Source organism: Streptomyces vastus (genome assembly GCF_039532825.1).
GTDB lineage: Bacteria > Actinomycetota > Actinomycetes > Streptomycetales > Streptomycetaceae > Streptomyces > Streptomyces vastus.
Genome location: NZ_BAAASJ010000024.1, coordinates 1 through 56711 on the forward strand (window position 1 = coordinate 1; position 56711 = coordinate 56711).

50 protein-coding genes and 2 pseudogenes (1 of these 52 running past the window's edge) are annotated in these 56711 nt (G+C 69.4%); 25 read left to right on the plus strand and 27 right to left on the minus strand.

Annotation, left to right across the window (positions count from 1 at the left end; all coding sequences use genetic code 11):
* Positions 1-85: 85 nt before the first annotated feature.
* Positions 86-958, minus strand: a complete 873-nt coding sequence (locus ABD357_RS11235) for an extracellular solute-binding protein (protein ID WP_344389461.1) — start codon at positions 956-958, stop codon at positions 86-88.
* 268 nt (positions 959-1226) lie between these two features.
* On the opposite strand from ABD357_RS11235, the gene ABD357_RS11240 reads away from it, so the two are divergent.
* Positions 1227-2006, plus strand: coding sequence for a FadR/GntR family transcriptional regulator (locus ABD357_RS11240; RefSeq protein WP_344389463.1), 780 nt, complete (start codon positions 1227-1229; stop codon positions 2004-2006).
* Positions 2007-2055: 49 nt separating this feature from the next.
* Here ABD357_RS11240 and ABD357_RS11245 read toward each other — a convergent pair whose 3' ends face one another.
* Positions 2056-3264: a mandelate racemase/muconate lactonizing enzyme family protein gene (locus tag ABD357_RS11245; RefSeq protein ID WP_344389465.1), complete on the minus strand. Its 1209-nt coding sequence runs from the start codon at positions 3262-3264 to the stop codon at positions 2056-2058.
* A 183-nt stretch (positions 3265-3447) separates the two neighbouring features.
* Between ABD357_RS11245 and ABD357_RS11250 the strand changes: the two genes are divergently transcribed.
* A complete protein-coding gene (locus ABD357_RS11250; protein WP_344389466.1) occupies positions 3448-4209 on the plus strand; it encodes an SDR family NAD(P)-dependent oxidoreductase in 762 nt (253 codons plus the stop codon).
* A gap of 85 nt (positions 4210-4294) precedes the next feature.
* Here ABD357_RS11250 and ABD357_RS11255 read toward each other — a convergent pair whose 3' ends face one another.
* From ABD357_RS11255 to ABD357_RS11265, 3 genes and pseudogenes are all read right to left on the minus strand, one after another.
* Entirely contained in the window at positions 4295-4375 is an 81-nt protein-coding gene (locus ABD357_RS11255) for a hypothetical protein (RefSeq protein WP_344389553.1), read from the minus strand.
* Between the two features lie 68 nt (positions 4376-4443).
* Positions 4444-4710: pseudogene (locus ABD357_RS11260) on the minus strand (SgcJ/EcaC family oxidoreductase); the annotation flags it as partial.
* A gap of 150 nt (positions 4711-4860) precedes the next feature.
* Complete coding sequence (locus ABD357_RS11265; RefSeq protein WP_344389468.1) at positions 4861-5313, minus strand: MarR family winged helix-turn-helix transcriptional regulator; 453 nt, start codon at positions 5311-5313, stop codon at positions 4861-4863.
* 137 nt (positions 5314-5450) lie between these two features.
* On the opposite strand from ABD357_RS11265, the gene ABD357_RS11270 reads away from it, so the two are divergent.
* From ABD357_RS11270 to urtE, 6 genes are all read left to right on the plus strand, one after another.
* A complete protein-coding gene (locus ABD357_RS11270) occupies positions 5451-6572 on the plus strand; it encodes a substrate-binding domain-containing protein (protein WP_344389470.1) in 1122 nt (373 codons plus the stop codon).
* A gap of 222 nt (positions 6573-6794) precedes the next feature.
* Positions 6795-8051, plus strand: a complete 1257-nt coding sequence (gene urtA, locus ABD357_RS11275; protein WP_344389472.1) for an urea ABC transporter substrate-binding protein — start codon at positions 6795-6797, stop codon at positions 8049-8051.
* 99 nt (positions 8052-8150) lie between these two features.
* The gene (urtB, locus tag ABD357_RS11280; protein WP_344389473.1) at positions 8151-9047 is read left to right on the plus strand and encodes an urea ABC transporter permease subunit UrtB; all 897 of its coding nucleotides are present in this window, start codon (positions 8151-8153) and stop codon (positions 9045-9047) included.
* Between the two features lie 29 nt (positions 9048-9076).
* Positions 9077-10171, plus strand: coding sequence for an urea ABC transporter permease subunit UrtC (gene urtC, locus ABD357_RS11285; protein ID WP_344389555.1), 1095 nt, complete (start codon positions 9077-9079; stop codon positions 10169-10171).
* Positions 10168-10953, plus strand: a complete 786-nt coding sequence (gene urtD, locus ABD357_RS11290) for an urea ABC transporter ATP-binding protein UrtD (protein WP_344389474.1) — start codon at positions 10168-10170, stop codon at positions 10951-10953. The genes urtC and urtD overlap by 4 nt, the downstream gene beginning before the upstream one ends.
* Positions 10953-11645: an urea ABC transporter ATP-binding subunit UrtE gene (urtE, locus tag ABD357_RS11295; protein WP_344389476.1), complete on the plus strand. Its 693-nt coding sequence runs from the start codon at positions 10953-10955 to the stop codon at positions 11643-11645. Before urtD ends, urtE begins: the two co-directional genes overlap by 1 nt.
* On the opposite strand, the pseudogene ABD357_RS11300 reads toward urtE, so the two are convergent.
* Both ABD357_RS11300 and ABD357_RS11305 read right to left on the minus strand, forming a co-directional pair.
* A pseudogene (locus tag ABD357_RS11300) lies at positions 11635-12123 on the minus strand (DUF6596 domain-containing protein); the annotation flags it as partial. The gene urtE and the pseudogene ABD357_RS11300 sit on opposite strands and share 11 nt — an antisense overlap.
* Positions 12051-12350: a YciI family protein gene (locus tag ABD357_RS11305; RefSeq protein WP_344389557.1), complete on the minus strand. Its 300-nt coding sequence runs from the start codon at positions 12348-12350 to the stop codon at positions 12051-12053. The gene ABD357_RS11305 and the pseudogene ABD357_RS11300, both read right to left, overlap by 73 nt.
* A gap of 97 nt (positions 12351-12447) precedes the next feature.
* Between ABD357_RS11305 and ABD357_RS11310 the strand changes: the two genes are divergently transcribed.
* On the plus strand, positions 12448-13500 hold the full coding sequence (locus tag ABD357_RS11310) for an acyl-CoA dehydrogenase family protein (protein WP_344389478.1): 1053 nt from the start codon (positions 12448-12450) through the stop codon (positions 13498-13500).
* On the opposite strand, the gene ABD357_RS11315 is transcribed toward ABD357_RS11310, so the two are convergent.
* The gene (locus ABD357_RS11315) at positions 13484-13900 is read right to left on the minus strand and encodes an NlpC/P60 family protein (RefSeq protein ID WP_344389480.1); all 417 of its coding nucleotides are present in this window, start codon (positions 13898-13900) and stop codon (positions 13484-13486) included. The two genes, ABD357_RS11310 and ABD357_RS11315, sit on opposite strands and share 17 nt — an antisense overlap.
* Before the next feature lie 132 nt (positions 13901-14032).
* Here ABD357_RS11315 and ABD357_RS11320 point away from each other — a divergent pair, with 132 nt between their 5' ends.
* A complete protein-coding gene (locus ABD357_RS11320; protein WP_344389482.1) occupies positions 14033-14485 on the plus strand; it encodes an SPW repeat protein in 453 nt (150 codons plus the stop codon).
* Between the two features lie 90 nt (positions 14486-14575).
* Here ABD357_RS11320 and ABD357_RS11325 read toward each other — a convergent pair whose 3' ends face one another.
* Complete coding sequence (locus ABD357_RS11325; protein WP_344389483.1) at positions 14576-15343, minus strand: ArsR/SmtB family transcription factor; 768 nt, start codon at positions 15341-15343, stop codon at positions 14576-14578.
* A 119-nt stretch (positions 15344-15462) separates the two neighbouring features.
* Here ABD357_RS11325 and ABD357_RS11330 point away from each other — a divergent pair, with 119 nt between their 5' ends.
* The 3 genes from ABD357_RS11330 to ABD357_RS11340 all read left to right on the plus strand — a co-directional run bounded on the left by ABD357_RS11330 (position 15463) and on the right by ABD357_RS11340 (position 17402).
* Positions 15463-16023, plus strand: coding sequence for a GNAT family N-acetyltransferase (locus ABD357_RS11330; RefSeq protein ID WP_344389484.1), 561 nt, complete (start codon positions 15463-15465; stop codon positions 16021-16023).
* A 111-nt stretch (positions 16024-16134) separates the two neighbouring features.
* Entirely contained in the window at positions 16135-16398 is a 264-nt protein-coding gene (locus ABD357_RS11335; RefSeq protein WP_344389485.1) for a GlsB/YeaQ/YmgE family stress response membrane protein, read from the plus strand.
* A 122-nt stretch (positions 16399-16520) separates the two neighbouring features.
* The gene (locus ABD357_RS11340) at positions 16521-17402 is read left to right on the plus strand and encodes a GNAT family N-acetyltransferase (protein ID WP_344389486.1); all 882 of its coding nucleotides are present in this window, start codon (positions 16521-16523) and stop codon (positions 17400-17402) included.
* Positions 17403-17441: 39 nt separating this feature from the next.
* Here ABD357_RS11340 and ABD357_RS11345 read toward each other — a convergent pair whose 3' ends face one another.
* Positions 17442-18230 carry a GNAT family N-acetyltransferase gene (locus ABD357_RS11345; protein ID WP_344389487.1) on the minus strand — a complete coding sequence of 263 codons (789 nt, stop codon included), beginning with the start codon at positions 18228-18230 and terminating at the stop codon, positions 17442-17444.
* Between the two features lie 188 nt (positions 18231-18418).
* Here ABD357_RS11345 and ABD357_RS11350 point away from each other — a divergent pair, with 188 nt between their 5' ends.
* From ABD357_RS11350 to ABD357_RS11360, 3 genes are all read left to right on the plus strand, one after another.
* Positions 18419-19558 (plus strand): acyltransferase family protein, encoded by a 1140-nt coding sequence (locus ABD357_RS11350; protein ID WP_344389488.1) that lies wholly within the window; start codon positions 18419-18421, stop codon positions 19556-19558.
* A 129-nt stretch (positions 19559-19687) separates the two neighbouring features.
* Complete coding sequence (locus ABD357_RS11355) at positions 19688-21304, plus strand: alpha/beta hydrolase (RefSeq protein ID WP_344389489.1); 1617 nt, start codon at positions 19688-19690, stop codon at positions 21302-21304.
* A gap of 341 nt (positions 21305-21645) precedes the next feature.
* Entirely contained in the window at positions 21646-23079 is a 1434-nt protein-coding gene (locus tag ABD357_RS11360) for a PP2C family protein-serine/threonine phosphatase (RefSeq protein ID WP_344389491.1), read from the plus strand.
* An 83-nt stretch (positions 23080-23162) separates the two neighbouring features.
* Here the strand turns inward: ABD357_RS11360 and ABD357_RS11365 are convergent, their stop codons facing one another.
* Entirely contained in the window at positions 23163-24659 is a 1497-nt protein-coding gene (locus tag ABD357_RS11365) for a DNA-binding protein NsdB (RefSeq protein WP_344389492.1), read from the minus strand.
* A 233-nt stretch (positions 24660-24892) separates the two neighbouring features.
* Here ABD357_RS11365 and ABD357_RS11370 point away from each other — a divergent pair, with 233 nt between their 5' ends.
* Complete coding sequence (locus tag ABD357_RS11370) at positions 24893-26065, plus strand: aminoglycoside phosphotransferase family protein (protein WP_344389493.1); 1173 nt, start codon at positions 24893-24895, stop codon at positions 26063-26065.
* A gap of 208 nt (positions 26066-26273) precedes the next feature.
* On the opposite strand, the gene ABD357_RS11375 is transcribed toward ABD357_RS11370, so the two are convergent.
* The gene (locus tag ABD357_RS11375) at positions 26274-28508 is read right to left on the minus strand and encodes a glycoside hydrolase family 95 protein (protein WP_344389559.1); all 2235 of its coding nucleotides are present in this window, start codon (positions 28506-28508) and stop codon (positions 26274-26276) included.
* A 255-nt stretch (positions 28509-28763) separates the two neighbouring features.
* Positions 28764-29264: a hypothetical protein gene (locus tag ABD357_RS11380; protein WP_344389494.1), complete on the minus strand. Its 501-nt coding sequence runs from the start codon at positions 29262-29264 to the stop codon at positions 28764-28766.
* 301 nt (positions 29265-29565) lie between these two features.
* On the opposite strand from ABD357_RS11380, the gene ABD357_RS11385 reads away from it, so the two are divergent.
* Positions 29566-30237 (plus strand): pyridoxine/pyridoxamine 5'-phosphate oxidase, encoded by a 672-nt coding sequence (locus ABD357_RS11385; RefSeq protein ID WP_344389495.1) that lies wholly within the window; start codon positions 29566-29568, stop codon positions 30235-30237.
* Positions 30234-30959: a leucine-rich repeat domain-containing protein gene (locus tag ABD357_RS11390; RefSeq protein WP_425584814.1), complete on the plus strand. Its 726-nt coding sequence runs from the start codon at positions 30234-30236 to the stop codon at positions 30957-30959. Before ABD357_RS11385 ends, ABD357_RS11390 begins: the two co-directional genes overlap by 4 nt.
* Before the next feature lie 6 nt (positions 30960-30965).
* Here the strand turns inward: ABD357_RS11390 and ABD357_RS11395 are convergent, their stop codons facing one another.
* The 6 genes from ABD357_RS11395 to ABD357_RS11420 all read right to left on the minus strand — a co-directional run bounded on the left by ABD357_RS11395 (position 30966) and on the right by ABD357_RS11420 (position 36453).
* Entirely contained in the window at positions 30966-31871 is a 906-nt protein-coding gene (locus ABD357_RS11395; RefSeq protein ID WP_344389497.1) for a universal stress protein, read from the minus strand.
* Positions 31872-31997: 126 nt separating this feature from the next.
* Positions 31998-32240 carry a DUF397 domain-containing protein gene (locus ABD357_RS11400; RefSeq protein WP_344389498.1) on the minus strand — a complete coding sequence of 81 codons (243 nt, stop codon included), beginning with the start codon at positions 32238-32240 and terminating at the stop codon, positions 31998-32000.
* An 82-nt stretch (positions 32241-32322) separates the two neighbouring features.
* Positions 32323-33489 carry a thiolase domain-containing protein gene (locus tag ABD357_RS11405; RefSeq protein WP_344389499.1) on the minus strand — a complete coding sequence of 389 codons (1167 nt, stop codon included), beginning with the start codon at positions 33487-33489 and terminating at the stop codon, positions 32323-32325.
* The gene (locus ABD357_RS11410) at positions 33486-34532 is read right to left on the minus strand and encodes a thiolase domain-containing protein (RefSeq protein ID WP_344389500.1); all 1047 of its coding nucleotides are present in this window, start codon (positions 34530-34532) and stop codon (positions 33486-33488) included. The genes ABD357_RS11405 and ABD357_RS11410 overlap by 4 nt, the downstream gene beginning before the upstream one ends.
* Complete coding sequence (locus tag ABD357_RS11415) at positions 34532-35476, minus strand: Zn-ribbon domain-containing OB-fold protein (protein WP_344389501.1); 945 nt, start codon at positions 35474-35476, stop codon at positions 34532-34534. Before ABD357_RS11415 ends, ABD357_RS11410 begins: the two co-directional genes overlap by 1 nt.
* 176 nt (positions 35477-35652) lie before the next feature.
* Positions 35653-36453, minus strand: coding sequence for a crotonase/enoyl-CoA hydratase family protein (locus ABD357_RS11420; protein WP_344389503.1), 801 nt, complete (start codon positions 36451-36453; stop codon positions 35653-35655).
* 207 nt (positions 36454-36660) lie between these two features.
* Between ABD357_RS11420 and ABD357_RS11425 the strand changes: the two genes are divergently transcribed.
* The 3 genes from ABD357_RS11425 to ABD357_RS11435 all read left to right on the plus strand — a co-directional run bounded on the left by ABD357_RS11425 (position 36661) and on the right by ABD357_RS11435 (position 40468).
* On the plus strand, positions 36661-38280 hold the full coding sequence (locus ABD357_RS11425; RefSeq protein WP_344389505.1) for an acyl-CoA synthetase: 1620 nt from the start codon (positions 36661-36663) through the stop codon (positions 38278-38280).
* A 154-nt stretch (positions 38281-38434) separates the two neighbouring features.
* The gene (gene paaK, locus ABD357_RS11430; protein ID WP_344389506.1) at positions 38435-39733 is read left to right on the plus strand and encodes a phenylacetate--CoA ligase PaaK; all 1299 of its coding nucleotides are present in this window, start codon (positions 38435-38437) and stop codon (positions 39731-39733) included.
* A 162-nt stretch (positions 39734-39895) separates the two neighbouring features.
* Positions 39896-40468 carry a hypothetical protein gene (locus ABD357_RS11435; RefSeq protein ID WP_344389507.1) on the plus strand — a complete coding sequence of 191 codons (573 nt, stop codon included), beginning with the start codon at positions 39896-39898 and terminating at the stop codon, positions 40466-40468.
* A gap of 57 nt (positions 40469-40525) precedes the next feature.
* Here the strand turns inward: ABD357_RS11435 and ABD357_RS11440 are convergent, their stop codons facing one another.
* The 4 genes from ABD357_RS11440 to ABD357_RS11455 all read right to left on the minus strand — a co-directional run bounded on the left by ABD357_RS11440 (position 40526) and on the right by ABD357_RS11455 (position 46971).
* Positions 40526-42544, minus strand: a complete 2019-nt coding sequence (locus ABD357_RS11440) for a sulfatase-like hydrolase/transferase (protein ID WP_344389509.1) — start codon at positions 42542-42544, stop codon at positions 40526-40528.
* A gap of 99 nt (positions 42545-42643) precedes the next feature.
* Positions 42644-44176: an acyl-CoA synthetase gene (locus ABD357_RS11445; RefSeq protein WP_344389510.1), complete on the minus strand. Its 1533-nt coding sequence runs from the start codon at positions 44174-44176 to the stop codon at positions 42644-42646.
* A 126-nt stretch (positions 44177-44302) separates the two neighbouring features.
* On the minus strand, positions 44303-45865 hold the full coding sequence (locus tag ABD357_RS11450) for an acyl-CoA synthetase (RefSeq protein ID WP_344389511.1): 1563 nt from the start codon (positions 45863-45865) through the stop codon (positions 44303-44305).
* Positions 45862-46971: an NAD(P)H-dependent flavin oxidoreductase gene (locus ABD357_RS11455; RefSeq protein WP_344389513.1), complete on the minus strand. Its 1110-nt coding sequence runs from the start codon at positions 46969-46971 to the stop codon at positions 45862-45864. The genes ABD357_RS11450 and ABD357_RS11455 overlap by 4 nt, the downstream gene beginning before the upstream one ends.
* A 161-nt stretch (positions 46972-47132) precedes the next feature.
* Between ABD357_RS11455 and ABD357_RS11460 the strand changes: the two genes are divergently transcribed.
* Positions 47133-48926, plus strand: a complete 1794-nt coding sequence (locus ABD357_RS11460; protein ID WP_344389514.1) for a serine hydrolase domain-containing protein — start codon at positions 47133-47135, stop codon at positions 48924-48926.
* A 13-nt stretch (positions 48927-48939) separates the two neighbouring features.
* Here ABD357_RS11460 and ABD357_RS11465 read toward each other — a convergent pair whose 3' ends face one another.
* From ABD357_RS11465 to ABD357_RS11475, 3 genes are all read right to left on the minus strand, one after another.
* Complete coding sequence (locus tag ABD357_RS11465; protein ID WP_344389515.1) at positions 48940-50511, minus strand: phytoene desaturase family protein; 1572 nt, start codon at positions 50509-50511, stop codon at positions 48940-48942.
* 435 nt (positions 50512-50946) lie between these two features.
* Positions 50947-53184, minus strand: a complete 2238-nt coding sequence (locus tag ABD357_RS11470; protein ID WP_344389516.1) for a serine/threonine-protein kinase — start codon at positions 53182-53184, stop codon at positions 50947-50949.
* A gap of 60 nt (positions 53185-53244) precedes the next feature.
* Positions 53245-54102 (minus strand): oxygenase MpaB family protein, encoded by an 858-nt coding sequence (locus tag ABD357_RS11475; RefSeq protein ID WP_425584815.1) that lies wholly within the window; start codon positions 54100-54102, stop codon positions 53245-53247.
* 188 nt (positions 54103-54290) lie between these two features.
* Here ABD357_RS11475 and ABD357_RS11480 point away from each other — a divergent pair, with 188 nt between their 5' ends.
* Positions 54291-55052 (plus strand): DeoR/GlpR family DNA-binding transcription regulator, encoded by a 762-nt coding sequence (locus ABD357_RS11480; protein WP_344389517.1) that lies wholly within the window; start codon positions 54291-54293, stop codon positions 55050-55052.
* A gap of 100 nt (positions 55053-55152) precedes the next feature.
* On the opposite strand, the gene ABD357_RS11485 is transcribed toward ABD357_RS11480, so the two are convergent.
* The gene (locus ABD357_RS11485; protein WP_344389562.1) at positions 55153-55905 is read right to left on the minus strand and encodes a DeoR/GlpR family DNA-binding transcription regulator; all 753 of its coding nucleotides are present in this window, start codon (positions 55903-55905) and stop codon (positions 55153-55155) included.
* A gap of 297 nt (positions 55906-56202) precedes the next feature.
* Here ABD357_RS11485 and ABD357_RS11490 point away from each other — a divergent pair, with 297 nt between their 5' ends.
* Positions 56203-56711 carry the 5' portion of an ABC transporter substrate-binding protein gene (locus ABD357_RS11490; protein WP_344389518.1) on the plus strand. It continues 769 nt past the right edge of the window, so only the first 509 of its 1278 coding nucleotides appear in the window; the start codon lies at positions 56203-56205; the stop codon falls past the right edge of the window.

Below are 56711 nucleotides of genomic sequence, written 5' to 3' on the forward strand. Positions count from 1 at the left end.
CTGGTGGCACGGCCGCCCCCTCGACCGCACCAATCATTGCCACCTCGCCAGACTCCAACTACGCCTCGTCGCATGACAATTGGAATTAACCACCAAGATCGGTGGGCGTGCCCTTGGCGGTGGAGAAGACGAACGGCCAGTTGATCGCGAACGCCGCCTGGCCGGAGTTGAAGGCCTGCTGGACCTCGCCCTCCTTCCAGCCGGTGACGGCGCTCGGCGAGATCTTGTACTTGCGGATCGCGTCATCCATGAACTGCATGGCCTGCTGGTTCTGCGGGGTGTCGAGGTTCTCGGGGTCGAGCTTGCTGCCGAAGCCTCCCGCCATCGCCATGAACGCGGTGATCACGCCTTCGTACTTGGCGCCCTCGAAGGCCAGTCCGTACTTGAGCTTCGGGTCGTCCTTCATCGCCTGCTGGGCGGCGGTGACGAGTTCGTCAGGGGTCGTCGGAGGCGTTTTGACCAGGTCCGTGCGGTAGAAGAGCCCCTCGGTGTTGACGAACCAGGGCACCGCGTACGTCTTGCCCTCGTACTCGCCCGCGGTCAGCGACGTGGGCATGAAGCGAGAGGTGTCGGCCTTCACCTTTGCCAGGTCCAGCAGCCAGCCGGATTTGGCGAAGGCGGGGGCGTAGATGCCGTCCAGCTTGAAGACGTCCGGGGATCCGGAGCCGGCGACGAGCCGCTGCTGTATCTGCTGCTGGTACTGCGTGGCGTCGGTGGAGAGCACCTGCACGTTGACCTTGATCTTGGGGTTCGCCTTCTCGAACGCCTTGATCGCGGCTTCCGTGGCCTCGCCCTCGGGCCCCAGGCCGGTGAGGGCGACGGTGATCGTCTCCGTGCCGTCGGAGCTGGTCGTACCGCTTCCGCCACCGCAGGCAGCGACGAGGGAGACCGAAGCCGCGAGCGCGACTCCCGCCAGGCGTCGTCGCGGTGTCCGCCTTGGCGAAGTGGAGGCTCTCATGTCGTCCCACGACCTTTCTCGGAGCGCGGCGCAGTGTCGTCCCTGGGAGCGAGCGTGCGGTCTAACTGGTCTGACCGGTCTCCCCGCGGGCCACACCCTCCCATCGGGGTCAGAGGCCGTCAAGGCGCGATGCGCAACATATTTGACGGTGCGGGCGGCAGGCTCCGGAGTGCTCTGAGACCGTAACGAGGCCGATTCCGGCTCTGACCTCTTGGTCTTACCGGTCTATCCTGTTCAGGAGCGTCGCCCCGGAGAGGAACTGGACACCATGGCATCGGACTTCACGGCGAAGGCGGGCGCTCCGCCGCTGTATCCCAACCAGGATGCCGTGCTGGGCCGACTGGAGCGCCGGATACTGAGCGGGACGCTGAAGGTCGGCGACCGGCTGCCGTCCGAGCGGAGTCTGTGCACCGAGTACCACGTCAGCCGGCCGGTGATCCGGGAGGTGCTGCGAGGCCTGCAGGAGCGGGGCTACATCGAGATCCACCCCGGGCGCGGCTCGTTCGTACGGGCCGTGGGGGCGAGCGACCTGGCCCGGCCGCTGGTCCGCATGGCACAGCGCACCGGGGTCACACCGCGGGATCTGGTCACCGCGCGCACGATGCTGGAGTGCGAGGCGGCGGCGATGGCCGCGTCACGCGGCAGCGATGAGCAGATCGATCTCGTACGGCAGGCTCTGGAGGCCCATCAGGCGGCCCGCGACCTGACCTCCCTCGCACGCACCGACCTCGCCTTCCACGAAGCGGTGGCCCACGCCACCGGCAACCCGGTGATCGCTGTGATGTTCGGTTCCATCCGGACCCTGGTCTACGGGCTCATGCTGCGCAGTCTGAGCGACCGGGCGGTCCTGGAGGCGGGTGACCCCATGCACCAGACGATCTACGAGGGCATCGCACGCAGGGACGCCGAGGCGGCGCGAGCGGCGATGGCGGAGCATCTGCGGCTGGCACTGGACCTCTACGGAGAGGACCTGGACACGCCGCTGGACGACGTGCTGGCGCGGCGGGGCATCCAAGTCGCGCGGCTGGACGACGAGTTGGCGGGCTAACGCCTGTCCCGCGCCTGGCGGGCGAGCGGAGTCCGAGGGCTCGTCCCGGTCACCCGCCGGCGTCCAGCCGGGACACCCGGCGTGTGGTGCCCGGGGCTGCCAGGTGTTCCGCACGCAACGCGACTCCCAGCCCCGGTTCGGCCGTGGGCGCCACCCACCCGTCGACCGGCACGGGCAGCCCTTCGGCCATGAGCCCGTACCAACTGTGGTGGAAGGCGCGTACGGTCTCGGCGATCAGTCCGTTCGGCTGGCTCGCGATGAACTGGACGGTCGTCGCGAACGACACTGGCCCGGTGCAGTCGTGCGGCGCCACGGCCACACCGTACGTGTCGGCGAGTGCGGCCACCTTCTGCGCCTCGGTCAGCCCGCCCGTCCAGCTGATGTCGATGAGAGCCACGTCGATCGCACCGCTCTCCAGCAGCGGCTTGAACGCACGGCGGCCGGCCAGCGTCTCCCCCGTCGCGATCGGCACCGAGGTACGCCCGCGCAGGCTGCGGTAGCCGTCGATGCCGTCCGGCCGCAGCGGGTCCTCCACCCAGAACGGCTCGATGTCCTCCAGCGCGGTCAGGATCTCGACGGCTGCCTTGACGGACCACAGTCCGTGCAGTTCGACGAGGATGTCCATACGGTCCCCCGCGGCGCCCCGGATCTCCTCCAGCACTTTCATGCCCTGCCGGATGTCCGCCGGTGAGACATGCAGCCCGCCGGTCCGCTCGGCGGCGGAGTCGAAGGGCCAGACCTTCATCGCCGTGATCCCCTCCTCCAGCAGGGAGCGGGCCAGTTCGCCGGGACGGTGGAGGAAGGCCTCCAGGTCCTCGTAGCGGTCGGACTCCTCGGCCAACCCCCAGTTGGCCGAGGACTGACGCCCCTCGTCACGGATGTAGCCGGTGCCCGCGCAGGTGTTGTAGACCCGCAGGGACTCCCGCACCGGACCGCCCAGCAGCGCAGTGACCGGCAGCCCCGCGCGCTTGCCGAGCAGGTCCCAGAGCGCGATGTCCACCGCCCCGTTGCCGCGCGTCTCCGCCCCTGAGCCACCGAAGCCGACGTACGGGGCGAGCAGCCTGGCCACCTTTTCGGGAGCCGGATCCGCCAGCCCGAGCAGCACCGGGGCGACCGACTCATGGAGGTACGCCTCGACGGCCTCCGCTCCCCAGAAGGTCTCCCCCAGTCCGTGCAGGCCCTCGGACGTGTGGACGAGAACCTGGCAGACGTTGGGCTGGACTTCCGAGCGCACGGTTTCCAGGGCGGTGATGCGCATGATCGTCCTCCATCTGGTCATGCCGGTCTTACCAGTCAGCCTGGAGCCTGGCCGAGACTTCGCCCCGCGTCAAGCTCGCCTCTCGGTGCGGGAACCCCTCATACACCCCTTGACACATGGCGAGCGGGAGGGGAGAAAGGACACGAGCGGTCAGACCAGTATGACCGAAGAGAGGACACCGAGGTGCCCCAGGATCTTGGCGGCCGACGCGTCGCCATCACTGGCGGTGTCGGCGACATCGGCCTCGCCATCGGGTACGAACTCGCCTCCCGGGGCGCCGACGTCACACTGATCGACATCGTCGACGAGGCGGAGGCGTCCGCGCGTATCGCGGGGGTGGGCCAGGTCCCGGGCACCCTGAGCTACGACCTCGCGGACACCACGGACCCGGACGCCCTCACGGCCGCGCTGGCCCGCGTCGACGGCCTGGACACGGCGATCGGCAACGCGGGCATCGTCCGCTCCTCACCCTTCCTCAAGATCACGCCCGAGGACTGGCAGGCCCAGCTGGACGTCAACCTCACCGGCGTCTTCCATCTGACCCAGGCGGCGGCCCGTCAGATGGTCGCGGACGGCACCGAGGGCCGCATCATTCTCACCGGCTCCTGGATCGGCTCCGTACCGTGGCCCGAAACCGCCGCGTACTCCGTCTCCAAGGCCGGCCTCGCGATGCTCGCCCGTTCCGCCGCACTCGAACTGGCACCCCACCACATACGCGTCAACGTCCTCGCGCCGGGGATCGTCGACGCCGGTCTGGCCGCACGGCAGTACCGGGAGGAACCGCAGTACCGCGAGCGCGTCGACCGGGTGATCCCTCTGGGGGAGATGCAGACCACGCGACAGGTCGCCCAGGTCGCGGGATTCCTCTGTTCAGCGGCGGCCGACTACATCACGGGCACGGTACTGCCGGCAGACGGCGGCTGTTCGCTCGGGGCCGGCGGCTGACGCCCCGGGACGCGTGCCGGAAGTCGCTTCCCCAGCCCTACCACTCCCGGCACGCGCCCACCCGCCGAACGGCACGGCGCGGTGATCAGCTCGCGGGCGGCACCACCGAGGAGTGGTGGTTGACGATCAGCCACTTGCCGCCGCGCTTCTCGTACTTCCAGGACATTGATGACGCTTCTGACCTTCTCGCCCTTGGGCTTTCTTGAGCAGGAAGTGCTCGAAGTAGTCGGCGATCTCTTCATGGTTGGTGCGGATCTTCGGCGACGCGGTGGGCAGCAACACCGCGTCCGGGGCGTACCGCTCGGCGACCTTCTCGGCGTCGCCGGTCTGCAGGGCGGCGTTCCACTGGTCGAAGAGGGCGGCGATCTGCTTCTCGCCGGCCTTGGCCGCGGGGTTGTGCCGGGCGCCGGGCTCGTGTTCAGGGGAGGCGACGCTGATGCCGACGGTGACGGTGCCTGCGACGACAAGTCCCGCCAAGGTGTAATGGACGAGGCAACACACGTCCTACAAATGGGCATGAGCAGGCCAAAACACGAAGGGCGATCATGCGAACACGGCAGGCGGCGTGAGCGGCCGACGCCCGGTCGCCACCGCGTTCAAACGGGCTTGGGCCGGCCGGTCCGGCAGCGGTCCCCGCGTGAGCCTCGCGGCTCAGGCCGGCCGCGACTCCGTCTCCGCCGACGCGTCCAGCGTGGCCACCAGCCGCCGCAGCAGCGCCTCCAGCAACTCGTCGTCACCGTCGCTCAGTGCGGGCCACCGGTCGCGGACCGCGCGGTCGACGCGTCGCCAGTACGTCTCACCGCGTGGGGTGAGGTGGGCGAGGATGCGGCGTCGGTCGAGGGGGTCGACGCGGCGGTAGACGTGGTTCTGGTCGACGAGGTGGTCGACCAGCTTGGTGAGGGTCGGCGGCGGCAGGAAGGCCGCTTCGGCGACCGCCGTCATGGGGTGGCCTTCGCCGTCGGAGAGCAGGGAGAGGACACGCCAGGCGTCGAGTGAACAGCCGTGCTCCTCGAGGACCTCTTGGAGCCGGCGCGCGACCAGCCGCTCTGCCCGCGTCAAGAGATGCGTGAGGTCCTGAGACCGACGCGGAGGTGGGGTCGGCATCCTTCTCCTCGCTCCCGGGGGCCATGCCATCGTACAAGTCCCGTTCCGCGGAAGGATCTTCCCGCCTGCCGCCGCACGCTCCGACCGCACCACGAGAAACAGTGGAGTTCACCGGGCGTACCCGGAATCATGACCGCATGTTCCGGCCCGACGACCCCCATCCGCTCGACTGGTTCACCGGCACCGCCGACACATCAGTCATCAGTGTGGCCCTGGTGTTTCCCCTGCAGGGCGCCGCGGGCATCTTCGGGCCCACGTGCGAGCTGTGCGCGCAGCTCGCCGCGGAACAGGTCAACCGCTCGGGCGGCGTGCTCGGCAAGGAGTTGCGGCTGCTGCCGGTGGACGGCGGCGCCGAGCCGCACCGCATCGCCGAGGACGTCGAGGCACTGGTCGACCTCGGCATCGTGCAGGGTGTCACCGGATGGCACATCTCCTCCGTACGCCAGGTGCTGGCCCCGCGGATCGCCCACCGGGTGCCGTACGTCTACACGGCGCTGTACGAGGGCGGCGAGGACACCGCGGGCGTGTTCCTGACCAGCGAGACTCCCAACGACCAACTGCGGCCCGCTATACGCCTGTTGGCACGGGAGCACAGGGTTCGCCGCTGGTTCGTGGTCGGCAACGACTATGTGTGGCCTCGTCGTACGGCCCGGGCGGCGCACCGTTACGCGCTCGAGTCCGGCGGGAGCATCTGCGGGCAGGCCTATCTCCCGCTCGGCGCCAACGACTTCGACGGGGTGCTGCGCCGGATCGAGCGGTCGGAGGCGGACGCGGTGCTGATGCTGCTCGTAGGCAGCGACGCGGTCCGCTTCAACCGGGCGTTCGCCGCGTCCGGTCTTGACGCGCGCTGTGTGCGGCTGAGCACGCTCATGGACGAGAACATGCTGATGGCGAGCGGCCCGACAGCCACCGCCGGCCTCTACAGCACGGCCGGGTTCTTCGCCTCGCTGGCCAATCAGGACACGCTCGACTTCCACGGCCAGTACGCCCGGCGGTTCGGTGTCGAGGCGCCGGTCCTCGGCAGTCTCGGCGAATCGTGTTACGAAGGCGTGCTGTTGCTGGCGGCGCTCATCGAGCGGGCCGGCACCCTGGACGTCTCCGCGATCGGTGCGGCTGCGGACACCGTGTCGTACGAGGGCCCGCGCGGGCTGCTCCACCTGCGCGGCAGCCACGTACAGCAGCGGATCTATCTGGCGCGGGCGGACGGCGTGGACTTCGATGTCGTGGCCCAGCTGGATCTTCATGAATCCCGGTCTTGACATGCCCGCACCCTCGTGAAGATACTTCCCACAGGAAGTAACCAAAATGCCTCGAGCGAACTGTGAATTCATACACAGAATTCCGCCCGGGGCATTTTTTGTTTCCGTCGAGAGCTGGAAGATACAGCCGGGAAAGTCAAGTGAAACACCTCGGAAACGAGGTGACTTGATGCTGTGGACCGCACTTCACGAGCTTGTCCTTCATGGGACGAGGAGGTCCATTTGTCCAGCGGTTCCAGAATTTTCCGACGCCAGATAGTGGCGGGCGCGGCGGCGCTCGCGGCCGCTGTCGCGTTGTCCGCGTGCGGCGCCAAGACCGACGCGGGCGGCTCGTCCGACAAGGCGGCACAGGCGGACACGAGCGGAGACACCGTCAAGGTCGGCCTGCTCAACTCGCTGTCCGGCACGATGGCGATCAGCGAGGTCACCGTACGCGATTCGCTGAAGCTGGCGATCGACGAGATCAACGCCAAGGGTGGTGTGCTCGGCAAGAAGATCAAGCCGATCAGCGAGGACGGCGCCTCCGACTGGCCCACCTTCGCCGAAAAGGCGAGCAAACTCATCCGCGAGGACCGGGTCGTGGCCACCTTCGGCTGCTGGACCTCCGCGAGCCGCAAAGCCGTGAAACCCGTCTTTGAGAAGAACAAGTCCCTGCTGTTCTATCCCGTGCAGTATGAGGGACTTGAGGAATCCCCGTACATCTTCTACACGGGTGCCACCACCAACCAGCAGATCGTCCCGGCGCTCGACTACCTCAAGAGCCAGGGCAAGAAGTCGATTTACCTCGTCGGCAGCGACTATGTCTTCCCGCGGACCGCCAACAAGATCATCCAGGCGTACGCGAAGGCGAATGGCATGAAGGTGCTCGGCGAGGACTACGCGCCGCTGGGCTCCACGGAGTTCAGCACGATCGCCAACAAGGTGAAGGCGTCGAAGGCAGACGCGGTCTTCAACACCCTCAACGGCGACTCGAACGTGGCCTTCTTCAAGGAGTACAAGTCCGCGGGCCTGACGGCCGCGAGCATGCCGGTGGTCTCGGTGTCGATCGCCGAGGAAGAGGTCAAGTCGATCGGCGCGCAGTATCTGGCGGGCCAGTTGACGGCCTGGAACTACTACCAGACGACGGCGGGCGCGGCGAACACCGAGTTCGTGAAGGCGTACAAGGCCAAGTACGGCCAGGACAAGCCCACCAGCGACCCGATGGAGGCCGCGTACACCTCGGTCTATCTGTGGAAGGCGATGGTCGAGAAGGCCAAGTCGTTCGACCCGGAGAAGGTCAAGTCGGCCTCGGACGGCATCACCTTCGACGCTCCTGAGGGCAAGGTCACCATCGACGGTGCGACCCAGCACATCTACAAGACGGCCCGGATCGGCAAGATCGGCACGGATGGGCTGATCGAGCAGGTGTGGGACTCCGGCAAGGCGATCAAGCCGGACCCGTATCTGAAGGGCTACTCCTGGGCCTCCGGCCTTTCCTGACGATCCCTGACCAGTCGTCACGCGGGGTCCCCGCTTCGAGGAGTTGAAGACTTCGAAGCGGGTGTCCCCGTGCCCGCCGCCATCTCCCGGAGCCGCCGTATGACCGTGATCCTCGGTCAGACTTTCACCGGCATCAGCATCGGTGCCGTCCTGCTGCTCATCGCGCTCGGCCTCTCGCTCACGTTCGGCCAGATGAACGTCATCAACATGGCCCACGGCGAGTTCATCATGGCCGGCGCCTACACCACGTACGTCCTCCAGAAGTCCATCACCAGCGCAGGTCCGTCGCTGCTCGTCGCGCTGCCCGTCGCCTTCCTGGTGGCGGGAGCCCTCGGCGCGCTGCTGGAGTGGCTGCTGATCCGCCGTCTGTATCTGCGCCCGCTCGACACGCTGCTCGTCACCTGGGGTGTCTCGCTGATGCTCCAGCAGCTCGCCCGGGACATCTTCGGCGCGCCGAACGTGCAGACCCGCGCGCCCGACCTGCTCACCGGGAACATCACGCTCATCGGCGGCGACGATCCGCTCACGGTCGCCAACAGCCGCCTGTTCATCCTGGGGTTGGCGATCGCGGCGGTCGTCGCGTTGTCGCTGACCCTGCGGCTGACCCCGCTGGGCCGCCGGATCCGCGGCGTCGTACAGAACCGCGATCTTGCCGAGGTGTCCGGCATCTCCACCGAACGCGTGGACCGGACCGCGTTCTTCATCGGGTCCGGGCTCGCCGGAGTCGCCGGAGTCGCGCTGACGCTGGTCGGTCCGATCGGTCCCACGATGGGCACCAACATCATCATCGACGCCTTTCTGGTGATCGTGGTCGGCGGCATCGGGCAGCTCAAGGGCACCGTGATCGTCGCCTTCGTGCTGGGCGTCCTGCAGTCCGTCCTCGAGTACTCCACCACCGTCAGCGTCGCGAAGGTGCTCGTCCTCGTGGGCATCGTCGCGTTCCTCCAGTGGCGGCCCCAAGGGCTGTACACCCTGCGTACGAGGAGCCTCGTATGACCGACTCTCGTATGCCGCTTCGCACTCGTATGCCCCTTTTCAAGGGGCGCTCCGCGCGGGCCCGGGCCGGCTTCGCCGCAGCCGCCGTGGCTCTGTTCGCCCTCGCGCCGCTGGCACTCTCCGACTTCCGGCTCGGGCTGCTCGCCAAGTACCTGTGCACCGCGATGGTCGCCGTCGGCATCTGCCTCGCCTGGGGCCGCGGCGGACTGCTCACGCTCGGGCAGGGCGTCTTCTTCGGGCTCGGCGGCTACGCCATGGCGATGCACCTGAAGATCGCCGACGCCGGGCCCGGCAACCTCCCCGACTTCATGCAGCTGTACGGCACGGCCACCGAACTCCCGTGGTGGTGGCAGCCGTTCGCGAACCCCGTGTTCGCACTCGCCGCGACCGTACTGCTGCCGATGCTGGTCGCCGCGCTGCTCGGTTCGTTCATCTTCCGCCGCCGGGTCAAGGGCGCGTACTTCGCGATCCTCAGCCAGGCGCTCACCGCCGCCTTCGCGATCTGGCTCATCGGCCAGCAGGCCACCACCGGCGGCACCAACGGGCTCACCGACATCCAGGGCTTCTTCGGCTACGACCTCAACGACCCCGTCAACCAGCGGATGGTGTACTTCGTCATCGCCGCCGCCCTGCTGCTCCTGATCGCCCTCGCCCGGCAGCTGATCCACAGCCGGTACGGCGAACTCCTCGTCGCCGTACGGGACTCGGAGGAGCGGGTGCGCTTCCTCGGGTACGACCCGGCGAACGTGAAGCTCGTCGCGTACGTCGTCGCGGCCGGCATGGCCGGGCTCGCGGGCGCCCTGTTCGTGCCCGCGGTCGGCATCATCTCGCCCGCGATGATCGGGATCGTGCCGTCCATCGAGTTCGTCATCGGCGCGGCGGTCGGCGGCCGGGCGAGCCTGGCCGGCGCGGTACTGGGCGCGATCGGCGTCGCCTGGGCCAAGACGGCGCTGTCGGAGGAGTTCCCGGCGGCCTGGACGTACTTCCAGGGGCTGCTGTTCATCGTGGCCCTGGCGTTCCTGCCCGGCGGTCTCGCCTCGCTGGTGGGGATGGTACGGCGGCGCAGGGCGGCGCGTGCGAGTGAGAAACCGTCACCTGCCCTTCCTGTGGGAGAAGCAGCATGAGTGAGCTCTCAGGCCTTCGGATACGGCAACTGCGGGTGTCCTTCGACGGGTTCAAGGCCGTCGACGGCGTGGACCTGGACGTACAGCCCGGCGATCTGCGCTTCCTCATCGGGCCGAACGGCGCGGGCAAGACGACGCTCGTCGACGCCGTCACCGGCCTGGTGAAGGCGGACGGATCGGTGCTCTTCGGGGATGATGAGTTGCTCGGGCGCAGTGTCCACAGGATCGCCCGGTCGGGCATCGGCCGTACGTTCCAGACGGCCACGGTCTTCGAAGAGTTGACGGCCCTTCAGAACCTGGACATCGCGGCGGGCGCCGGACGGGGGGTGCTGACGATGCTGCGGCGCCGCAAGGGCGTTCCGGAATCCGTCGCACGGGCGCTGGAGACGGTGGGGCTCGCGGAGCTCGCCGACCATCCGGCCGGGACCCTCGCGCACGGGCAGAAACAGTGGCTGGAGATCGGCATGCTGCTCGTGCAGGACGTACGGCTGCTGCTGCTCGACGAACCGGTCGCCGGGATGAGCCATGACGAACGGCAGGCCACCGGCGAGCTGTTGGAGCGGATCAGCGAGGAGCGGACCGTGGTCGTCATCGAGCACGACATGGACTTCATGCGATCCTTCGCGCGCAGCGTCAGCGTGCTGCACGCGGGCAAGGTGCTGAGCGAGGGAACGGTGGCCGCGGTGCAGGCGGATCCCAAGGTGCAGGAGGTGTACCTCGGGCACGCCGCCGCCGGGGACGCACTCGATCCCGCGGCCCCGGCGGCCGTACAGGAGGCGTGATGCTGGAGATCGACAACGTCCACGTCGGCTACCACCGCAGCACCGTCCTGCACGGGGTCTCCGTCGAGGTCCCGAAGGACGGCGTGGCGGCCGTGCTCGGGCACAACGGCGCCGGCAAGAGCACCCTGCTGCGGGCTGCCGTCGGACTGCTCACCCCGTCGAACGGCGGGGTTCGCTTCGACGGCGAGGACGTCACGCGGCGCAAGCCGCATGAGCGTGTGGCGCGCGGCATGGCGTACGTACCGCAGGGTCAGCAGGCCTTCCCCCACCTGACGACCGCCGAGAACCTTCAGCTGGTGGCGGACGGACGCAAGCGCGGCAAGACGGCGATCGCGGAGGCGCTGGACCTGTTCCCGGCGCTGCGGGCACTGTCGAACCGGCGCGCGGGGCTGCTCTCGGGCGGTCAGCGGCAGCAGCTCGCCATCGCCCGGGCCCTGGTGACGGAGCCTCGTCTGCTGCTGCTCGACGAGCCGACCGAGGGCATCCAGCCGTCAGTCGTGGCCGAGATCGAGGAGACGATCCTCGCGCTGGCCGCCCGGGGCGGGCTCTCGGTGCTCCTGGTCGAGCAGCACGTGGGCTTCGCGATGCGGGCGGCGCAGCGGTACTTCGTCCTGGAGGCCGGTCGGGTCACCTCGTCCGGTGCGGGCGGCAAGGAGGCCGAGTCGGCGGTGCGGGAGGCGCTCAGCGTGTGAGTTCCCTCCGGCGACGGTCGAGGAACGCACGTTCCGCCGCGCTCTCGGTGAGCGCGATGGCCGCCTCGTACTCCCGCACGGCCTCCGTATCGCGGCCCAGGCGGCGCAGCAGGTCGGCGCGGACGGCGTGGAGGACGCGGTAGTCGTCGAGGTCGAGGGCGTCCACGAGGCCGAGGGCCTGCCGCGGGCCCTCGGTCTCGGCCACGGCGACGGCCCGGTTCAGGGCCACGACCGGGCTCGGGGCCAGAGCCAGGAGATGGTCGTAGAGGCGCCGGATCTGCTTCCAGTCCGTGGCGTCTGCGGTCGGAGCGTCACTGTGGACGGCCTGGATGGCGGCCTGAATCTGGTATGGGCCCGGTTGGTTCCGGCGCAGGCAGCGGCGGACGAGTTCCTGCCCCTCGGCGATCAGGTCGCGGTCCCAGCAGGCGCGGTCCTGCTCCGGCAGCGGCACCAGCACGCCGTCGTCGTCCCGCCGAGCATCTCCTTGCCCTCGGCATACGGACCGTCAGTGATCAGGACGTCGCCGTCGCGGGGCCGCAGCACGGTGGATGACTCCGGGCCGTGAAGTCCCCCGGCGAACACCCAGGCATCCGCCTCCCGCAGCTCCTGGTGGAAGACGTCGAGGTTCTTGCCGATCTCCTCGAGGACCTCGGGGGCGGGCGGGCCCCCGACCGGTTGCATCACGCTGAGCAGGTAGTACTTCATCACGGCCTCCTGGGCGTCGTGGTGTCCTTCCACCTCCTACACGAACGACACACCCCCGACTCGACACCCCGCGCTGCCCGACCGCGAGAATTTCTCCATGACGATCCCCACCACCGCGCCTCATCCCCTCGTCACCCGTGCCCGCAGGCTGGCGCGCGATCTCCTCGCCCCGCACGCCGAGCGGGTCGACCAGGAGACCCTGCCCGCGAGCCACATCGACGCGGTCAGGCGGTCGGGGCTGCTCGGAGTGGGCGCGCCGACGGAGTACGGCGGGGCGGGCGCGCCCGCCCCGGTGGCGCGGGAGATCGCGGAGATCCTGGCCGGGGCGTGCTGCTCCACGTGGTTCGTGCAGACCCAGCACCACACGCCCGTGAAGGTGCTCGCCACCCACGACTCACCCGTACGGGAGAAGCTGCTGCGCCCCCTGGCCACGGGCGAGCTGCTGGCGGGGATCGCGTACGCCCATGTCCGTGCCTTTCCCCGGATTCCCGTACGGGCCGTGCCCGAGCCCGGAGGCTGGCGGTTCGACGGCACCGTGCCCTGGTACACGGGCTGGGGGCTGAACGACGTGATGCTGCTCGCCGGCGTGACGGACACGGCCGAGGTGGTGTTCGCCTTCACCGAGGCACGCGAGCAGCCGGGGCTGCGCCCGTCGCCGCCGATGCGGCTCGCGGCCCTCACGGCTGCCCGCACGGTGTCCGTGGAGCTGGACGGCCTGCGGGTGCCGGAGGAGTCGGTCGCCCTGCGGGTGTCGTACGAGCGGTGGTCCGTGACCGACCGCGCGAAGACGGTGAACGCGTCACCGGCGGTGTTCGGCATCACCGAGGCGGCCCTGGCTCTGCTGGACGAGGACATCGCCGCCTCGCTGCGCACCCGCCTCGACGAGGTCCGCCGCCGGTCCTACACGCTGGCCGACCACCCGGTACCGCACGAGCACCTGGACGAACGACTGTCTCTGCGCACCCAGGCCCATGACGTGATGCGCACGGCCACCACAGCCGCGGTGGTGGCGGGAGGCGGGCGCGCGATGACCCTGACCAGCAAGGCCCAACGCCTGGCCAGGGAAGCGATGTTCCTGCTGGTTCAGGGCCAGACCGGCGAGTCGCGGGCGGCGCACCTTGCCTCGTTGACGTTCAGCGCATCCGCTTGAAGCCGAGCAGGGTCCGGTACCGCTCTCGTGCGGCGAACTCCGCCATGCTCCACACCGCGGGGCGCCCGACCTCGGCGCACAGGTGAAGGATCCGGCCCTCCCCCACGACGACCCCTACATGCGCACCCCACGATTCGTCGGTGGCGTTGAACAGGACGAGGTCCAGGGGCTGGGCGACCGCGACGCGGCGCGTCAGCCGGGTATCGGCCCACAGGTCGCTGGAGCGCCAGGCAGCGGGTTCCAGGCCGAATAGTTCGAGAACCGCGTACGCGAACAGCTGACAGTTGGCGCCGTCGGTGAGGCCCGGTCGGTCGCGTACCGCCGCGGATCCCGGGAACCGCGCACCGGCGTACGGGGTCGCCCACATGACCGAGGGTATCCGCGCGAGCACGTCAGCCACCGTTGCTTCCTCCCCTCCAGTCCCGCCGACCACTACACATAAAGAAAAAATAAGCGCAGAATGAATGTACGCGGCGCTTACCGCATACCACACCAGAGCGGTCGGGCCTGCAGAGAACAAAGGAGACGAGTCATGGCCGACGTCTCACGCACCAGAGGTGACATCACCACTCACCCAGACGTAGGCGAAATGCGGGATCGGTACGCCCGCATGCTTGGTGGTCGCGATGTGGCGCTCGTGGACGGACCGGTGTTCCTGCTCGGTCTGTACTGCGCCGCATCCCCGTGGATTCTCCACTTCACGACAAGCCAGCCCTCACTCGTGACGCACAACCTCATCATGGGCATCGCGATAGGCCTGCTGGCACTCGGTTTCACCAGAGCCCCGGAACGGATGTACGGCCTGAGCTGGGCGATGTCCGCCATAGGCGTGTGGCTGATCATCTCGCCGTGGGTCGTGGGCGAGAGCCCCGACGCGGGCGTCATCGTCAGCAACGTCATCATCGGCGGTCTCGCCGTGGTGCTGGGGGCCGTGTGCGCGGCCGCATCGGCGAAGAGCACACCGAAGGCGTACGAGCAGCGGTAGGAGGACGTCTGCACGGATGAGGGTGGTGGCCGGTCCGCGGTTACTCGTCGCGGGCCGGCCTCCGTACGAGGTCTCCGTACAGGCCGCGGCTCAGCCGACGGGCATGGCCCAGGGCTCTTCCGGCAGTGGGCTGCCCGTCTCGAGCAGCGACTTCAGGTTGGACAGGACGGCCGACCAGCCGGAGGCCGCAGCGGCGACATCGGACTCGTCCAACAGGTCCTCGTGGGTGACCGTGAGCCGGACGATCCCGCCGTGCGCCCGGATGTCGAAGGTGACCCTGGAGTACTTGTCCTCCTCGCCCTCGTCCGCGGGATCCGCCCAGGTGGTGACCAGCCGGGTGGGCCGCTCACTCTCCACGACATCGCCGATCACGTCGACGATGCCCGAGCCGTCCGTACGCCGGTGCTCCCATCGGGAGCCGACGCGCCAGTCCGAGACATTGTTGTGGCCCCAGTAGGCGGCGGTCACATCGGCGTCGGTGAGCGCGTCCCAGACCTTCTCGGGCGTGCTCTGGATGTAGGTGACGTACACGTAGGTCGGCTTGTCGGTCATGTCTTCCTCGGCTCGTCGCTTGACTGCGCCGAGCGCACGCAGGCGCGGGCGCTCGAACTTGTCGATCCACCGCTCCTGGATCTCGTGGAGCGGTACGGGGTTGAGGTAGTGCAGCTTCTCCCGCCCCCGCCACACCGTGCTGATCAGGTTGGCGGCTTCCAGAACGGCCAGGTGCTGGGTCACCGACTGACGCGACATGTCGATCCGGGCGCACAACTCCCCCAGCGTCTGCCCGCTGTGCTCGTGCAGCCTGTCGAGCAGCCGCCTGCGCGTCCCGTCCGACAGCGCCTTGAATACCTGGTCCATCGCCGCATCTCCCCCCGCTCGCACACTCAACGTTATGCAGGCAGTTACTTGCATGTCAACGGGTGCTCGAGGCGACGTTCTCTCTTGGCCGCCCACGCGGCGTGCGGCATGATCCACGCATGGACATCCGACCGACGCTTGCCCTGCCGCCCCAACTCCGCCTCGAAGGGGACGGGATCCGGCTGCGCGAGTGGTCGCAGGACGATGTGCCCGCGCTGGTCGAGCTGTACGACGACCCAGAGATGGCCCGCTGGACGCCCGTGGCCTCGCCGTTCGACATCGCGGCGGCTCACACGTACCTCGCAGAGGCGTTCGCGGCGCGTGCTCAGGGGCGCAAGGTACAGTTCGCGATCACCACGGACGGTGTCGTTCCGCGCGGCGAGGTCCTGCTGTTCCGCAACCAGAGAGATGAACGGGACGTAGAACTCGCCTACGGCGTCGGCGCCGCCCACCGCGGCCAAGGCCTGGCCTCCAGAGCCGTACGCCTCGTGTCGGACTACGCCCTGCGCCACACCGGCGCCCGGCGCGTGGTCCTGTGCATCGAGGAGGGCAACACGGCGAGCAGGGCGGTCGCGCGGACCACCGGCTTCACCCTCGTCGACACCGACCCCGTCCTGCGCGTGTCGAGGGGCCGGGAGGTCCCCCTGCAGACCTGGGCGCGTACCCACAGCGCCCCTTAGGGGCGGGCCCCGCAAACCCTGCTCGACCAGTGGCGCATGCGCGGAGCCGGGAGTGCACTCACCGTAACGGGGCACTCATAGCAGTAGGGAGTATGACGAAGAGAGGCTGAGATGGAGATCTCGGGCATCATCAGTGCCATCGTGATCGGCATCATCATCGGTGTGCTGGGTCGGCTCGTCGTTCCGGGCCGTCAGCGCATCGGCGTCCTGTGGACCATTCTGGTCGGTATCGCGGCCGCGCTCGTCGGATCGGGCATCGCCTCGGCGTTCGACGTGGCGGACACCGAAGGGGTGGACTGGATCGAGTGGCTGATCCAGATCGGCCTCGCGGCGGTGGGCGTCGCCGCCCTGGACCGGTCCAAGGTACGCCGCTGACCACGACGGCCTGCCGCACAGAATCAGCACAAAACCTGTTGCACGCCGGTCCCCGTCACGGTTGGCTCCTGCGGGATCACTGATCGACTTCACCACCCGCAGCCCACCGTGACGGAGACCTCGTGCCGCCTCGTATCACCGCGCTCACCGACCCCGAACCCACCCCGTCCAGTTGGCGGCGGGCCTGGCTCGCGGCCGACGACGAGGGGATGCCGGTCGGGTCCGCCTTTCTGCGGCTCTTCACGAAGGAGGGGCAGCGGCATCTCGCGGAGCTCCAAGTCGCCGTGCACCGGGCCGAGCGGCGCCGGGGCGTGGGCAGCACTCTGCTGGACGCGGCCGTCGCGGCGGCGCGGCACGAGGGGCGCCGGTCGGTCCTCGCGCAGGCCGAGGAGGGCTCCCCGGGCGACGGGGTTCTGGCGGCGCGCGGCTTTCGCCGGGTGCTGGCGCTGACGTACGCCCGGCTCCCGCTGGCCGACGCCGACCTCACCCGGATCGACGCGATCGCCGAACAGGCCCATGACGGCTACCGGTTGACCGAGTGGGAGGGCACCGTGCCGCCCGAACTGGCGCGGACGTACGCAGAGTCGCGGCGGGCCATGGACGACATGCCGATGGAGGGCACCGACTACGGCACGGTGGTGTGGGATGTGGACCGCGTGGTGTCGGCGGCCGAGGCGATCGCCAAGCGCGGCGATCTGCTGCACACCGTCGCTGTGGTGGATACGAGGGACGGTGCGGTGGTCGGTTTCACCGAGCTGGTCGTGCCCGGCGACGGGCAGGGCGACGGTCAGCACTTCGGAACCGCCGTACTCCCCGAGCACCGCGGACACGGTCTTGCCCGCTGGATGAAGGCCCACTCCATCCGCGTGGCCCGCCGGCGCCACCCGGAGCTCGGCGCCCTGCTCACCGACACGGCGGACAGCAACACGCCCATGCGGCGCGTCAACGACACCCTGGGCTATCTGCCCACGCTCAGGGCCGTGGAGTACCAGCTGGATCTGTGAGACGGCGATGCGTCACGCCGCCCTGCCTGTCGGAGGGTGTCAGCGCGGGGCGTACACGTACGGCGTCGTCGTGGTCAGCGGTACGAAGCCGAGTCGCCCGAGGATGGGGCGGCTCTGGTCGGTGGCGTCGACCTGGAGGTAGCGGTAACCGCGGTCGGCGGCGATGCGGGCCCGGTGGGCGACGAGGGCGCGGTAGATGCCGCGGCCACGCCAGGCCGGGACGGTGCCGCCGCCCCACAGGCCCGCGAACCTGGTGCCCGGCGTGAGTTCCATGCGGGCCGAGCTCACCGGCACGTCACCGGCGAGGGCCACGACGGCGACGACCGTGTCCGGGTCCGCGTCGAGCTGGGCCGGCAGCTGGTGGCGGAGCTGGGAGCTGTCCGTGCCGAAGGCCTGCTCGTGTACGTCCACCATGAGGTCGACGCCCGAGCGGTCGGTGACGGGGCGGAGTTCGATGCCCTCGGGCGGCGCGGCGTCGAGGCGGAGCTCGCCGCACTCGGCGATCATCAGCGTCTCCTCCGGTTCGGCGGTGAACCCGGCCGCGCGCAGCCGCCCGCCAAGGTCCGCGGGCCGGTCGTGCCCGTACAGCTTCCACTCGAATTCGCGGCCGAGGCCTGTGAAGTACCGCACCTGATCGGTGATCACCGCGTCGACGTCGGCCTCCGCCCGCCCCGACAGCTGAGACCAGAGGACACCGTTCCAGCCCTGCTCGGGTCCGGTCTGCCGCACGACTCCGTCGGCATGCTCCACCACGGCACCGGGGCCGTCGGGGCGCGCTCCTTCGCGCATGTCCCGGTCGTACTGGGCGAGTACCGCTGCATGATCCATATCGGCACTTCACCACGCGCGGGCCGGACGTGCAACGGACTTTCATGCCCGCGGAGGCTGCCTTCGGCCGGGCACGGTTTCAGCCACCGGGTGTCCGCCGAGCCAGGTGTGAACGTCTCGCACCACCGCGCCGTATGTGACAGTGGCGGGCGGGAGGAATCAGTTTCACGTTGTCGAGGCTTGGAGACATGGTGTCGCAGGACTTGTCGGCCCCCGCATCCGTGGCGGTGTCGGAGCCGCCGCCCAGAACGCCGGCCAAGCCTCCGCCGGCCCACCGGGACCCGTACTTCGACAACGCGAAGTACCTCACCATTGTGCTGGTGTGCTGCGGTCATGCCTGGGAGCCCTTGACGCACAGCGGCAGGTTCGCGACAGCGGCGTATCTGACCGTGTACGCGTTCCACATGCCCGCGTTCGCGCTGATCTCCGGCTATTTCTCCCGGAGTTTCGACATGGCGCCGGGACGGGTGCGCAGGCTGCTGACGGGTGTTGTGGTGCCGTATCTCGTCTTCGAGTGCGCGTACACGCTGTTCTACCGCTGGGCGCAGGACGACTGGACGTATCCGTTCAGCCTGCTGGATCCCTGGTACGTGATGTGGTTCCTGGTCGCGCTGTTCATCTGGCGGCTGACCACCCCCGTGTGGCTGGCCCTGCGCCGCCCGGTGCCGATCGCGATGGGGCTCGCCGTGTTCGCCTCGGTGTCACCGGATCTCGGCGGGGACATCTCGATCCAGCGGACTCTGCAGTTTCTGCCGTTCTTCGTGCTCGGCCTCACGCTCCGCGCCGAGCACTTCGACCGGCTGCGTACGCGGCGTGTGCGGCTGATGGCGGCGCCGGTGGGCGTGGCCGCGTGCGGGGCGGCGTACGCGGTGGCGCCCTGGTTCGACGCCAGGTGGCTGTACCACCGCAGCAGCGTCACCAGCCAGGGCGTGCCGAACTGGGCGGGCCTGATCACCACGCCGGCGCTGCTCGCTCTGGCGCTGGTGCTGACCGTCTGCTTCCTGGCCTGGGTACCGAGGCGGCACATGTGGTTCACGGCGCTGGGCGCGGGCACGATGTACGGCTACCTGCTGCATGGCTTCATCATCAAGTCGTCCCGCTTCTTCGACTGGTACGACTACCCGTGGCTGCATTCCCCGTTCGGCGAGGTGGCGGTCACGGCGGCTGCGGTCGGTCTCATCACGTTCCTGTGCTCCGGGCCGGTCCGCGCCGTCTTCCGCTTCGTCGTCGAGCCGCGCATGTCGTGGGCGTTCGGCGAGCCCAGAGGCACCCCGGGGAAGGCCCCAAAGGCCACAGAACCCTCAGAGGCCACAGCATCGGCGCACTGAGCGCTTCGGCGCGAAGAATAAGCCTCCTGCGGGCGTCACGCTTGTCCAGAGGCGTGGCCGGGAGTGGGCCCTTATCGTGAGCCAGGGGGAATCCCCGGTCCTGGGCCGGGGCGTCCCTGGAGGGTTCCCATGCTGTTCACGCACCACCGCTGCGCTTTCGCCGGCGCTGTGACGCTGGTCCTGCTGGGAGCCGCGTTGCCACCCCAGGCTCTGCTGGGAGCCGGGCTGCCGACGGTGACCGCGGCCGATCAGCGCGAACAACGCGATCAGCCCGAACTGTCCCGCTTCTACGACCAGAAGATCGACTGGGCCGACTGCGAAGACGCCGGGATGGGGGTGCCCGAGGACCTGCAGTGCGGCAAGGTGACCGTTCCGCTCGACTACGCGAAACCCGATGGTGCAACGCTCGACATAGCCATGGCCCGCTTCAGGGCGACGGGCGAGTCCCGGGGATCCGTACTGCTGAACTTCGGTGGCCCCGGCGTCTCGGGAGTCAGTGAAGTCACCGCCGGCGGCGATGACTTCATGGGCCTGACGAACGGCTACGACGTGGTGACCTTCGACCCGCGCGGCGTCGGCAGAAGCTCACCGGTCAGCTGCGGTGACGGGATCGAGCCACCAGCGGATCCGACGGACGACCCCACCGAGGACAGCGAACCGGACAGCGACAATCCGCAGGCCGCGCTGAAGCTGCTCAGGAAGGCCGCCGACGCCTGCGCCAAGCACTCCGGGCCCGTGCTCCCGCACATCGGCACGGTCAACGTCTCCCGGGACCTGGACATCATGCGCGATGCCCTCGGCGACAAGAAGCTCAACTACCTCGGTTTCTCGTACGGAACGCGGCTGGGCGCGGTCTACGCGGCCCAGTTCCCGGACAGGACCGGCCGGTTGGTGCTCGACGGTGTGGACACGCTCACCGAGCCGCTCAGTGAGCAGGTCCTCGCCAACACCGAAGGGATGCAGACCGCGCTGGACGACTTCCTCACCTGGTGCACCGAGGACATCAGCTGCGCATTCGGGCAGGATCCGCGCACGGCCCGGGAGCAGATGGTCGACCTGGTCCGCTCACTGGACGAGAATCCCCTGCCTACGGAGTTCGGCGCGCCCTTCTCCGGCCAGGACCTCGCGGGCGCCCTCGGACAGGCCCTCTACAGCAAAGAGTTGTGGCCCGCCCTCTCGCAGGCGCTCAGATCGCTGATCGAGGACGGTGACGCCCGCGGGCTGCTGCGGTTCACCGGCGGCGGCATCGCGGCGCCCCGCAACGGCGGGCTCGTCGACGAGGCGGACATTCCCATGGACAACCTCCAGGCCGCGCTGATAGCCGTCAACTGCGCGGACGATCCCGACCGCCCCACCGCCGCCCGGATCACCAGGAACCTCGACCGGCTGCGCGCCGAGTACGAGGAGGCCTCGCCGGTCTTCGGCCGCTACCGGCTCACCCAGGTGCTCATGTGCTACGGCCGCCCCAAGGGCACCGATTACATCCGTGAGGACGTACGTGACGTCGACACCCCGAAGATGCTCCTGGTCGGCACGCGCGGCGACCCCGCGACCCCGTACCGCTGGACCGTGGAGACCGCGAAGCGGCTCGGCCCGTCGGCCGTGGTGCTCGACAACAAGGGCGAAGGTCACACGGGGTACGGTTCGTCGAAGTGCGTGCACGAGAAGGTCGATGACTTCCTGCTGTACGGCTCGCTCGCGGACGCCGGAAGCTCCTGCGGGGCCGAGGAGCGACCGCCTTCCTGACCGCGCCTGGCGGCAGGCCCCGGCACCCCGCTACAGATGCCCCACTCCCTCGCCCGGGGCACGACAGCGGCGTCCGCTCGCACGAGCGTCGAACACGCGCTTGAAGGAGTCCGCACCTACTGCCACAACTCCACCAACTCGCTTATCCTGGCTACGACTTGACTACGCTCACACCTAATCGATTCGTCCGACTCGGGCCCCCTGGGAGGACTTAGGCATATGCCAGGGTCACCAGCGCATCGCGTCTTGCCAAATCCCTTACAGCGCGTCGCGGGCTGTGCAAGAGTCGTAACGGTCCTTCCCTCAGCCTTGTTCGTACCGGGCCTGTATCGGAGTACGTCATGCCGTCCCATCTCTCGGCGGACCACCCAGCCGCCCAGCCGCCCCCACGCGGCTCGGTCGACGCGCTGATTTCGCAGACGCGTCGGCTGCGCGGCGACGTGGACGCCGTGCGGCGTGACGCGCAGTCGGACGGCACGGACCCCGAAGGGCGCTGGCAGCGCGCGCTGTGCGATCTGGCCCTGCACCAACTGAACGATCTCGACGAGCACTTGGCGCAGTTGCGGGACGGCCCGCCGCCCGCGCCCGTGACACCCGACGCGGCGGCTGACGACGTACGAACCGCGCCGCCCGCCTCTCCGCACGCCTCACTGCTCAGCCGGGTCGGCAGCGCCGAGTGGAACCTGCTGACCGACGAGGCGAACTGGTCCGGCGAGCTCTACCAGATCCTCGGCCGCGACCCCGCCGCTCCCGCGCTCACCCTCGACGAACTGCCGTCCGTGGTACTCGACGAGGACCGGCCGAGGCTGACGGTGATGGTGACGGACTGCCTCATCGACGCGAAGCCGATCGACGGGGAGTTCCGGATCGTGCACCCGGACGGCAGCGTACGAACCGTGCACATGATGGGCGAGCCCGTGCTCGCAGCCGACGGCAGCACCGCCTCGATGTGGGCCGTGCTGCGGGACGTCAGCGAACTGCGCCGCAGCCAGCGGACGGTGCACGAGACCCGTGACTCGCTGCAACGCCAACGGCACATCGCGCGGACCGAGCACCGGCTCGCGGTCGAGCTGCAGGAGGCTGTGCTGCCGCCGTGGCGCGGCTCCCTGCGGCTCCCGCACCAAGGGCCGCAGGCCCTGGACGTCGCCGCCCGCTATCTGCCGTGCTCGACGAGCGCGCTGATCGGCGGCGACTGGTACGACGCCCTCGAACTGCCCGGCGGCGAAACGATGTTGAGCGTTGGTGAGCTCACGGGGCACGGGGCCACCGTCACCTCGGGCATGGCGATGCTGCTCGGCGCGGTGCGCGGGATGACCATGGCAGGCAGCGAACCCGGCCAACTCATGGTCTGGCTCAACCAGTTACTGGACGCCTCGGTCCAGCCGGCCCTCGGCAGCGCCGTGTGCTGCCGCTACCGGCCCGAGAACCGGGCGCTCGTCTGGGCGCAGGCGGGCCACCCCGCCCCCCTGCTGTTCCGCAACGGGGCGGGGCGTGCGCTGTCGCCGCCGGACGGTGTCCTGCTCGGCGCGACCTCGGGCGCCGCCTACGGGCAGGCCGAAGAGCCGCTCGAACCAGGCGACCTGCTGCTCCTGCACACCGATGGACTGGTCCCCGGGCGCAGTCGTGACGCGACAGTGGACCGCCTCCTCGACCTTGCCTCCCGCTTCGGCGGGGCCCGTACCGCACAGGACTGCGTACGGACGGTCGTGGAGGAGTTCGGCGAAACGGAACGCGAGGACGACGCCTGCGTACTCATCGCCAGGGTCGCCACCTGAACACGGTGACGCCTGACGTCGAGCGACGTCAGCTCCGGCGATCTTTTCATTTCAGTTCACGTCGTTCATTCACAGTGGTCCCCCTATGCCCGTGCGCTGTTGCCGCCCCGGATGTTCAAGCCCTTGGGCAGCGACAATTTGATCTCCTCACGCAGCTCCTGGATCTTCGGATAGCTGGAGTACTGCCCCGTCAGCCGGTACATCTCACGCAGCCGGTCCCAGGTGCGATGGGAGGAGTTGGAGCCCATCGAGGTCAGGGCCAGGCGTGCGTACCGGTCGGCCTGTTCGGGGTCGTCGGCGATGAAGCAGGCGGACGCGAGGGAGATGTGGTCGAAGATCTGCGACCGGTCCCGTCCCTTCTCGCGCAGCTGGAGCGCCTCCTTCGCGTGGCGCTGCGCGACGGCGGCAGCCGCTGGTTCGTGCTCCGCGAGCGTCCGGTAGGCAAGGGCCTGCATACCGTGCAGGTCCGCCTCGTCGAAGAGCTGCATCCAGCTGGGCGCCGGTACGTCGTTCTTGTCAGAGACGAAGAGTTCCTCCGCTTCTCCGAGGGTGCGCCGCATGGCCTGGCCCTTGCCCATCGAGGCCTGAGCCCAGGCTTCGATGGTGTAGAGCATGGCCTTGGTGCGCGGCAGCACCTCGTCACCGGAGCCCGACTTGGCGAGCTTCATGAGGTCGAGTGCGTCGTCGGGCCGCCCCAGGTGCACCATCTGGCGTGCGGCGCGGGAGAGCGCCTCGCCGGCGCGGGGCCGGTCACCGCCCTCACGGGCGGCGTGGGCGGCGATGACGAAGTACTTCTGGGCCGTGGGCTCCAGGCCGACGTCGTGAGACATCCAGCCGGCGAGGACGGCGAGGTTGGCGGCGACGCCCCACAGGCGCCGCTGGAGATGGTCGGGATGTCGGTAGGCGAGCATGCCGCCCACTTCGTTGAGCTGTCCCACGACAGCCTTGCGTTGCAGCCCGCCGCCGCGGGCCGCGTCCCAGGCCCGGAACACCTCGACCGAGCGCTCCAGTTCCTCGATCTCCTGCGACCCGATGGGGGCGGCCTCGTAGCGGTCGTACCCGGCGGGGTCGGCGTGCAGGGGATCGTGGAGTTCGGGAGCGTCGGCCGAAAGAGCCGGGTCGGAGTGCAGCCAGTCGTGCATGGCGCTGCTGAGTGCGGATCCTGCGGCGAGCGCGGCGCCCGCGCCCACCAAGCCGCGTCGGTTGAGCATGAGGTCCATTCCCGTGAATTCGGTGAGGACCGCGGCAGTCTGCTCGGGCGTCCACGGCACTCCGTCGGGATGCTCCGCACTCCCGCCGCCCGGCCGTTTCCCCGTACGCCCGTGCCGGACCAGACCGAGGTCCTCGATGGTCACGACACGGCCGAGACGCTCGGTGAACAGCGCTGCCAGCACCCGCGGCACGGGATCGCGCGGGATCTCTCCCATATCGATCCAGCGCCGCACCCGCGAGGTGTCGGTCGCCAGCTGGGGGTGGCCCATGGCCGCCGCCTGCCGGTTGACCATCCGCGCGAGCTCGCCCTTGGACCAGCCGGCCAGGCCGAACAGATCCGCCAGACGGGTGTTGGGTTGTCCGCTCACGTCAAGCCCCCAGGTTCTCGGCTGAGTTGACAGTAACCCCGTGTCAGTTGCTGCGGGACTATTCGCCAGGGTTCGCCAGGGTGCGCCAGATGGTGTGCCAGTGCGCATCGGGTGTCAGGTAGGAACGCGCCACCCCGACCCGGTCGCCGTAGGGACATTCCCCAGGGTGCACCGAGGCGGCCGGGGCGGGTAGCGCGGCAATTCGCAGGCACACGAAGGGATCTGTATCACCCATGTACGCAGCATCGTCCTCCGTGTCCGCCCCGCCCCGGTCGCTGCGCCCGCGTCCACAGGCTCCTCGAGCTGGGGAGTCGCCAAGGGCGGGCAGCGGCCCTTATCTGGACCCCGCACGTCAGGGGTCACCCGTGCTCGGTGCCGGTCGGACCACGCGGCGCGTACCGGGTGCCGGCAGCCAACCGCTCAGCGGGAGACTCGACTTGTCCGGCCCTCAGGGCGCGCAGCTGCGCACGGCGATCGCCTCGGTGCACCGGATCTGCCCGGAGTTCGCTCCGGTGCAGGTGCTGCGCCGCAGCGGCCGTGCGGTGCTCCTCGTCGGAACGACGGGGCGCAGCACCGCCGTCGCCAAGTGTTTACTGGACCACTCTCCAGCATGGGCCGAGCGGATCCGCCATGAGATAGCGGCATACCGCTCGTTCGTGCGGCACCGTCCTCCGGTGCGGGTGCCACGGCTGATCGCGGCGGATCCGGACAACTGCACGCTGGTGATCGAGCGGATGCCCGGGCGGGTGGCGGCACTCCAGCGACACCCGGCGGAGGCTCCGCCGCGTGCGGACATCAGGGCGGCGTTGGGCGCGGTCTGCCGGCTCAACTCGTGGCGTCCGCCGGCGGGGACGTTCGACGCCCCGCTGGATTACGCGGCGCGGATCTCCCGGTATCACGACCTGGGGCTGCTCACCGACCGGGACATGGGCGATCTCCAGAAGCTCGTGCACGGCATCGCACACTCGGCGGGGCGCCAGGGGATGGGCCAGTTCTGCCACGGTGACGCGTTGCTGTCGAACATCTTGATCTCACCGGCCGGTCCAGTGCTGGTGGACTGGGAGCACGCGGGCTGGTATCTGCCGGGCTACGACCTGGCGACGCTGTGGTCGGTCCTCGGCGACGCTCCGATGGCCCGGCGGCAGATCAGCCAGCTGGCACAGTCGGCCGGGCCCGCGGCACGGGACGCGTTCCTGGTGAACCTGATGCTCGTCCTGACCCGTGAGATCCGTACGTACGAGACGGCCGTGCAGCGTTCGATGCACGAGGCGACCCCGGTGGCACCGGGACCTGCCCACCCGGGTGCCGCGCCGTCCGGCGAGGAACAGCGGCTCCTGCTCAGGCGGCTGCACGACGACTGCCAGCTGGCCCGCAAGGCCGTTCGAGCGGCGGTCGGCACTCGCTGACGGGGGACGGCGGTCCGCGGTGGCCTGGCACAGGGCCACCGCGGACTTTCGTCCTGGGTGCGGTAACGCGCCCTTCAGGGGCGCGGGGCGGTGACATTTGCGACTCCGCCGCGATGGGGGTCCCCCCGCTCGAGCGGAGCCCGAGAGTGAGGGAGCGACCAGCCACAACGGACCCGCAGTCGAATCTCATCCCAGCGGGCGCTCAGGCCTACTCGCCCCACACATACCGCCGCCCAGCAATCGCCTTGAACGCGGCCTCCCCCTCCGGCAGGAGATCGCTGCGGACGGTGAGCCGCCGGGTTCGCGACGCGACCAGCGCAATGCGCGTCGCGTGCCCGTCGGCCCAGTCGATGTCAAGCGTCGCGCCTCCGCGGGCGCGCAGGCCGCGGACCGAGCCGTCCGGCCAGGTGGCGGGCAGCGCGGGGAGTACCTCGATCGCGTCGTACTGGCTCTGCAGCAGCATCTCGACCATCCCGGACGTGGCACCGAAGTTGCCGTCGATCTGGAACGGCGGATGGGTGTCCCAAAGGTTCGGCAGAGTCGAGGACTTGAGCTGTTCGCCAAGCATCTTGTGCGCGTGATCGCCATCGCGCAGCCGTGCCCAGAAGTTGACCTTCCAGGCCTTGGACCAGCCGGTGCCGCCGTCGCCGCGCGCCGTGAGCGAGACCTTCGCGGCGTCGGCCCACTTGGTGCCGGCCTCGATCTGCCGCCCGGGGTGCAGGGCGTAGAGGTGCGAGACATGCCGGTGGTCGTCGTCCGGGTCGTCCAAGTCGGCCTTCCACTCCTGGAGTTGGCCCCAGGAGCCGATGCGCAGGCCGGAGTCCAGGTCGGCCAGTGTCTTCTCGAGAGACCGGCGGAAGGAAGGCGAGTCGCCCAGGATGCCGGCCGCCTCGAGGGTGTTGGTCAGCAGGTCGTGCACGATCTGCTGCGACATGGCGGCGCCGACCGTGAAGTCGCCGTGCTCGGGCGAGTAGCTGGGCGTGACGACCAGCGTGCCGTCGCGCGGATCGGTGCGCAGATTGTCGAGCCAGAACTCGGCGGCCTCCTTCATCACCGGGTACGCGGTGCCGCGGAGGTAGTCCGTCGACCCGCCGAACCGGTAGTGCTCGTACAGCTGCCCGGTGAGCCACGCCGCCGCTTCGGGAAACCAGAAGGCGGTCGCCCAGTCGTGCACGCCGGTGAAGCCGTAGGGGTTGGTCTCGTTGTGCACGACCCAGCCGCGTGAGCCGAACATCTCTTTGGCCGTACGCCGCCCGGGTGCGCGCAGGGCTTCCACGAAGCGGTCGTACGGAGCTGTCGTCTCGGCGAGGTTCGCCGCCTCGGCGAGCCAGTAGTTCATCTGGATGTTGATGTTGGTGTGGTAGTCGGCCGACCACGGGGGCGAGGTGCTGTTGTTCCAGACGCCCTGGAGGTTCGCGGGAAGCGACCCCGGGCGCGAGGAGGCGATGAGGAGGTAGCGGCCGTACTGGAAGTAGAGCGCTTCCAGGGCGCGGTCCGCGGCGCTTGCGCCGCCGGTGTAGTTCGCGAGGAGGCGGTCCGTGGGCACATCGGCGGGGGCCGTCCGGCCGATGTCCAGGGTGACCCTGTCGAACAGGGCGCGGTGATCGCGGACATGGCGGGCGAGGAGGGACTGATAGCGCTCGCCGGCGGCCTTGTCGATGGTCCGGGTGACGGCGGCGTGCGGGTCGTCGCCGCGGTAGTCGGGGTACGTGTCGGCGTAGTCGGTGCCCGCGGCCAGCACGAACCAGGCGCTGTCGGCTCCGGTCACGGTGATCGTGCCGTCGCTGTTCGAGGTGACGGTGCCGCCTTCGCTGCGTACCCGGACCTGGGCCTCGAAGCGCAGCCCGTTGTCCTCGAGCGCGCCACGCACCGTGAGCCGCCCGCTCGCCGCGGTGGCCGTGAAGTCGCTGCGGGGCGAGGTGTAGTGGAGGGTGAAGTTGACCTTGCCGGGGCGGTCCGCGGTCAGCCGTCCCACGATCACGCCGTGGGTGTAGGAGGCGAAGAACTCCCTTTGGTAGCCGACCTGTTGGTGGGTGTAGCCGACCTTCGCGACGGCGTTGGAGATGTCGAGTTCACGGCGGTACGAGTCCGGCGTGGCCGTCGGTGCGTCCGGGATGTCGAGGTGCAGGTCGCCGAAGGTCTGATGGGCGCCGTATCCGACGCGCGGCTGGCCCAGCTCGTCGGCAATGCTCTCGGGGTCGAGCCGGGTCTTCGCGTCGAGCTCGTCCTGCACGGCGGTGATCGCGCCCGGCCGCGCCTCGCGCCAGTTGCCGTGATCGTAGCCCTGGGCCGAGCCGGGGCCGCCGGTCCACAGGGTCTTCTCGTTGAACTGAAGCCGCTCGGAGGCGAGCGTGCCGAACACCGTGGCGCCGAGCGCGCCGTTGCCGATGGGCAGGGCCTCGCGCTCCCAGTCGGCGGCCGGAGAGGCGTACCACAGCGCCATCGACTCCCGCGATTCGTCGGAGGAATCAGCGGCGGCCACTCCACTGCCGACGAGACCCCCGCCGAGAGCGAGACCGGCCGCCCCGCCAACTGTCGTCTTTAACGTGGCTCTTCGAGATATCTCATGTGACTCATGCGGCTCATGCGACATAACTCAGGACGCTAAAGGTCCGATCAGAGGGTGACAAGAGGCATGACGCAGCGTGCGGAATCCCGAACAGAATCCCGCACAGGCTCATGCAAAAGGGCCGTCGATTCAGCCCTGCTGCTGGAACAGCTCCGCGGGCAGCGGCTTCAGCAGCGCGTACAGGTCGTCGGTGATGGGGCGGTCCCAGGCAGCGATGGTCACCAGGACGTTGTCACTGCGGTCGAACTGCACACAGGAGATACGCGCCTCGGAGAGCTTGAGGCGGCGCACGATCAGGAGGTTGTCGCCCTGCATCACCGGTGTGTCCTCGGCGCCGACGACGGTGACCTCCTCGTCGTTCTCCAGCGCCAGCAGCAGCTGGGCCACCTCGAAGGGGATCTCGTCCTCGGCGACGTCCCGGGCCGGGGAGCCCTCCGGCAGATTCCCGATGATCATCGCGGGACCGCGGCCGCCGAAGAGGTCGTAGCGCAGGAACACACCCTGGCAGCTGCCGTCGGGGGCGGGCAGCAGGCCCGCGCCGAGATTGCCCGGCCAGTCCCCCGGGTCCATGGCCAGAACATCGAAGTCAGGCCCTGCGGGTGTGGCGCTGCGGCGGCGGAGGAAGGACATGTCGCCATGGTACGTGCAAGTCGGGGCGCGACGAGGTACGGGAGACGACTGCCGGCGCCACACCGGGAGGCTTGCGGCGACCACCGCGAACCCGCCCGGCCGTCACCGCCCGGGGCACTCGGCGAGCCGTTCCGGAAGAGCCACCGTCTCGGCCAACCCGCTCGTACCGGACGACACGGACACGGATGCCCACGTACCCAGGTGGTGAGCCCCGCCGTGGCGGCGGGATCGTCCGCGCCCCCGCCCTTGCCGTCGTGCCGACGGTAATGTCGCCGTCGTCCAATGACACGGGAGGGCTCACGTGGACGATCTGCGTCAACTGCTGCGCGGCCTGGAGGTGTTCGCGGGTGACCTGCCCGTGTTCGACCCCACCGAGGCACCCGCCTCGCCGTCCGAGCTGTTCACCGAGTGGCTGCTCGCGGCCGTGGAGGCGGGGGTCCGCGAGCCGCATGCGATGACTCTGTCGACGGCGGGCGCCGACGGGAACCCGACGGCACGCACGCTGATCCTCAAGGGGATCGGCCCCGGCGGCTGGCAGTTCGCGTCGGACGGCGGCAGCGTGAAGGCGCGCGATCTCGCCGTACGGCCCTTCGCGGCGCTCACCTTCTACTGGCCGCAGCCCGCCCGGCAGGTGCGGGTGCGCGGGCCGGTGGTCCCGGAGAGCCCCGAGGACAGCGCGGCGGACTTCCTGGCTCGCGGTGCCGGAGCCCGCGCGGAGGCCCTCCTCGGCCGCCAGTCCCAGCCCCTCTCGGACCTCGCCGAGCGTGACGCCGCCGTCAAGGAGTCCCTCACACGTCTGGAGGCCGAGCCGGACCTGGTGGCCCCGGGCTGGACCCTGCACTCGGTGCGCCCGGACTCCGTCGAGTTCTGGCAGGGCGACAGGGAGCGGCGGCGCACACGCCTCGTCTATCTGCGGTCCGGCGAGGGCGAAAGCGGGAGCGAGGGCTGGGTCAGGCAGTTGCTGTGGCCGTGAACAAGCGAGGCGTACTCGACTACTGGCGCGGCGGGCTCAGCGACGTACCCGAAGAGGTGTGGGAGCATCCCGCACCGAAATCCCTCTTGCTGCCGGAAAACGCGCTCACCGAAGTGCCCGCCCGCATAGGCACCCTCGCCACGCTGCACACGCTGGATCTCGGGCACAACCAGCTCACTAAGATCCCCGACGAGCTGGGTGATCTGAAAGGCCTCACGCGTTTCCTCTACCTGCATGACAATCAACTCACCTGGCTTCCCGAGTCGTTGGGCCGTCTGACGCGGCTCGCCTACCTCAACGTCGGCGAGAACCGCCTCACAGCGCTGCCGGAGTCACTGGGATCGATGACGGGCCTGGTGGAGCTGCGCGCCCAGCACAACCTGCTCACCGAACTGCCCGCCTCGCTCGGCGAGTTGGCCGCGCTGCGCGAGCTGTGGCTGCGCGCCAATCAGCTCACCGCGCTGCCCGACTCCGTACGCAATCTGCGGGAACTGCGGGAACTGGAGCTGCGGGAGAACGAGTTCGCGGAGGTGCCCGAGGTGCTGCACGGGCTGCCCCTGCTGCGGCGGCTCGATCTACGGGCGAACCGGCTCGGCGAACTGCCGCCCTGGATCGCGGAGTTGCCGTCGCTGGAGAAGCTGGATCTGCGGTGGAACGACGTCGAGATCCCGGCCGGAGTGCGGCGGGACCTCGAAGCGCGCGGGTGTGTGGTGCTGCGGTGACGCGGCTCAGCTCTCCTCGCCGCCCGGCGGCACCACCGCCACCGGGCTCGCCGCGTGCAGCAGTACCGCCTGCGTGACCGAGCCGATCATGCGGATGGGTGCCAGCAGCCGTCGGCGGTGGCGGCCCACCACCACGAGGTCGGCGTCCTTGGAGGCAGCGACCAGGTGTCCGGCGGCGTCGCCCGGCCCCACCAGCACCTCGACGCGGACGTCGGGGTGCCGCTCGCGGTGCGGGGCCACGAAGCCGTCGGCCAGCGTTCGGGTGCCGGTCTCGATGGCCTCCTGGTCGACGGTCGAGGTCGTGATGAAGTCGCCGGGGACGGCCCACATCTGGAGCGGCCACACGTACGCCGCGACCACCTGCAGGCGGGCCGCCCGGCGGTCGGCCTCGGCGAAGGCGAACGCGAGGCTCGCCTCGTCGGGACCGTCGACGTGCAGACCGACCACCACCCGCGGGCCCGCTCCGGCGGGACCGTTCTCGTGCACCTGGCGTCCGGGCCGGGGCACCACGACGACAGGGCACTCCGCGTCACGTGCGGCGGCCATGCTGTTGGAGCCGAGGATCAAGCTGGCGAAGCCGCCGCGGCCGCGGGAGCCGAGCACCAACAGCTGGGCGGTGGACCCGAGTTCGGGCAGTACCGCCGCGGGCGCGCCCTCCAGTACGGCGTACTCCGTCGCCGGCCGCTCGGCCCGGTCCTCCAGGCGGGTGCGTACCTGTTGGAGGACCGGGTCCTCTTCCGGCTCCGGCGGCGAGGCGGGCAAGGCCTCGGGCGGGGCCCAGGGCGCGTACTGCCGCACATGGACCACGCACAATGGCGCCCCGCGCATCCGGGCCGCGTCGAAGGCCCAGTCCAGGGCGCGCAGGCTGTCGTCCGAACCGTCGACCGCTGCGACGACGGGCAGGGTGCTCATGCGAATCCTCGCCTCCGGGACGCCGCCTTCTGTTTCCCGGGTCCAGCCTCGCTCAGGCGTGGCTCCAGGACGTCAGAGAAGGCCGCGTGTCCGGGAAAGAGGAGGAAAACACCCCTCTTCCGTGCGTCAGGTGAGGTCGAACTCCCCCTCCCGTGCCCCCGACACGAACGCGCCCCACTCCGCAGGTGTGAAGATCAGGGAAGGGCTTTCGGGGCGGCCACTGTTGCGCATTGCGATGAAGCCCTCGACAAAGGCGATCTGGACATCCCCCAGCCCACGGCTGCTGGAGCGCCAGTCGGCACTGCTGAGGTCAAGCTCCGGCTTGTCCCAGCCTGCGAGCGGATGCTGCTGGATGGTGCTCTCGGCCACGTCCGTGCTCCTCCCGGTTCGTCGTCCGCGGCCAGCCTAGCGATCGGTCACCGCCAGGCACAGGCCACGTGAGGGGCACAGTTCAGGAGGAGGGCGGTTCGGCACCCACCAGCCACATCGAGAAGAACTGGGAGCCGCCGCCGTAGGCGTGCCCCAGCGCCCTGCGCGCCCCGTCGACCTGGTGTTCTCCCGCCTGGCCGCGCACCTGAAGGGCCGCTTCCGCGAAGCGGATCATGCCGGACGCACCGATCGGATTGGTGGACAGGACGCCGCCGGACATGTTGACGGGCAGGTCTCCGTCGAGTTCCGTCACTCCGGACTCGGTGAGTTTCCAGCCCTCGCCCTCGGCGGCGAAGCCGAGGTTCTCCAGCCACATGGGCTCGTACCAGGAGAACGGCACGTACATCTCGACGGCGTCGATCTCCCGGCGCGGGTCCGTGATGCCGGCCTGCTGGTACACGTCGGCCGCGCAGTCCTTGCCGGCCTGCGGCGACACGAAGTCCTTTCCGGCGAAGAGCGTGGGCTCGCTGCGCATCGCGCCGCCGTGCAGCCAGGCGGGCTGCCGGGGCGAACGGGCCGCTCCCGAGCGGTCGGTGAGCACCATCGCGCACGCGCCGTCCGAGGAGGGGCAGGTCTCGGAGTAGCGGATCGGGTCCCACAGCATGGGCGAGGCCTGGACCTTCTCCAGCGTGATGTCGTGCTCGTGCAGATGCGCGTACGGGTTCTTGAGCGCGTTGCGGCGGTCCTTGTACGCGACGAGGGAGCCGACCGTGTCGGGGGCGCCGGTGCGTCGCATGTACGCGCGTACGTGCGGCGCGAAGAAGCCGCCCGCTCCGGCCAGCAGCGGCTGCTGGAAGGGGATCGGCAGGGACAGGCCCCACATGGCGTTCGACTCGGACTGCTTCTCGTAGGCCAGGGTCAGGACGGTGCCGTGGACGCGGCCGGCGATCAGGTTCGTGGCGACGAGCGCGGTGGAGCCGCCGACGGATCCCGCGGTGTGCACGCGCAGCATGGGTTTGCCGACCGCGCCGAGGGCGTCGGCGAGGTACAGCTCGGGCATCATGACGCCCTCGAAGAAGTCGGGCGCCTTGCCGATGACGACGGCATCGATGTCGGCCCACGTCAACTCCGCGTCATCCAGGGCCTGTTGGGCTGCTTCGCGGACGAGTCCCGCGATGGACACGTCCCGGCGGGCGGCGACATGCTTGGTCTGGCCGATCCCGACGACGGCCACGGGCTCCTTGCTCATCGGGCCTCCCCTTCGAGTACGGCGACCAGGTTCTGCTGCAGACAGGGTCCTGAGGTGGCGTGTGCGAGCGCCCGGTCCGACTCGCCGCGGTGGATACGGGCGGCGGCCTCGCCGATGCGGATGAGACCGGCGGCCATGATCGGGTTGGCGGCGAGCGCTCCCCCGGAGGGATTGACCGCGACGTCCCCGCTCAGCCGCAGCGCCTTGCGCAGGACCACCTCCTGAGAGGTGAAGGGCGCATGCAACTCGGCGGTGTCGACGGGCCGTTCGAAGGCGCCGGCCTTCTCGGCGGCCAGCCGAGTGGACGGCGAGTCGGTCAGATCGCGCACGCCGAGACCGTGCGCCTCGATGCGGTGATCGATCCCCCGGATCCAGGCGGGCCGCTCGCACAGCTCACGGGCCCGCTCCCCTGCCGCAAGGATCACGGCCGCCGCCCCGTCGCCGATGGGCGGGCAGTCGCCGGTACGGAGCGGACGTACGACGTAGTCCCCTTGCGGCACTGAACCCCGCAGCTGAGCATGGGAGTTGGCGCGCGCGTCCGCGCGGCTGCGGGAGGCGACGGAGGCGAGTGCGGGCTCGTCCGTGGCGCCCGCGTCGATGAGTGCCTGCGCCTGAAGGGCGGCCAGGGCCACGGAGTCCGGCCACAGGGGCGCCACGTAGTACGGGTCGAGCTGCCGGGTCAGCACATCGCGTACGGAGCCGGGTGAGGACTTTCCGTACGAGTACACGAGCGCGGTGTCGGCGTCCCCGGTGAGCAGCTTCGTCCAGGCCTCGTACAGCGCCCACGCCCCGTCCATCTCCACATGCGATTCGGAGATCGGCGGCCAGGCGCCGACCCCGTCCAGCGCCATGGTGAAGGAGAAGGCGCGGCCCGCGAGATAGTCCGTGGAGCCGGAGCAGGTGAAGCCGATGTCGCTGGTCTTCATGCCGGTCCGGTCGAGGACGTCATGCAGGACCGGCATGAGCATCTCCACCTCGGAGAGCTCGTCACTGGTGCGCCGGTGATCGGTCTGCCCGAAGGCGACCACGGCGATCTCACGCATCACACCAGCTCCTTGTACGTCTCGTAGTCCGCGTCGGGTTCGCCGGTCGGCCGGTAGTGGTCGGGATAGCGGCCGCCGTCCGTCCACACCGGCTCGACGCGCAGCCCCATGCGCACCTGGTCGTAGGGGATGCCGCCGATCCGGCCGTGCAGGGCGAGGTCGGCGCCGTCGAGGGCGATGTGTGCGTACACGTACGGCACTTCGATGTCGAGGTTCTTCGCCTTGATGTTGACGATGCAGTACGTGGTGACGGTGCCGCGCGGCCCCACCTCGACCTCTTCCACGGTGGCCACACCGCAGGTGGGGCACGCGCCCCTCGGCGGGACGTACACCTTGCGGCAGGACGGGCAGCGCTCGCCGACGATCCGCCGGTCGGCGAGCGCGTTGATGTAGCCGGACTGGGCGCGCCCGGGCGAGTAGGTGTAGTCGAGGCGGGCGGGGGCGACGATGCCGGTCACCATGTCCTCGAAATCGCCGCTGTGACCGGCGAGTTCGGGTATCTGATCCGCGGTGTACGGCTCGAAGCAGGCGATGTCCGTGATGGCGCCGGATCGTTCCTCGGCCCACCGGATCCGGACGCGCATCCCGGTGCGCACGGCGTCGGGGCCAGGCGCGTCCAGGGCGTGCAGCAGGGAGGTGTCGGCGCCGTCGAGCCTCACCAGGACCCAGGCGAAGGGGGTGTCCAGGGGCTGGCCGCGGCGGGGGGCATGGTTCCAGGCCCAGGTGGTGACGGTGCCGGTGGGCGCCACCTCGACGAGGTCCCGGATCTCCTCGGAGGTGACGGGGTCGTACTCGACGGGCGGGACGAGGGTCCGGCCGTCACCGGTCTTCACCCCGAGGACAACCCGCTCACGCAGCCCGCTGAGAAAGGCACTCTGCACAGGCCCGAGGGAACGGGTGAAGGGAAACTCGACGACGAGCGGGGCTTTGAGCACTTCGGGCACGGGGTCTCCTCGGGGAACGTGGGGCAGTGCCCCATGAGGGGTGCGCCCCATAGGGGCGCGGGGCTGTGACATATGCGGCACCGCCGCGTGGGCGCGACCAGCGCCCCTTTAGGGGCGCGGGGAACTGCGCGACCATCCACCACGGACCCGCAGCTTCGAACGGCCTTCCAGAGGAACTACTCCCGCCGGTACACCGGGGGCCGTTTCTCCGCAAAAGCGCGCGACCCCTCCTTCGCATCGGCGGTGTCGAAAATCGGCCACCCCCGCTTCAGCTCGGCAGCCAGCCCATCGACCTCGGTCATCTCGGCGGTCTCGTACACGGAGGCCTTGACGGCCTCGACGGCCAGCGGCCCACACGCGTTGACCTGCTCGGCGATGGCGAGGGCCTTCTCCAGGGCCGTCCCGTCGGGGACGACATGCCCGATCAGGCCGATGCCGGCGGCCTCCTGCGCCGAGTACGGCCGGCCGGTGAGCAGCATCTCCAGCGCATGCGTCCGCGGAATCTGCCGCTGGAGGCGGACCGTCGAACCACCGATCGGAAACAGACCGCGCTTCACCTCGAAGAGACCGAAGGTGGCGGACTCCCCCGCGACCCGGATGTCGGTCCCCTGGAGGATCTCGGTACCGCCGGCCACACAGTGGCCCTCGACCGCGGCGATCACCGGCTTGCGCGGCCGGTGATGGCGAAGCATCGCCTTCCAGTGCAGATCGGGATCGGCCTTGAGCCGGTCCCGGTACTGCTGCCCGTCCATGCCCTTGCCGGCCAGGGCCTTGAGATCCATGCCCGCGCAGAACGCGCCGCCCGCGCCGGTGAGCACGATCGAGCGGATCGCGTCGTCCTCGTCGGCCTCGACCCAGCCGTCGTACAGGCCGACCAGCATCGGCAGCGAGAGGGCGTTCTTGGCCTCGGGCCTGTTGAGTGTGAGCACCAGTGTGGCGCCTTCGCGCTGCACGGTGAGGTGTTCCGTCCCACCCATGGCGGTCCTCCTGTCTCGGGACGAGAACAGGTTGCAGTAGGCGCCGGGGCAGTTCAAGGGTTTTCTGACAGACAGTCAGATTTCTTCTGCGCGGGCCCTTCACAGTTGGGGCGGGCTTTGCTCTGATGACCGTCGAACCGAAGGACGCGCGCATCTCTCAGTCGCCTAGTCGCCTTGTCGATCGTTTTGCCAGGGTCAGGAGGAGCGGTGGAGTACAACCTTGCCGACCTGTTCGAGTCGATCGTCGACGTGGTGCCCGACCGCGAGGCGCTCGTGTACATCGACCACCCCGGCACGGGAGCGGAGCGCCGCCTCACGTACGCCGAACTGGACGCGGCGGCCAACCGGATCGCGCACCACCTGATCGACAACGGTGTGCGCCCCGGAGAGCATCTCGGCCTGCACCTCTACAACAGCGTCGAATATCTGCAGACCGTGCTCGGCTGCCTGAAGGCGCGGATCGTGCCGGTCAACGTCAACTACCGCTACGTAGAAGAGGAGTTGGTCTACCTCTACCGTGACGCGGATCTGGTGGCCCTGGTCTTCGACGCGGAGTTCACCGAGCGGGTGTCGGCGGCGCTGCCGCGGGTGGAGAAGTTGCGGCATCTGGTGCGGGTGGGCACCCCGGCGCCGGACGCTCCGCCGCTGTCCGCGGTGGACTTCACCAAGGCCGAGGCCTCAGGGTCCGCCGAGCGGGGCTTCGCGCTACGCTCGGCCGACGACCAGTTCATCATCTACACCGGCGGCACGACCGGGATGCCCAAGGGCGTGATGTGGCGTCAGGAGGACTTGTTCTTCTCGGGGCTGGGAGGCGGCGCCCCGACCGGAGAGCCGGTCAAGAAGCCGGAGGAGCTGGCCGAGCGGGTCGCGGCCGGAGGCGATGGGATCACCTTCTTGCCCGCTGCCCCGCTGATGCACGGCACATCGACCCTCACCGCCTTCATCGGCTTCAACTTCGGGCAACGCGTCGTGATCCACCGCAAGTTCGTGCCCGCGGAGGTTCTGCGCACCATCGAGAAGGAGAAGGTCACCAGCATGTCGCTGGTCGGCGACGCGATGCTGCGACCACTGATCGACGCCCTCAACGGCCCCATGAAGGGCACGGATTGCTCGTCCATGTTCAGCGTCTCGTCCTCCGGCGCGATCATGTCGGACACGGTGCGCGAGCAGTTCCAGGCACTCCTGCCGAACGTGCTGCTGCTCAACAACTTCGGTTCCTCGGAGTCCGGCTTCAACGGCACCGCGACCGAGGACTCCGGCCCGGACAAGGGTTTCAGGGTGCGCGTCAACTCCCGTACACAGGTCGTGGATCCGGCGACGTACGAGCCGGTCGCGGTCGGTGAACCGGGCCGCGTCGCGCAGCGCGGACACGTTCCGCTCGGCTACTACAACGACCCCAGGAAAACCGCCGAGACCTTCTTCCAGAAGGACGGCGAGCGCTGGGTCCTCCTCGGCGACATGGCGACCGTCGACGAGGAGGGCGTCGTCACCGTCCTCGGCCGCGGCTCCCAGTGCATCAACACCGGAGGCGAGAAGGTCTACCCGGAGGAGGTCGAGCAGGCCCTCAAGTCCCATCCGGACGTGTACGACGCACTGGTGGCCGGAGTGCCCGACGAGAAATGGGGCAACCATGTCGCGGCGGTGGTGCAACTGCGCGACGGGGCGAGGCCACTGTCCCTGGACGACATCCAGACCCACTGCCGCGCCCGTCTCGCCGGCTACAAGATCCCACGCCAGCTGGTGATCACAGCCTCCATCCAGCGCTCCCCGAGCGGCAAGGCGGACTACCGGTGGGCGCGGTCGGTGGCGGTGGAGGCGAACCGCTGAGCCCGCGGTCACCTAGGCCTGAGCGCCCTGCCCCCGCGAGCCACACCGTTTCCGTTCGGCTTGACGACCGACCGCACCCCTGAATTACTGATCCCGGACACTCGACCGAATGATCGGTCGCCCGGATCGGTGCAGTTGGCGAGGGAGAAGTCGTATGACGGATGCGGCGGATCTGCTGGACGCGGGGGAACGGCTCGACACGGACGGCTTGCGTGCGCTCCAGTTGGAGCGGCTGCGGGCGTCGCTGCGGCATGCGTACGAGAACGTGGCCTTCTACCGGGAGTCGTTCGACAAGGCTGGAGTACGCCCTGACGACTGCCGAACGCTCGCCGACCTGGTCCGCTTCCCCTTCACCACCAAGGCGGACCTGCGCGAGAACTACCCGTACGGGATGTTCGCCGTGTCGCGGGACAAGATCCGGCGTATCCACGCGTCCAGTGGCACCACCGGGCGCCCCACGATCGTCGGCTACACCGAGGGCGACCTGGACCTGTGGTCGGACCTGGTCGCCCGCTCGATCCGGGCGGCGGGAGGGCGTCCCGGCGACACGGTCCAAGTGGCGTACGGCTATGGGCTGTTCACGGGCGGGCTCGGCGCACACTACGGAGCCGAGCGGCTGGGCTGCACGGTGATCCCTGCCTCCGGCGGCATGACCGCCCGCCAGGTCACACTGATCCAGGATCTGCAGCCCGGGATCATCATGGTGACACCGTCCTACATGCTGACGTTGCTCGACGAGTTCGAGCGGCAAGGGGTCGATCCCCGCGAGACCTCGCTGCGTGTGGGCCTCTTCGGCGCGGAGCCGTGGACCGAGGAGATGCGCCGGGAGATCGAGGAGCGGTTCGCGATCGACGCGGTCGACATATACGGGCTGTCGGAGGTGATCGGGCCGGGTGTCGCCCAGGAGTGCGTGGAGACGAAGGACGGTCTCCACGTGTGGGAGGACCACTTCTATCCGGAGGTCGTCGATCCGATCACGGGCGAGGTGCTGCCGGACGGGGAGAGAGGCGAGTTGGTCTTCACCTCGCTCACCAAGGAAGCCGTGCCCGTGATCCGCTACCGGACCCGGGACCTGACGCGGCTGCTGCCCGGCTCGGCACGCGTCTTCCGCAGGATGGAGAAGATCACCGGCCGCAGCGACGACATGGTCATCCTGCGCGGCGTGAACCTCTTCCCCACCCAGATCGAGGAGATCGTGCTCCGTACGCCCGGTGTGGCGCCGCACTTCCAGCTCCGCCTCACCCGCGAGGGCCGCCTCGACGCGCTCACCGTGCTCGCGGAGGCACGGGCCGGGGCCACCCCGGAGACCCGCGACGCGGCCGGTCGTGCCATCGCGGCGGCCGTGAAGGACGGCATCGGCGTCTCGGTCGGTGTCGAGATCGTCGAACCGGAGTCGCTGGAACGGTCAGTGGGCAAGATCAAGCGGATCGTGGACCTGCGCGCACGTCAGTAGCGACCGCCGGCTCGTGGACGACCGCTGCTTCAACTGCGACAGCGCCTTCCTCGAAAAGGATCTTCCACTGGCCGGAACCGAACACCCACCTGGCTTGTCTTAGGCCCCGCAACGCGCGTAAATCGCCACACATGGGCCCATGGGCCAAGGGGGGAAACCAAGTTGAGAACCATCACGCGAGTCGCACTGGCATGCCTGATCGGCGCCGGTGCGGTCGCCTCCACCGCCGGGACCGCACAGGCCGCACCTGCGGCGGCGGGCGGATCCAAGCTGGTGAAGACGGTCGAGAAGGGCTACGCGCTGTCCTGTGCCGGGCAGTCCGCGGGCGTCTCTGTCGCCGTGGACCTCTACCAGAACTCCGCGTTCGGCACGCACACCAGCGTGTCGATCGAGACGCCTGACGGAGAATACGGCGGCGGTTACGGACCGGAGGACACCACGCTGTTCTCCAACGGAACCATCGCGGCGGACATCCCGGTCAGGAAGCTGGACGACACGGCCGAGCCGGCAGGCGACGCGGTCATCGGCGGCACCTACTCGGCCGCGGGCAAACCCAAGCCCGTGCACGAGGTCATCGAGGACCCGGCCGGTCACTACGTGATCACCAAGGGCACCAACACACCTCTGCGCGCGACGGCCACGGTGAACGTGCTCGGCACGACGGTCCCGCTGTCCTGCTCCACCGCCTTCGCGTTCGACCTCACGGTGTGGCGGCTGTCCCCCGGTCGCGGCTGACGAGCGACCGCGCATGACCTGCCGCCGGTTCACCGGCGGCAGGCTGCGGTCTCACTCCTACTTGGAGGGGTTGGGCTGTGAGCCGTACGCGGTCAGGAAGCGGTCGCGGAAGGAGTCCATCTGCCAGACCGGGGCGTTCGCGTCGGGCTTGAGGCCGTCCGTCCAGTTCCAGTCGTCGATCTTGTCCAGTACGGACTTGTCCTGGGCGACGATCGAGATCGGCACGTCCCGGCTGGCTTTGTTGCCGCTGACCTTGGCCATCGGCTGGTGGTCGCCGAGGAAGACGAGCACGGTGTCCTTGCTGCCGTACTTCGTCACGTAGTCGATCAGGCTGGTCACGGAGTACTGGATGGACTTGCCGTACTCCTCCGACGCCTTCTCGGAGTCGTAGAAGACGTCCCCGGGCTTCTTGCCGGCCTTCTGGATGTCCTTGTAGACGGAGCCGTCGCCGACCTGGTCCCAGGGAACCGTCTTGGGGAGGGGCGCCCAGGGCTGGTGGCTGGACGTCAGGATGATCTGCGACATCAGCGGCTTGTCCTGCTTCTTGCCGTGCTCCAGCTCCTCGAAGGCCTTCAGGGCGTACTGGTCGGGCATCGTCGACCAGCTGAACTTGGGGCCCTTGTAGCCGAGGTCCCGGGAGTCGTAGACCTGGTCGAGGCCATAGAACTTGCCCTCCGGCCAGCTCTTCTGGACGCCCGGCATGACACCCACCGTCCGCCAGGCACCGGTGCGCTGGAAGGCCCCCGTCAGGGTCAGGTGCTCGCCCGCGGTGACGACGCGGTAGCGGTTCTGGTTGTTGATCCACAGGCCCGACAGGAACGTGGAGTGGCCGAGCCAGCTGTTGCCGCCGTACGTCGCCGAGGTGAGCCAGCCGCTCTTGGCGGCGAACCCGGCCCGGGTCAGCTCCTCGTTCTTGGCGGTGAGGGTCGCGTTGACGCCCGGTGCGATGTCCTCGTCCTCGATCGCGCTGCGGCCGTAGCTCTCGATGAAGGTGAAGATGACGTCCTTGCCGCGCAGGTCGGTGAGCAGCTGGTCGCCCGGCGTGTTGCCGAACTTGTCCTTCTTGGCCTCCTTGGCGAACGCCGCCTCGTCCTTGATGGTGGCGCGCACCCGCTTCATACGGTCTTCGACCAGGGCGACCGTGCTTCTGGCGGCGAGCGGCGTGCCGGCGAGCTGGAGGCCGAGCGCCGCGCAGGTGACCCAGGCGGTTCCGATCAGCACGGTGGTACGGGTGGCCTTGTCGCGGTCGCGTGCCAGGACGTTGCTCAGCCGGAGCACCGCCAGGGTCATCACGGCGAGTACGGCCAGGACGAGCGCCACGACCCCGATGACGGCGGCGATCGTGCCGCCGCTGCCCATCGAGTCCTCGAGATAGGCCTTCGCGTCGTCGAACAGGACCCAGTCGAGAACCACGTTGAATCCTCGGCCGAGGAACATGTTGAAGCCGATGTCGAGGATGTTCAGCACGGTCAGCACGCCGAGGCCCAGACCGGCGAGGGCCGCCGCCACCATCCGTGGCCTGCGCGGCAGGAAGATCAGGACGCCGGCGCCGAGGATCGCCTCCACGGGGATGCGTACGAAGAGTCCTGGCCGGAAGGCTTCGATCGAGGTCGGCATGAGGAGCGCGAAGCACACGAGGCCGAGGGACAGGGCCGTGATCGTCCAGCCGACGTGGCGCACCGCGGCGGGGTGTCTGTCACGCCGGCGGCGCGGGGTGACGGGTTCGTCCGGAGCGTCGGACGGAGCCTCGGACGGAGCGTCGGCCGGGGCATCCGTGGGGGCGTCGGCGTCGCTCGCGGGGGGCTTCTCCTCGGTGCCGGCTTCGGCGGATTCCGCGCGTTCAGCGGGCGCTTCTTCTTCGGCGGCGGCTTCAACAGGTTCAACGGGTTCAGCTGGGGCTTCGGTGGTGGATTGCCTGGCGGCAGGGCTCTCGTCGGCTGCGCTGTCCTCCCCAGAAGCCTCGGCAACGGCGTCATCAGGCGTGTCCGCCGGTGGAACCTCCTCCGGCGTCTGGTCCTTTTCCGCGGTTGTCCGATCCGTGTCCGGCAGTTGAGGTGAGTTCGTGGTGCTCGACAACCCGGAGGTCCTTCCGTGCGTTTCCCGCTGGTGGCGCGGCGGACCGGGCCCGGGTGGTCGGGTCCGCCGAAATGTGTACGGCTCGTCGTCCCTGACCGTTCAATCACCTGGGGCGATGGTTCGGTCGGGCTCGTCCTGGAACCGGTCCCTCAGCTCCCGCTTGAGGATCTTGCCGCTCGCGTTGCGGGGAAGCTCGTCCACGAACAGGACCCGCTTCGGCGCCTTGAAGCCGGCGAGCTTCTCACGGGCGTATGCGAGCAGCTCCTCCTCCGGCACCTCGCCCCGGCGGACGACCACCGCGGTCACGGCCTCGATCCAGCGCTCGTCCGGCAGTCCGATCACCGCGACCTCGGCCACCGCGTCATGCGTGTAGAGCACGTCCTCGACCTGGCGCGAAGCGACCAGTACACCACCGGAGTTGATCACGTCCTTCACCCGGTCGACCACGGTGAAGTACCCGTGGGCGTCACGCACGGCGAGATCCCCGGAGTGGAACCAGCCGTCGCGGAAGGCCCCGGCCGTCTCCTCGGGCTTGTCCCAGTAGCCCTCGCACAGCTGCGGTGACCGATAGACGATCTCGCCCCGCTCCCCGTCAGGCACATCCTCGCCGGACTCGTCCACCAGCCGCGCCTCGACGAACAGCACCGGGCGCCCGCAGGAATCCATCCGTCCCTTGTGCTCGTGCGGTCCGAGCACCATGGCCAGCGGGCCGATCTCGCTCTGCCCGAAACAGTTGAAGAAGGCCAGCTTCGGCAGCCGCTCCTTCAGGCGTTCCAGTACGGGCACGGGCATGACCGACGCCCCGTAGTACGCCTTGCGCAGCCCGCTCAGATCACGGGTGGTGAAGTCGGGGCGGTTCGACAACCCGATCCACACGGTGGGCGGAGCGAACAGGCTGTCCGCGCGACCGTTCTCGATCAGGTCGAAGATCTGCTCGGCGTCGGGCGCGTCGAGGATGGTGTTGCTGGCGCCGACCGCGAGATACGGCAGCAGGAACACATGCATCTGTGCCGAGTGGTACAGCGGCAGCGAGTGCACGGGCAGGTCGCCGGCACTCAGGTCGAGGGCGGCGATCGCGCTCAGGTACTCGTGCACCAGCGCACGATGCGTCATCATCGCGCCCTTCGGCGCGGCCGTGGTGCCCGAGGTGTAGAGCAACTGCACCAGGTCCTCGGTACGCGGCTCCTCACCGTCGTACGGCGGCGTGGAGGCCAGCCGCGCGAGCAGCGAGTCGTCGGCGTCGCGCAGCGGCAACACCCGTACGCCGTCCGGGAGTCGACCGGCGAGGTCCGGGTCGGCCATCACCAGCGTGCTGCCGGACTGGCCGACGATGTACGCGAGGTCGTCACCGGTCAGGTTCTGGTTGACCGGTACGTGTACCAGACCGGCCCGTGCGCAGGCCAGGAAGCCGATCAGGTACGCGTCCGAGTTGTGACCGTAGGCGCCGACCCGGTCGCCGGGTGCCAGCCCCGTGTCGCGCAGCACCCGGGCGGCACGGGAGACGGCGTCGTCCAACTCCTCGTAGGTCCAGGTCCGTTCGCCGTAGTGGACCGCGACGCGGGCGGGTGTCCGGCGGGCACTGCGCCGCAGCACCCCGTCGACCGTCACATTGCGTCCCGCCGCCACCGTCATGCCCGCTCCTTCGTGCCGCTGCCCTGCCGCGATCCTCGTGCGGCGGCTCGAGCGGGTCAACTCCGGGCATGGCGGTGGCGGGCGCACAGGGCGGCAAGCGAGTGAACTGTCCGCCCGCCACCTCAGCTAGACGGGACGAGTGCGCCCCTCCCAATACGGCTCCCGCAGTCGTCGCTTGTACAGCTTCCCGTTGGGGTCGCGTGGCATCGTCTCGATGAAGTCGACGCTCTTGGGCCGTTTGTAACCGGCCAGTTGGCGTTCGCAGTGGCCGAGGATCTCGGCGGCCAGTGCCTCGCCCGGTGTGAAGCCGGGGGCGGGTTCGACGACGGCCTTGACCTGTTCGCCCCAGTCGTCGTGCGGGATGCCGAACGCGGCGGCGTCGGCGACGGCGGGGTGGGTGAGCAGCGCGGACTCGATCTCGGCCGGGTAGATGTTGACGCCGCCCGAGATGATCAGGTCGATCTTGCGGTCGCGGAGGAAGAGGTAGCCGTCCTCGTCGAGATAGCCGAGGTCGCCGACGGTGAAGAAGTCGCCGATGCGGTTCTTCTTCGTCTTGGTCTCGTCCTTGTGGTACGAGAAGCCTCCTGTGCTCATCTTCATGTAGACGGTGCCGAGTTCACCGGGCGGCAGCTTGTTCCCGTCGTCGTCGAAGACGGCGAGTTCGCTGATGGGCCAGGCCTTGCCGACCGTGCCGGGCTTCTTCAGCCAGTCCTCGGCGGTCGCGAAGGCGCCACCGCCCTCGCTGGCCGCGTAATACTCCTCGACGCTGTTGCCCCACCAGTCGATCATGGCCCGTTTCACATGGTCGGGGCAGGGGGCGGCGCCATGGATGGCGTGCCGCATGGAGGAGACGTCGTAGCGGGCCCGTACCTCGTCGGGCAGTGCCAGCAGGCGGTGGAACTGGGTCGGGACCATGTGCGTATGCGTGCACCGGTGGGTGTCGATGAGGCGCAGCATCTCTTCGGGCGTCCACTTGTCCATCAGGACGAGGCGGTGGCCGATGTGCAGGGACGCGCCCGCGAACTGGAGCACGGCCGTGTGGTAGAGCGGCGAGCAGACGAGGTGCACGTTGTCGTCGAACGGTTTGATCCCGAAGATGCCGAGGAAACCGCCGAGATACGCCTCCTCGGGGAGCTTGCCGGACAGGGGGCGCCGGATGCCGCGCGGGCGGCCCGTGGTGCCCGAGGTGTAGTTCATGACCCAGCCGAGGGTGCGGTCGCCGGGTGCCGACTCGGGCTGTCCGTCGAGGAGTTGGGCGTACGGCCTGAAGCCCTCGACCGAACCGACCGCGTACCGCCGCGCCTGGGGCAGCTTCGCCTCGTCGGCGGCGTGCCGTGCGGCGTCCGCGAACCGCTCGTGCGCGAGGAGCACCTTGGCCCCCGAGTCGGAGACGATCCAGGCGATCTCGGGGCCGACGAGGTGGTGGTTGACGGGGACGAGGTAGAAACCCGCCTGCTGGGCGGCCAGGTACGCGGTGAAGAACTCGACTCCGTTGGGCAGCACGACCGCGAAGGCGTCGCCGCGCTCGAGCCCGGCGGCACGCAGCCCGTGGACGAGGCGGTTGGTCTCGGCATGCAGCCGTCCGGCGGTCCACTTCTCCCCGTCGGGGGCGATCAGGACCGTACGCTCGGGGTCTGCGGCTGCCTGGGCCCAGAAGCCGTTGGCGGAAGCATTGGGGGCCTGGGTCACTCCTCGCTCCTTCCAGCGATCCGGTTGATTCGGTCGACGGCCCGCTCGAAGCCGCGGGTGAGGTCGTCGAAGACGGCCTGGACACTGCGCTCGCTGTTCATCCGGCCGACGATCTGCCCGACGGGCGTGCCGAGCAGCGGCTCCACCTCGTACTTCTGGATCCGCGAGACCGCCTCGGCGACGAGCAGGCCCTGGAGCGGCATGGGGAGCGTTCCGGGCCCGTTCGGGTCGTCCCAGGCGTCGGTCCATTCGGTACGCAGCTGCCGTGCGGGTTTCCCGGTCAGCGCACGCGAGCGGACCGTGTCGCCGGACCCGGCGGCGAGAAGTTTCCGGGTCACGGCAGGCGAGTGCATGTCGGCCTCGGTGGTCGTCAGCCACAGGGAGCCGAGCCACACTCCTTGGGCGCCGAGAGCGAGCGCGGCGGCCACCTGCTGTCCGCTGCCGATGCCGCCGGCCGCCAGTACGGGCAACGGGTCGACGGCGTCCACGACTTCGGGCGTGAGCACCATCGAGGCGATCTCACCGGTGTGTCCGCCCGCCTCGTAGCCCTGGGCGACGACGATGTCGATGCCCGCCTCCGCGTGCTTGCGGGCGTGCCGGGCGCTGCCCGCGAGCGCGGCGACCAGCACACTCTGGTCATGAGCGCGCGCGATGACGTCGGCGGGCGGTGAACCGAGCGCGTTGGCCAGCAGCTTGATCGGATAGTCGAAGGCGACGTCGAGCTGGTTGCGGGCCACCTGCTCCATCCAGCCGGTGATACGCCAGCCGGAGGCCTCGCCCTCGGCGAGTTCCGGCACGCCGTACTTGGCCAGGGTGTCCTTGACGTACTGCCGGTGCGCCTCGGGGATCATCGCCTCGACATCGGCCTCGGTGACGCCTTCGACCTTCTTGGCCGGCATGACGACGTCCAGGCCGTACGGCATGCCGTCGACGTGTTTCTCGACCCAGTCGAGGTCGCGTTTGAGGTCGTCGGGGGCGGTGTAGCGGACCGCGCCGAGCACGCCGAAACCGCCGGCCCGGCTGATGGCCGCGGCGACTGCGGGGAACGGCGTGAAGCCGAAAATGGCGTGCTCGACTCCCAGTTTCTTGCTCAGCTCCGTCTGCATGGCCGCAGGATGCCGCAGACCTGTGGACGAGGGAAGACTTTTTCTGATGCTCCGTCAGATTTCTCTGCCTCGGACTTCTGAGAGGTGCGTCAGTCCTCTCTCGAGCGGGGCAAGATACTTTGAAGCGGGCTGGCGCACGATTCGCTACGGGAGGCTTCTCGATGGCCGAAGGCGCAGAGGACGGAGCGGGCAGACAGAGCGGCGGCGGGCTGCCCCGTCGCCAACTCGTCGGAAAGACTCTGGCGTTGGGCGGCGCACTGGCCCTCGTGCCCTTCCCGGCGGGCCCCGCCTCGGCAGCACCCGAGCACGGACGGCCCACCCTGCGGCCCGGAACCCCCGAGCGGGCGGGCCTGCTCGCCGGACATCTGCGCCAACTCGTCGCGGACGCCGAGAGGTTCCTCGGCCCCTCCCCCACGTACCCCTGGTACGCGGGCGCCGTATTACTCGCCGGACGCGGCGGCACGGTCGCCCTGCATCAGCCGATCGGCAAGGCGGTGCACTACTCCGCGTACGACGAGAAGACGGACACCGGCGTGGCCTTCCCCGCGGGGCAGCAGATCCCGATGGCCGAGGACACCGTCTTCGACCTTGCCTCGGTCTCGAAGCTGTTCACCTCGATCCTGGCCGTGCAGCAGATCGAGCGGGGCGCTCTGGAGCTGGAGGGGAAGGTCGCCTCGTACCTGCCGGAGTTCGGGGGCGCGGGCAAGCAGGACATCACGATCCGTCAGCTCCTCACGCACACCTCCGGTTTCCAGCCCTGGATCCCGCTCTACAACGCGCCGACGTACGAGGAGAAGCTCCAGCTCATCTGGAACGAGGCGCCGATCGATCCGCCGGGCACCACGTACCTCTACTCGGATCTCAATCTGCTCTCGCTCCAGCTGGTCCTGGAGGAGATCTCCGGTCACCCTCTGGATGCACTGCTCCGAAACGAGATCACCGCTCCACTCGGGATGCACCGCACTCGCTACAACCCGCCCGCCTCCTGGAAGCCGAAGATCGCCGCCACGGAGGACGCCCGTAAGCCCTGGTCCGGGATCGACCGCGGCCTGGTGTGGGGCGAGGTGCACGACGAGAACGCGTACAGCCTGGGCGGGGTCGCGGGCCACGCGGGTGTCTTCTCCACCGCCTGGGACCTCGCAGTACTAGGCCGTACGCTCCTCAACCTCGGCTCATACGGCCGGGGCCGGATCCTGACGCCCGAGTCGGTGGAGCTGATGTTCACCGACTTCAACACGGCGTTCCCGGGCGACGAGCACGGCCTCGGCTTCGAGCTCTACCAGCACTGGTACATGGGCGCGATGGCCACCCCGCGCACCGCAGGGCACACCGGCTTCACCGGCACGTCGATGGTCCTCGACCCGACCACCGACTCCTTTCTGATCGTGCTCGGCAACTCCGTTCATCCCGTTCGCAGTTGGCGATCCGGCTCCGCACCCCGGGTCGCCGCCGCGAACAACCTGGCGCGTGCCGTCCCGGTCCGTCCTGCGCGAGGGCGTACGGCCTGGTTCTCCGGCATGGCCACCGCGGCATCCGCGACGCTCACGCTCCCTGCGCTCGCCGTCCCCGCCGGCGGCCGGTTGCGGTGCGCCCTGTGGTGGGACACCGAACCGCGGTCGGACGCCCTGTTCCTGGAGTCCTCGGCGGACGGCGGCACGTCGTGGCAGCCGGTGCCGTTCACGACGCGGCGCCACGGCGAGGAGGCGCAGGCGCATCCGGCCGGTTCGGTGACCGGCTGGTCGGGCCGGGCCTGGTACCTGCTCACCGCGGACCTTGCCGCGGCCCCACAGGCCCTGCTGCGGTGGCGTTACACGACGGACCAGCGCTACGTCGGCCGCGGCGTGTACGTGGACGGTCTGCGTGTCGAGGCCGACGACCGCGTCGTCTTCGACGAGGCCAGACCGTCGGACGCGGCACGGATCGAGGCGGAGGGCTGGACGCCTTCCGCCAACTGACCGGCGACTGAGGCTATCCCTGCCCCCGATCCTCCAGCACCACCATCGCCGCGTTGTGCCCCGGCACCCCGCTCACGCCGCCGCCCCGCACCGCGCCCGCGCCGCACAGCAGGACGTTCGCATGCTCCGTCTCCACGCCCCAGCGGCCGGTGCCCTCCTGGGCGTAGGGGAAGGCGAGGTCGCGGTGGAAGATGTTGCCGCCGGGCAGCCGCAGGTCGCGTTCCAGGTCGAGGGGGGTCTTCGCCTCGATACAGGGGCGGCCGTCCGCGTCCATGGCCAGGCAGTCGGTGAGGGGTTCGGCCAGGTGGGTGTCCAGTTGGGCGAGGGTCGACTTGAGCAGTTCCTCCCGTACGGCGTCGTTGTCGTGGGCGAAGAGCCGGGCCGGTGTGTGGAGGCCGAAGAGGGTGAGTGTCTGGTAGCCCTGGCGGACCAGGTCGGGGCCCAGGATCGTGGGGTCCGTGAGGGAGTGGCAGTAGATCTCGGAGGGCGGCGCGGCGGGCAGCTCGCCTGACGCGGCCTGTGCGTGGGCGGTCGCCAACTGCTCGTATCCCTCGGCGATGTGGAAGGTTCCGGAGAACGCCTCGCGGGGATCGACGGAGGTGTCGCGGAGCCTCGGCAGTCGCTTGAGCAGCATGTTCACCTTGAGCTGGGCGCCCTCGGCGGGGGTGGGCGGCGCCTCCCCCGTGAGCCGCGCGAGTTCCTGCGGCGAGGCGTTCACCAGTACATGCCGGGCCGCGACGACTCCTTCCGCGTCCTCACTCCGGTACGTGACCTCGGCGGCGTGTCCGTCGCTCTCGACCCGTACCACGTCGTGCCCGGTCGCGATGACGGCGCCCGCGGCGCGGGCGGCTCCGGCCAGCGCGTCGGTGAGGGCGCCCATGCCGCCGACCGGTACGTCCCAGTCGCCCGTGCCGCCGCCGATCACGTGGTAGAGGAAGCAGCGGTTCTGCCGCAGGGAGGGGTCGTGGGCGTCGGCGAAGGTGCCGATGAGCGCGTCGGTGAGCACGACGCCGCGTACGAGATCGTCGGCGAAGGTCTCCTCGATGACCGCGCCGATCGGTTCCTCGAAGAGCGCCCGCCAAGCTTCCGTGTCGTCGATGCGGCGGCTGAGCTCGTCGCGGGTGGGCAGGGGTTCGGTGAGGGTGGGGAACACCTGCTTGGCGACGCGGCCGGTCATGGCGTAGAAGCGCTGCCAGGCCCGGTACTCGTGGTCCGAGCCTGTGAGCCGCGCGAAGGCCTCTCTGGTGCGCCGTTCGCCGCTGCCGACGAGCAGTCCGGTCGGCCGTCCGTCGCGTTCGGCGGGTGTGTACGAGGACACGGTGCGTCCTCGCACCCGGAAGTCGAGGCCGAGATCCCGCACGATCTTCCGAGGCAGCAGGCTGACCAGGTACGAGTACCGGGACAGGTGTGCGTCGAGCCCGGCGAACGGCCGGCTGGACACGGCGGCGCCCCCGGTGTTCCTCAGCCGTTCCAGTAGCAGAACGGACTTCCCCGCGCGGGCCAGGTAGGCGGCGGCGACCAGACCGTTGTGGCCCCCGCCGACGATCACGGCGTCGAATTCCTTGTGTCCCTTGAGTGCAGGCATGCCTCTTCGTAACACGCGGTGATCTAGGTCGGCCAGAGATACGCGGCCGGTTGCCTCCGGCGGTTGGGCGGGTGCCTACGGGAGTCGGTGGGTTCGGTTTCGCGGGCGACTGCGGGCCCGTCGTGGCTTGTCGCGCAGTCCCCGCGCCCCTGAAAGGCCTGCGACTGCCCGCACCCCCGAAGAGCAAGCGCCCCGGAAAAGCCCGCGCCCCCAACCACCCGCAGTTTCCCACCGGCGGGAGGGGACGTGGGCCGGTGCGTCGTATGCCCGTCGCGCAGGTTCTGTCTCAGGCCACCTACGCGCCCTGTGTGAGCCGAAGGGCCGTATGCCCACCCTGCGACGGGCTGACGCACCGGCCCACGGCCCCGACCACGCACCCAGGGGCGCGAGGAACTGCGCGACCAGCCACAACGAACCCGCAGATTCCTAGTGCGCCTACTGCGCCTCCCGCGGAGCGCCCCGCAGAGCAGCCACCCTCCGGTACAACTCCACCGCCTCCGCCCCACGCCCAAGTTGCTCCAGACAGTGCGCCTCGTCATTGCGGCTGGCGAGGGCGTCGGGATGGTCGGCGCCCAGGACCTGCTCGCGGGCGGTGGCGACACGGCGGTACTCCGTGAGCGCGTCGGCCCAGCGGCCGAGCCAGCCGAGGCCGACGGCGACCTCGCGACGGCTGACCAGGGTGTCCGGGTGATCGGGACCGAGGACGCGCTCACGGATGGCACACACGTCGCGAGACTCGGCGAGCGCCTCCTCCCAGCGGCCGAGCCGGCCGAGGTTGACGCAGAGGCCGTGGCGGGCGCGCAGCGTCTCGGGGTGGGCCGGGCCGTGGACGCGGGTGCGGTCGTCGATCAGGTCGCGGTACAGCGTCAGGGCCTGGGCGCTGCGGCCGAGCCGGCCGAGGCTGATGCCGACCTCGTAGCGCGCGGCGAGCGTGTCGGGGTGGTCGGACCCGAGAGCCCCCGCACGGGCTTCGGCGACCTCCTGGTAGGTCTGGAGCGCTTCCGGCCAGCGGCCCAACTGGCCTAGCGCGTAGGCCACTTCGTACCGGGTCACGAGGGTGTCGGGATGGTTCGCGCCGAGCACTCTCGCGCGGGCCGCGGCCACGTCCAGGGCCATGCGGTACGAGTCCTCCAGGCGCCCGAGCCTGCTGAGGCTGAAGGCGAGGTTGTGGCGGCAGCGCAGGGTGTCGGGGTGGTCGGGTCCCATGGCGCGCTCCCGGGCCGCGAGCACCGACGTGTACACCTGGTGCGCCTCGAAGTGGCGACCCAACTGCCCCAGTACGTATGCCATTTCCTGTCGCGCGGCCAGTGTGTCCGGGTGGTCGGACCCGAGCACCCGCTCCCTGGAATCGGCCACGTGCGTGTACTCGCGCAGCGCGTCGGCGGGGCGCCCGGTACGGCTGAGGGTGAAGGCGACCTCGTACCGGCTGGCAAGGGTGTCGGGATGGTCGGGACCCAGCGCGTGCTCGCGTTCGGCGGCGACCGCGCGATGCACCTCGCCGGCCTCCGCCCAGCGGCCGAGGCGCCCCAGGCTCAGGCCCGCGTTGTGCCGGCCGGTGAGGGTGCTGATCAACTCCGGTGACGGCGTGGGGCGTTCGGCCTGTACGGGCTCCTGGGCGAAGCGGGAGTCGGTACGGGCGATCCAGTCGCTGGTCAGGCCCGCCGCGGCGTCCGGCGGTGTGGTGTGCAGGCCTGCTCCGGCCGCCTTGTGGCCGGTGGTCATGCCGCGGGTCCAGGAGGGCAGTCGCGGTTCGGGGGCGGTGGCCGGTTCCGGTGCCTGCCGGCGCACGGGAGGAGACGCCACGGTCGGCACGTACGCCGGCGTGGTGCGGGCCGCGCTGATGCGGTGGCTCAGCTCGCGGGCGTCGTGCGGGCGTTGCTCGGGCTCCTTGGCCAGCAGATCCAGGATGATCTCCTCGACGTAGTCGGGGAGTTCGGCGCGGTGGCGGCGCGGCGGCTCGGGAGGAGTATCGCGGTGGCTGACGAGTACGGCCCAGGCGTCGTCGAGGTCGAACGGCGGCGCCCCGGTGGCGATCTCGTACAGTACGCAGCCGAACGAGTAGAGGTCGCTGCGTTCGTCGACGGACGAGCCGCTGATCTGCTCCGGCGACATGTAGTGCGGGGTGCCCATCGCGATGCCCGTGCCGGTCAGGCGGGCCGTGAAACCGATGTCGTGGCCGAGGCGGGCGATGCCGAAGTCGCAGATCTTCACCGTGCCATCGGTCAGCCGCATGATGTTCGCGGGCTTCAAGTCGCGGTGCACGATGCCCTGTTGGTGGGTGTAGGCAAGAGCGGCGGACACCTGGTCGGCGATCTCCACGACGTCCGCCACCGGCAGCGGATGATGCTTGTTGTCCTCCAGGAGCTGGCTGAGGTTGCGCCCTTCCAGCAGCTCCATGACGAGATAGAGCACGCCGTCGGACTCGCCGAAGTCGTGGACGACGGTCACCCCGCGGTGCTGGAGTGCGGCGGCCACGCGGGCCTCGCGCCTGAACCGCTCCCTCAGGACCCGGGTGAAGGACTGGTCGTGATGGTGGCCCAGTGGTTTGAGGCACTTGACGGCGACCTGTCTGCCCAGCGACTCGTCGCGCGCACGCCACACCTCCCCCATGCCGCCACGACCGATCAGGTCGAGCAGCCGGTACCGGCCCTGGATCAGCCTGGTCTCCCCCATTGCTGCCGCCCGCCCCCGTCGTGTGTCCCCGCCCTCCCCTGGCCCGTCCAGTATGGCGAGCTATCGTCCGAGTTTGTACGGGGCCGGTCGGGAGCCGCGGCCGAGCCGTGACATGGCACGGATAATGTGCTTGGGCGGGAGTTGCCAGCGCACACGTGCGGGAATGCTGCGCAGCATGGTGCCGGTGAAACGCAGTTGAAGGTTCACCGCCTCGTGCGAGGGTGCGGATCGTCCGTACAGCTCATGGGCGTACGGCGGCAGTGAGGCGTACGCGAGTTCCGCCACTCCCCGCCAGACCAGTTCGCGCGCCGGGACGAGCAGGACGGGCGTCGGCGGCCGGCGCAGGAAGTCCTCGACGTCCCGTGCCTCCTCTCCGGCGGCCAGCTCGGGCCGTATCTTGTCGAAGTAGGCGGCGAGTTGGCCCTGGTCGGCGGGTACGTCCTCGGGGTCGAGGCCCACCAGCCGGGCGCTCTCGCGGTGTTCGCCGATATAGCGGTCGGCCTGCGCTTCCGTGAGGCGGATCCCGGAGCGGCGCGCGACATCGAGGTAGGAGTCGATCTCCGCGCAGTGCACCCAGAGCAGCAGCTCGGGTTCGTCGATCCGGTAGCGCTCACCCGTGTCGGGGTCCGTCGCGGTGAGCATGGCGTGGATCTTCCGGACGCGGGCGCCCGCTTTCTCGGCCGCCTCTGTCGTGCCGTACGTCGCCGTCCCGACGAAGTTGGCCGTACGCATCAGCCGGCCCCAGGCGTCCTTGCGGAAGTCCGAGTTCTGCATGACCCCGCGCACCGCGCGCGGGTGGAGAGCCTGGAGGTAGAGCGCGCGGACGCCTGCGACCCACATCATCGGGTCGCTGTGCAGTTGCCAGGTGACCGAGGAAGGGCCGAAGAGACCGGGGTCGCCGGTGTGATCCGCGTCCACGCTGCCCAGTGTGACGAGGATTGTCGGTTGGCACCAGACAACGTCACTGACGCGTTCGAGCGCCGTTCGAGAGCTTCAGAAGTCTGCAGGCCAGGCGGAGGAACCCGGGATCAGCGTGCAGAAGAATGGAAAAATTTCTGCAAGAACGCGCATAGATCTGATCGCGTTTGACGAGTAGTGTCTGGCGCGTGCTGGCTGAGCGACGACACCAACTGATCCTGCGAGCTCTGCGCTCGGGCGGCCCCGCATCGGTGACCGATCTCTGCGGGGAGCTGGGCGTGAGCGCCGCGACCGTCCGGCGCGACCTGGTCCGGCTGGAAGAGGAGGGGCTGCTCACCCGGGTCCACGGTGGAGCGGTCATCGGGGAGGACGACCAGCAGGGCGACCAGCCGTTCGCGGAGGTCGTCGGGGTGGGCGTGGCCGAGAAGGACGCGATAGCGGTGCGCGCCGCCGCCATGATCGAGGACGGTCAGTCGGTCCTTCTCGACATCGGAACGACCGCCTATCGGCTGGCCCGGCAGTTGCGCGGTCGCCAGCTCACCGTGATCACCAGCAACCTTGTGGTGTACGAGGAACTCGCGAAGGAGGAGAGCATCGAGCTGGTGCTGCTCGGCGGCATGGTCAGACGCGAGTACCGCTCGCTGGTCGGCTTTCTCACGGAGGACAATCTGCGGCAGTTGCATGCCGACTGGCTGTTCCTGGGCACGAGCGGTGTCCGCCCCGGTGGCCAGGTCATGGACACCACCGTCATCGAGGTGCCCGTCAAGCGTTCCATGATCGCGGCCGGTGACCGGGTGGTACTCCTCGCCGACGAGAGGAAGTTCCCCGGCACGGGCATGGCCCAGGTCTGCGGGCCCGAGGAACTCGATGTGGTCGTGACCAACACCGGAGCGGACGCGGCGACATGCTCGGCCCTGGAGGAGGCGGGTGTCACGGTCGTACGGACGTGACACCCGGGCGATGCGTGGACTTGAGCGTCGCCCCCGAAGTGAACGACTTCGAGGTGAACGGCGGACCCGGATGCGTCCGACGAGGCTCAGGGCACCGGTCTCACACCTCGGCCACCTCGACTCCGGCCGCCTGCAGTGCGCTGCGCGTCGCCAGGTCCGTGGGCGCATTGGTCACCACCATGTCGAGACTGCCGGGCCCACACACCCGGGCCATACCGGTGCCCGGAAACTTTCCGGCGTCCGCCATCAGGACGACCTGTTCGCTGGCGGCGATCATGGCCCGTTTCACCGGCACCTGCACGGAGGTGGTGTCCAGGACGTTGCCGTCCGGGCGGATGCCGCTGGTGCCCAGGAACAGCCGGTCGGCATGGATCTGCCGGAGATTGTCCTCGGTGAGGAAGCCGGCCAGCGAGCGGTAGTCGCGCCGGACGGCTCCGCCGAGCATCACCAGCTGGACGTACGGATCCTCGGCGAGTTCCTCGTACACGGCGAGACTGCTGGTGATCACGGTGACGGCGCGGCCCCGCAGGCGGCGTGCCAGCCGGTGTGTCGTGGTGCCGATGTCGAGCAGGAGGGTCTCTCCGTCGCTGACGAGGTCGGCGCACTTGTCCGCGAGGGTGTCCTTCGCCGCCACCCGTAGGGATGCCACCTCCGTGAAGGGTTCGTCTCCGCCTTCGGCCGGCATCGCGCCGCCGTGGACCCGTCTCAGTAGACCTTCATCCTCCAATTGCCCCAGGTCACGGCGGATCGTCGCCCGGCTCACACTCAGCCTCTCTGCCAGCGCGACGACGGCGGTCGGGCCGTCCGAGCGCAGCGCTCGCAAGATCAGTTCATGGCGGCGGTCGGGAAGCATGCCGGTCACTTCACCCTCCAAGTTCAATCAAACTCGCGCAGGATCGCGATGAAGTCTTGCCAGATCTGCGCACCAGGTGCAAGCTTCTGCGTAATTCGAGCAGGTGTAATCACTGCACCGGTACTTCCTGAGCAAAAAGGCACCATGCCGCCATCGCTGTCGACGGCTCAGGGGGAGGGGAAGCGCTCATGTCTCAGGCCCTGCGACCGGGCAGCTCTGCCCGACGAACTGGCGCAGCCCGGTGCCCGGGTGACGCGCCCGCGGTCACCGATCACGTCGAACAGTAGGAGAACGAAAGTGGATCTGTCCCGTAGACGGTTCGTCCAGACGGCGTTGCTCGTCGCGGCGGGCGCCGGAGTCACCGCCGCGTGCGGGGGCTCGGACAGCAGCAGCGGTACGAAGGACGGCAAGGAACTGACCCTGTGGTACTGGGGCGGTGGCCTCAGCGACAAGGTCGTGGCAGACGCCAAGAAGCAGTTCACCGACGTGACGCTGAAGTCCTCGATCATCGGCGGCACCTTCAAGCAGAAGCTGCTCACCACGATGAACGGCCGCAGTTTCGTACCGGACATCACTGGGATCAAAGGCGAGGACATCGCCTCCTTCCTGCCCAACGCCAACCGGTTCATCGACCTCAACACCCTGGGGGCCGACAAGATCGCCTCGGAGTACCTGGGCTGGAAGCTGAAGCAGGGACAGACCCAGGACGGCAAGCAGATCGGCTTCCCGATCGACATCGGTCCGACCGCGATGTACTACCGCGAGGACATGTTCGCGAAGGCCGGACTGCCCACGGATCCCGCCAA

Coding starts and splice junctions, on each gene's coding strand:
- ABD357_RS11235 (WP_344389461.1), bottom strand. CDS start 958: ATGAGAGCCTCCACTTCGCCAAGGCGGACACCGCGACGACGCCTGGCG.
- ABD357_RS11240 (WP_344389463.1), top strand. CDS start 1,227: ATGGCATCGGACTTCACGGCGAAGGCGGGCGCTCCGCCGCTGTATCCC.
- ABD357_RS11245 (WP_344389465.1), bottom strand. CDS start 3,264: ATGCGCATCACCGCCCTGGAAACCGTGCGCTCGGAAGTCCAGCCCAAC.
- ABD357_RS11255 (WP_344389553.1), bottom strand. CDS start 4,375: ATGTCCTGGAAGTACGAGAAGCGCGGCGGCAAGTGGCTGATCGTCAAC.
- ABD357_RS11265 (WP_344389468.1), bottom strand. CDS start 5,313: ATGCCGACCCCACCTCCGCGTCGGTCTCAGGACCTCACGCATCTCTTG.
- ABD357_RS11270 (WP_344389470.1), top strand. CDS start 5,451: ATGTTCCGGCCCGACGACCCCCATCCGCTCGACTGGTTCACCGGCACC.
- urtB (WP_344389473.1), top strand. CDS start 8,151: ATGACCGTGATCCTCGGTCAGACTTTCACCGGCATCAGCATCGGTGCC.
- urtC (WP_344389555.1), top strand. CDS start 9,077: ATGCCCCTTTTCAAGGGGCGCTCCGCGCGGGCCCGGGCCGGCTTCGCC.
- urtD (WP_344389474.1), top strand. CDS start 10,168: ATGAGTGAGCTCTCAGGCCTTCGGATACGGCAACTGCGGGTGTCCTTC.
- urtE (WP_344389476.1), top strand. CDS start 10,953: ATGCTGGAGATCGACAACGTCCACGTCGGCTACCACCGCAGCACCGTC.
- ABD357_RS11305 (WP_344389557.1), bottom strand. CDS start 12,350: ATGAAGTACTACCTGCTCAGCGTGATGCAACCGGTCGGGGGCCCGCCC.
- ABD357_RS11310 (WP_344389478.1), top strand. CDS start 12,448: ATGACGATCCCCACCACCGCGCCTCATCCCCTCGTCACCCGTGCCCGC.
- ABD357_RS11320 (WP_344389482.1), top strand. CDS start 14,033: ATGGCCGACGTCTCACGCACCAGAGGTGACATCACCACTCACCCAGAC.
- ABD357_RS11325 (WP_344389483.1), bottom strand. CDS start 15,343: ATGGACCAGGTATTCAAGGCGCTGTCGGACGGGACGCGCAGGCGGCTG.
- ABD357_RS11330 (WP_344389484.1), top strand. CDS start 15,463: ATGGACATCCGACCGACGCTTGCCCTGCCGCCCCAACTCCGCCTCGAA.
- ABD357_RS11335 (WP_344389485.1), top strand. CDS start 16,135: ATGGAGATCTCGGGCATCATCAGTGCCATCGTGATCGGCATCATCATC.
- ABD357_RS11345 (WP_344389487.1), bottom strand. CDS start 18,230: ATGGATCATGCAGCGGTACTCGCCCAGTACGACCGGGACATGCGCGAA.
- ABD357_RS11350 (WP_344389488.1), top strand. CDS start 18,419: ATGGTGTCGCAGGACTTGTCGGCCCCCGCATCCGTGGCGGTGTCGGAG.
- ABD357_RS11355 (WP_344389489.1), top strand. CDS start 19,688: ATGCTGTTCACGCACCACCGCTGCGCTTTCGCCGGCGCTGTGACGCTG.
- ABD357_RS11360 (WP_344389491.1), top strand. CDS start 21,646: ATGCCGTCCCATCTCTCGGCGGACCACCCAGCCGCCCAGCCGCCCCCA.
- ABD357_RS11370 (WP_344389493.1), top strand. CDS start 24,893: ATGTACGCAGCATCGTCCTCCGTGTCCGCCCCGCCCCGGTCGCTGCGC.
- ABD357_RS11375 (WP_344389559.1), bottom strand. CDS start 28,508: ATGGCGCTGTGGTACGCCTCTCCGGCCGCCGACTGGGAGCGCGAGGCC.
- ABD357_RS11380 (WP_344389494.1), bottom strand. CDS start 29,264: ATGTCCTTCCTCCGCCGCCGCAGCGCCACACCCGCAGGGCCTGACTTC.
- ABD357_RS11395 (WP_344389497.1), bottom strand. CDS start 31,871: ATGAGCACCCTGCCCGTCGTCGCAGCGGTCGACGGTTCGGACGACAGC.
- ABD357_RS11405 (WP_344389499.1), bottom strand. CDS start 33,489: ATGAGCAAGGAGCCCGTGGCCGTCGTCGGGATCGGCCAGACCAAGCAT.
- ABD357_RS11410 (WP_344389500.1), bottom strand. CDS start 34,532: ATGCGTGAGATCGCCGTGGTCGCCTTCGGGCAGACCGATCACCGGCGC.
- ABD357_RS11420 (WP_344389503.1), bottom strand. CDS start 36,453: ATGGGTGGGACGGAACACCTCACCGTGCAGCGCGAAGGCGCCACACTG.
- paaK (WP_344389506.1), top strand. CDS start 38,435: ATGACGGATGCGGCGGATCTGCTGGACGCGGGGGAACGGCTCGACACG.
- ABD357_RS11445 (WP_344389510.1), bottom strand. CDS start 44,176: ATGACGGTGGCGGCGGGACGCAATGTGACGGTCGACGGGGTGCTGCGG.
- ABD357_RS11455 (WP_344389513.1), bottom strand. CDS start 46,971: ATGCAGACGGAGCTGAGCAAGAAACTGGGAGTCGAGCACGCCATTTTC.
- ABD357_RS11460 (WP_344389514.1), top strand. CDS start 47,133: ATGGCCGAAGGCGCAGAGGACGGAGCGGGCAGACAGAGCGGCGGCGGG.
- ABD357_RS11465 (WP_344389515.1), bottom strand. CDS start 50,511: ATGCCTGCACTCAAGGGACACAAGGAATTCGACGCCGTGATCGTCGGC.
- ABD357_RS11470 (WP_344389516.1), bottom strand. CDS start 53,184: ATGGGGGAGACCAGGCTGATCCAGGGCCGGTACCGGCTGCTCGACCTG.
- ABD357_RS11485 (WP_344389562.1), bottom strand. CDS start 55,905: ATGCTTCCCGACCGCCGCCATGAACTGATCTTGCGAGCGCTGCGCTCG.